Origin of the sequence: Buttiauxella warmboldiae (assembly GCF_003818135.1) — a bacterium.
In the GTDB taxonomy this organism is placed as follows: Bacteria; Pseudomonadota; Gammaproteobacteria; order Enterobacterales; family Enterobacteriaceae; genus Buttiauxella; species Buttiauxella warmboldiae.
The window spans coordinates 1-57,671 of the sequence record NZ_RPOH01000064.1 but is presented as its reverse complement, the minus strand read 5'-3'; the positions used below and the strand labels follow the sequence as shown (position 1 = coordinate 57,671).

Annotated in this window: 42 protein-coding genes and 5 pseudogenes (1 of these 47 running past the window's edge); 17 read left to right on the top strand and 30 right to left on the bottom strand. The window is 51.3% G+C overall.

Going from position 1 to position 57,671, the window contains the following annotated elements; all coding sequences use genetic code 11:
- Nucleotides 1–93 carry the start of a helix-turn-helix domain-containing protein gene (locus tag EHN07_RS14930; RefSeq protein ID WP_124024883.1) on the bottom strand. The gene continues 144 nt to the left of window position 1, outside the view, so 93 of the gene's 237 nt are visible here — the first part of the coding sequence; it begins with the start codon at nt 91–93; the stop codon falls past the left edge of the window.
- 299 nt (nt 94–392) lie between these two features.
- A complete protein-coding gene (locus tag EHN07_RS14925; RefSeq protein WP_124024882.1) occupies nt 393–842 on the bottom strand; it encodes a helix-turn-helix domain-containing protein in 450 nt (149 codons plus the stop codon).
- 245 nt (nt 843–1,087) lie between these two features.
- Between EHN07_RS14925 and EHN07_RS14920 the strand changes: the two genes are divergently transcribed.
- The 4 genes from EHN07_RS14920 (at nt 1,088) to EHN07_RS14905 (ending at nt 4,777) form a co-directional block, all read left to right on the top strand.
- Nucleotides 1,088–1,354, top strand: a complete 267-nt coding sequence (locus EHN07_RS14920; RefSeq protein ID WP_124024881.1) for a helix-turn-helix domain-containing protein — start codon at nt 1,088–1,090, stop codon at nt 1,352–1,354.
- A gap of 71 nt (nt 1,355–1,425) precedes the next feature.
- Nucleotides 1,426–2,760: an MFS transporter gene (locus tag EHN07_RS14915; protein ID WP_124024880.1), complete on the top strand. Its 1,335-nt coding sequence runs from the start codon at nt 1,426–1,428 to the stop codon at nt 2,758–2,760.
- A 9-nt stretch (nt 2,761–2,769) separates the two neighbouring features.
- Complete coding sequence (locus tag EHN07_RS14910) at nt 2,770–3,726, top strand: aminoimidazole riboside kinase (protein WP_124024879.1); 957 nt, start codon at nt 2,770–2,772, stop codon at nt 3,724–3,726.
- A 10-nt stretch (nt 3,727–3,736) separates the two neighbouring features.
- Nucleotides 3,737–4,777 (top strand): ADP-ribosylglycohydrolase family protein, encoded by a 1,041-nt coding sequence (locus EHN07_RS14905; protein WP_124024878.1) that lies wholly within the window; start codon nt 3,737–3,739, stop codon nt 4,775–4,777.
- Nucleotides 4,778–4,994: 217 nt separating this feature from the next.
- On the opposite strand, the gene EHN07_RS14900 is transcribed toward EHN07_RS14905, so the two are convergent.
- The gene (locus EHN07_RS14900) at nt 4,995–6,506 is read right to left on the bottom strand and encodes a sensor domain-containing diguanylate cyclase (RefSeq protein ID WP_167467318.1); all 1,512 of its coding nucleotides are present in this window, start codon (nt 6,504–6,506) and stop codon (nt 4,995–4,997) included.
- Between the two features lie 217 nt (nt 6,507–6,723).
- Here EHN07_RS14900 and EHN07_RS14895 point away from each other — a divergent pair.
- Nucleotides 6,724–6,999: pseudogene (locus tag EHN07_RS14895) on the top strand (IS1 family transposase); the annotation flags it as partial.
- 220 nt (nt 7,000–7,219) lie between these two features.
- Here EHN07_RS14895 and EHN07_RS14890 read toward each other — a convergent pair.
- The 8 genes from EHN07_RS14890 to EHN07_RS14855 form a co-directional block, all read right to left on the bottom strand.
- Complete coding sequence (locus tag EHN07_RS14890; protein WP_124024876.1) at nt 7,220–8,083, bottom strand: ribokinase; 864 nt, start codon at nt 8,081–8,083, stop codon at nt 7,220–7,222.
- Nucleotide 8,084: 1 nt separating this feature from the next.
- The gene (locus tag EHN07_RS14885) at nt 8,085–8,942 is read right to left on the bottom strand and encodes a MurR/RpiR family transcriptional regulator (protein ID WP_124024875.1); all 858 of its coding nucleotides are present in this window, start codon (nt 8,940–8,942) and stop codon (nt 8,085–8,087) included.
- A complete protein-coding gene (locus EHN07_RS14880) occupies nt 8,942–9,913 on the bottom strand; it encodes an ABC transporter permease (RefSeq protein WP_124024914.1) in 972 nt (323 codons plus the stop codon). Before EHN07_RS14880 ends, EHN07_RS14885 begins: the two co-directional genes overlap by 1 nt.
- Nucleotides 9,914–9,942: 29 nt before the next feature.
- Entirely contained in the window at nt 9,943–11,445 is a 1,503-nt protein-coding gene (locus EHN07_RS14875) for a sugar ABC transporter ATP-binding protein (protein WP_124024874.1), read from the bottom strand.
- 20 nt (nt 11,446–11,465) lie between these two features.
- Entirely contained in the window at nt 11,466–12,506 is a 1,041-nt protein-coding gene (locus EHN07_RS14870; RefSeq protein WP_124024873.1) for a sugar ABC transporter substrate-binding protein, read from the bottom strand.
- 50 nt (nt 12,507–12,556) lie between these two features.
- Nucleotides 12,557–13,537 carry a TIM barrel protein gene (locus EHN07_RS14865; protein WP_124024872.1) on the bottom strand — a complete coding sequence of 327 codons (981 nt, stop codon included), beginning with the start codon at nt 13,535–13,537 and terminating at the stop codon, nt 12,557–12,559.
- A gap of 453 nt (nt 13,538–13,990) precedes the next feature.
- Nucleotides 13,991–15,046, bottom strand: coding sequence for an NHL repeat-containing protein (locus EHN07_RS14860; protein ID WP_124024871.1), 1,056 nt, complete (start codon nt 15,044–15,046; stop codon nt 13,991–13,993).
- Nucleotides 15,047–15,206: 160 nt separating this feature from the next.
- On the bottom strand, nt 15,207–16,013 hold the full coding sequence (locus EHN07_RS14855) for a DUF3750 domain-containing protein (protein WP_124024870.1): 807 nt from the start codon (nt 16,011–16,013) through the stop codon (nt 15,207–15,209).
- Nucleotides 16,014–16,485: 472 nt separating this feature from the next.
- On the opposite strand from EHN07_RS14855, the gene EHN07_RS14850 reads away from it, so the two are divergent.
- The 4 genes from EHN07_RS14850 (at nt 16,486) to EHN07_RS14835 (ending at nt 21,095) form a co-directional block, all read left to right on the top strand.
- A complete protein-coding gene (locus EHN07_RS14850; protein WP_167467317.1) occupies nt 16,486–17,433 on the top strand; it encodes an aldose epimerase family protein in 948 nt (315 codons plus the stop codon).
- A gap of 19 nt (nt 17,434–17,452) precedes the next feature.
- Entirely contained in the window at nt 17,453–18,766 is a 1,314-nt protein-coding gene (locus EHN07_RS14845; protein ID WP_124024868.1) for an FAD-dependent oxidoreductase, read from the top strand.
- A gap of 48 nt (nt 18,767–18,814) precedes the next feature.
- A complete protein-coding gene (locus tag EHN07_RS14840) occupies nt 18,815–20,284 on the top strand; it encodes a sodium:solute symporter family transporter (protein WP_124024867.1) in 1,470 nt (489 codons plus the stop codon).
- Nucleotides 20,285–20,399: 115 nt separating this feature from the next.
- Nucleotides 20,400–21,095 carry a helix-turn-helix domain-containing protein gene (locus EHN07_RS14835; protein ID WP_167467315.1) on the top strand — a complete coding sequence of 232 codons (696 nt, stop codon included), beginning with the start codon at nt 20,400–20,402 and terminating at the stop codon, nt 21,093–21,095.
- A gap of 195 nt (nt 21,096–21,290) precedes the next feature.
- Here the strand turns inward: EHN07_RS14835 and EHN07_RS14830 are convergent, their stop codons facing one another.
- Nucleotides 21,291–21,809, bottom strand: coding sequence for a helix-turn-helix domain-containing protein (locus EHN07_RS14830; protein WP_167467314.1), 519 nt, complete (start codon nt 21,807–21,809; stop codon nt 21,291–21,293).
- A gap of 43 nt (nt 21,810–21,852) precedes the next feature.
- Between EHN07_RS14830 and EHN07_RS14825 the strand changes: the two are divergent.
- Nucleotides 21,853–21,945 (top strand): annotated as a pseudogene (locus tag EHN07_RS14825) (IS5/IS1182 family transposase); the annotation flags it as partial.
- Between the two features lie 231 nt (nt 21,946–22,176).
- Here EHN07_RS14825 and EHN07_RS14820 read toward each other — a convergent pair.
- From EHN07_RS14820 to EHN07_RS14765, 12 genes are read right to left on the bottom strand one after another with little or no spacing between them, the layout of a single operon-like run.
- On the bottom strand, nt 22,177–22,932 hold the full coding sequence (locus tag EHN07_RS14820; RefSeq protein ID WP_124024864.1) for a class I SAM-dependent methyltransferase: 756 nt from the start codon (nt 22,930–22,932) through the stop codon (nt 22,177–22,179).
- A complete protein-coding gene (locus EHN07_RS14815) occupies nt 22,919–24,358 on the bottom strand; it encodes an ABC transporter ATP-binding protein (protein WP_124024863.1) in 1,440 nt (479 codons plus the stop codon). The genes EHN07_RS14820 and EHN07_RS14815 overlap by 14 nt, the downstream gene beginning before the upstream one ends.
- A complete protein-coding gene (locus EHN07_RS14810; RefSeq protein WP_124024862.1) occupies nt 24,358–25,077 on the bottom strand; it encodes an energy-coupling factor transporter transmembrane component T family protein in 720 nt (239 codons plus the stop codon). The genes EHN07_RS14815 and EHN07_RS14810 overlap by 1 nt, the downstream gene beginning before the upstream one ends.
- Nucleotides 25,070–25,663: an MptD family putative ECF transporter S component gene (locus EHN07_RS14805; protein ID WP_124024861.1), complete on the bottom strand. Its 594-nt coding sequence runs from the start codon at nt 25,661–25,663 to the stop codon at nt 25,070–25,072. The genes EHN07_RS14810 and EHN07_RS14805 overlap by 8 nt, the downstream gene beginning before the upstream one ends.
- Complete coding sequence (locus tag EHN07_RS14800) at nt 25,660–27,414, bottom strand: ABC transporter ATP-binding protein (RefSeq protein WP_124024860.1); 1,755 nt, start codon at nt 27,412–27,414, stop codon at nt 25,660–25,662. The genes EHN07_RS14805 and EHN07_RS14800 overlap by 4 nt, the downstream gene beginning before the upstream one ends.
- Entirely contained in the window at nt 27,411–29,096 is a 1,686-nt protein-coding gene (locus tag EHN07_RS14795) for an ABC transporter ATP-binding protein (protein WP_167467313.1), read from the bottom strand. Before EHN07_RS14795 ends, EHN07_RS14800 begins: the two co-directional genes overlap by 4 nt.
- Before the next feature lie 50 nt (nt 29,097–29,146).
- Nucleotides 29,147–29,887 (bottom strand): thioesterase II family protein, encoded by a 741-nt coding sequence (locus tag EHN07_RS14790; protein ID WP_124024858.1) that lies wholly within the window; start codon nt 29,885–29,887, stop codon nt 29,147–29,149.
- Nucleotides 29,884–30,939, bottom strand: a complete 1,056-nt coding sequence (locus EHN07_RS14785) for a Gfo/Idh/MocA family oxidoreductase (RefSeq protein ID WP_124024857.1) — start codon at nt 30,937–30,939, stop codon at nt 29,884–29,886. The genes EHN07_RS14790 and EHN07_RS14785 overlap by 4 nt, the downstream gene beginning before the upstream one ends.
- Nucleotides 30,936–32,036, bottom strand: a complete 1,101-nt coding sequence (locus EHN07_RS14780; RefSeq protein WP_124024856.1) for a hypothetical protein — start codon at nt 32,034–32,036, stop codon at nt 30,936–30,938. Before EHN07_RS14780 ends, EHN07_RS14785 begins: the two co-directional genes overlap by 4 nt.
- Complete coding sequence (locus EHN07_RS14775; protein ID WP_124024855.1) at nt 32,033–32,476, bottom strand: hypothetical protein; 444 nt, start codon at nt 32,474–32,476, stop codon at nt 32,033–32,035. The genes EHN07_RS14780 and EHN07_RS14775 overlap by 4 nt, the downstream gene beginning before the upstream one ends.
- Nucleotides 32,464–37,407, bottom strand: coding sequence for an AMP-binding protein (locus EHN07_RS14770; protein ID WP_124024854.1), 4,944 nt, complete (start codon nt 37,405–37,407; stop codon nt 32,464–32,466). The genes EHN07_RS14775 and EHN07_RS14770 overlap by 13 nt, the downstream gene beginning before the upstream one ends.
- A complete protein-coding gene (locus tag EHN07_RS14765; RefSeq protein WP_124024853.1) occupies nt 37,404–44,426 on the bottom strand; it encodes a non-ribosomal peptide synthetase in 7,023 nt (2,340 codons plus the stop codon). Before EHN07_RS14765 ends, EHN07_RS14770 begins: the two co-directional genes overlap by 4 nt.
- A gap of 167 nt (nt 44,427–44,593) precedes the next feature.
- On the opposite strand from EHN07_RS14765, the gene EHN07_RS14760 reads away from it, so the two are divergent.
- Together EHN07_RS14760 and EHN07_RS14755 are read left to right on the top strand one after the other, a co-directional pair.
- A complete protein-coding gene (locus EHN07_RS14760) occupies nt 44,594–46,792 on the top strand; it encodes a TonB-dependent receptor (RefSeq protein ID WP_124024852.1) in 2,199 nt (732 codons plus the stop codon).
- A gap of 46 nt (nt 46,793–46,838) precedes the next feature.
- Nucleotides 46,839–47,348, top strand: coding sequence for a DUF2165 family protein (locus EHN07_RS14755; protein WP_167467321.1), 510 nt, complete (start codon nt 46,839–46,841; stop codon nt 47,346–47,348).
- Between the two features lie 65 nt (nt 47,349–47,413).
- Here the strand turns inward: EHN07_RS14755 and alsC are convergent, their stop codons facing one another.
- The 5 genes from alsC to EHN07_RS14730 form a co-directional block, all read right to left on the bottom strand.
- A complete protein-coding gene (alsC, locus tag EHN07_RS14750) occupies nt 47,414–48,403 on the bottom strand; it encodes a D-allose ABC transporter permease (protein ID WP_124024850.1) in 990 nt (329 codons plus the stop codon).
- A gap of 26 nt (nt 48,404–48,429) precedes the next feature.
- The gene (locus tag EHN07_RS14745; RefSeq protein WP_124024849.1) at nt 48,430–49,941 is read right to left on the bottom strand and encodes a sugar ABC transporter ATP-binding protein; all 1,512 of its coding nucleotides are present in this window, start codon (nt 49,939–49,941) and stop codon (nt 48,430–48,432) included.
- 76 nt (nt 49,942–50,017) lie between these two features.
- Nucleotides 50,018–50,965, bottom strand: coding sequence for a D-allose transporter substrate-binding protein (gene alsB, locus EHN07_RS14740; protein WP_124024848.1), 948 nt, complete (start codon nt 50,963–50,965; stop codon nt 50,018–50,020).
- A gap of 51 nt (nt 50,966–51,016) precedes the next feature.
- The gene (locus EHN07_RS14735; protein WP_124024847.1) at nt 51,017–51,667 is read right to left on the bottom strand and encodes a D-sedoheptulose-7-phosphate isomerase; all 651 of its coding nucleotides are present in this window, start codon (nt 51,665–51,667) and stop codon (nt 51,017–51,019) included.
- Between the two features lie 12 nt (nt 51,668–51,679).
- A complete protein-coding gene (locus tag EHN07_RS14730) occupies nt 51,680–52,675 on the bottom strand; it encodes an ROK family protein (protein ID WP_208647000.1) in 996 nt (331 codons plus the stop codon).
- 342 nt (nt 52,676–53,017) lie between these two features.
- Between EHN07_RS14730 and EHN07_RS14725 the strand changes: the two genes are divergently transcribed.
- From EHN07_RS14725 to EHN07_RS14710, 4 genes and pseudogenes are all read left to right on the top strand, one after another.
- Nucleotides 53,018–54,226, top strand: a complete 1,209-nt coding sequence (locus EHN07_RS14725; protein WP_124024846.1) for an ROK family transcriptional regulator — start codon at nt 53,018–53,020, stop codon at nt 54,224–54,226.
- A 286-nt stretch (nt 54,227–54,512) separates the two neighbouring features.
- Nucleotides 54,513–55,372 (top strand): annotated as a pseudogene (locus EHN07_RS14720) (PA4780 family RIO1-like protein kinase).
- Between the two features lie 254 nt (nt 55,373–55,626).
- Nucleotides 55,627–55,869 (top strand): type II toxin-antitoxin system RelB/DinJ family antitoxin, encoded by a 243-nt coding sequence (locus EHN07_RS14715; protein ID WP_124024845.1) that lies wholly within the window; start codon nt 55,627–55,629, stop codon nt 55,867–55,869.
- Nucleotides 55,859–56,101: pseudogene (locus EHN07_RS14710) on the top strand (type II toxin-antitoxin system RelE family toxin). The gene EHN07_RS14715 and the pseudogene EHN07_RS14710 overlap by 11 nt, the downstream one beginning before the upstream one ends.
- Before the next feature lie 62 nt (nt 56,102–56,163).
- On the opposite strand, the gene EHN07_RS14705 reads toward EHN07_RS14710, so the two are convergent.
- Nucleotides 56,164–57,456 carry a Fic family protein gene (locus tag EHN07_RS14705; protein ID WP_124024844.1) on the bottom strand — a complete coding sequence of 431 codons (1,293 nt, stop codon included), beginning with the start codon at nt 57,454–57,456 and terminating at the stop codon, nt 56,164–56,166.
- A 63-nt stretch (nt 57,457–57,519) separates the two neighbouring features.
- Between EHN07_RS14705 and EHN07_RS14700 the strand changes: the two are divergent.
- Nucleotides 57,520–57,671, top strand: a pseudogene (locus EHN07_RS14700) (Gfo/Idh/MocA family protein); the annotation flags it as partial.

The window sequence follows — 57,671 nt, the reverse complement described above, 5'->3', positions numbered from 1 at the left end:
TGCCAGTTGAGCCTGCGTCATCCCTTTATCACGCCTGGCAGACCGCAATGCCGTTATAACTAACTGATATTCAGAAGAATAAATTGATGGCATTTTTTAATATCCGATTTTATATCCAAAACAGGATAATCAATTAACGCGGTAATGATAAAGATATGAAGTTGTCTGTGATAGAAAAAATAGGTTTCAGGGCCTGAGATACTGCCATTAACATAGTGATTATCTCCATACAGTTGCTGCTGGCACTGATATTTACGGTTTACGGGCAGCAGATGGAACATGGCATGCCTTACCATTTTGGTTTCTATTGTCTGCACAATAGTATCGGGTGGAACAGGTTTACTAATAAATCTGGGATGACAACTTTATTGACACTTACAGACCTCATAACATTATTTTTTATAACGGTCCACGTTTTCAACGCACTGAGTCACTTCTTTCAATACCTGTTTTAATACCTGGCTCCTCTGCGCAACAGGCAAAAATTTAAATAAATGAAGAAGTAATTCCGTATCTTTAAATAATCCGTCTTCAGCATTCTCTCTCACTGAATCTCGAACTTTTGTATCGTCATCTTCGCCAAGAAGCCATGAGGTACTTCTGCCTGTAATCTGGGATATTTTCTGTAGTGTTAATGCTCTCGGCCAGGCTTTACCATGCAGATACTTCCTGATTGTCGTCTCAGTGACACCACATTTTCGGGCAAAGGAAGAATTACTTTCTCCCAGCATGGCTTCCGCCAGTCTGTCTTTAAAAGGACTTTTGTGATCTACGTCCAAATTTTGTTCTTCTTTTTTTATCATAAAATCGCACCAACCACTAACAAATTGATTTTTAAACATTTAAAAAAACAAACCTCTCGAACTTAAAGTCGAATTTAAACTTTACACTCGACCTTAAGTTCGATAAATTTAACTGACTGTTTTGCAGACACCCACACGCTGCAAACCTAATTCCTGAGCATCGCATAACCCGGGCAGAACTGTCACGCCTTCGCTCGCCCTGAAAATGCCTTACCTCACAAAAAATCAAAATTAACAAAGCGTTGTTAGATCTGCTTCCTGATATTTTGAATAAGGTAAACATAATGGTTAAACAAGACTGGCATCCCGCCAATATCATCGCCAACCTGCGCAAGCAGGGCACCAGTCTGGTAGCGGTTTCGCATAGCGTAAGGCTGGCCTCCTCCACGCAGGCACATTACCCGGCACGCCCGTTGCTGAAAGGTGAATGGCTGATTGCTACTGCACTGAATATTCATCCCGTCACGATCCCTCACCTGCATCAAGCCACCTGTAACCCATGGTTCTTTAACTACATTCCCGGCAGAGTTCCGGGCACACGTTTCTTATAAATCATTAATTTCAGACGGTTACATAAATTTCATCATTTTCTTGCGTGCTCTTACACAATAAGGATAACGATATGAAATTGTCTGTGATGGAAAAAATAGGTTTTGGAGCCGGAGATATGGCCATCAACGTGGTGATTATCTCCATGCAGCTGCTGCTGGCGTATTTCTATACTGATATCTATGGCTTACGGGCGGCGGATGTGGGAGTGCTGCTGATGGTTGTCCGTATGATCGACGCTATAATTGACCCGGCAATGGGCATGCTCACCGATAAAGTCTCCACCCGCCAGGGCCGGTATCGCCCGTGGCTGCTGTGGTTCGCCCTCCCCTTTGGCTTCGCCGTATATTTGATGTTTATCACGCCGGATATTGCCTATATGGCCAAGCTCGCCTGGGCATACTTCACCTATATCTTCATGACCCTGGTCTATACGGCGATAACGATTCCTTATATTTCACTGATTGGCGTTATCACCGACGACCCGGCCGAGCGCCTGAGCGCCAACGGTTACCGTTTTGTGATGACCAAAATCGCCGCCTTTTTAGTCACCATTGTGGTTCCTTTCCTGGCCGTGTGGCTGGGCCACGGCAATAAGGCGCTGGGGTATCAGCTCGCCATGGGACTAATGGGCGCGATGGGGACCCTGTTATTTATATTCTGTTTTATCACCACCCGCGAGCGCAGCGAGCCTGAACTGCCTGCGCTCACGGTCAGACAACAGTTCGCCATTTTACGGCGTAATGATCAGTGGCTGATCCTGGGAGTCGTTATCATGTTGATGATGTGCGGCTACGTTATTCGGGGTTCGGTCGCCACCTATTACGCCAAGTATTATTTAGGCGGCGGCGACAGCCTGATCTCCCCCTTCCTGACCACTGGTGTAGTGGCATCCATTCTTGCGATGGTTGCCGCTACATGGGTGACCCGCTTCTGGGACAAAATAATCATGTTCCGTTACACCCAACTGATGACCTGCCTGCTGAGCGTGGCGATGTACTTCTGCGTCGGGCAATCAAACCTGATCCTCGCATTCGTCTTTTTCTTCCTCATTAACTTTTTCTGCGATATGCAAATGCCCGTGTTCTGGTCATCCATCGCGGAGGCGGTGGATTACGGCGAGAAGAAAACCGGGCTGCGAGTTTCCGGGCTGGCGTTCGGCGGCATCCTGTTCTTCCAGAAGTTCGGGATGGGGATCGCCGGTGGCGTGCTGGGTTTTCTGTTAAGTCACTTTGGCTATCAGGCTGACGCCCAGCAGAGCACAGATTCCCTGACCGGCATTACGCTGATGATGACGCTGATCCCCGCCTTGTTCCACCTGGCCATCGGCTTGCTGATGAAAAAATACCTGATTAATAACCCCTACTATCTGGATATTCAGGCAGAGCTGGCACAGCGCCGGGCATAGGAGAAGAAGATGAATACCTTAAACAGAGTCTGGGTGACGGGCGATGCCTCCGTGGACTTAGTGCCCGGAACAAAAGATACCTATCTGAAATGCCCGGGCGGTGCCTCGGCCAACGTCGCCGTCTGTGTGGCGCGGCTGGGCGGCAACTGCGGATTTATTGGCTGCCTGGGTGATGATGATGCAGGGCATTTTTTGCAGCAGACGCTCCGTCAAAATGGCGTGGATGTGTCGTCCCTGCGTATCGACCCCCGGCAGACCACCGCCGTGCTAATCGTTAATCTGGCGCCGGACGGTGAGCGCAGTTTTACCTATCTTGTCCACCCCGGCGCTCACACGTTTGTTAGCGTACAGGATTTACCGGCATTCTCCCCTGGTGAGTGGTTTTACTTCAGCTCTATCGGGCTAAGCGACAGTCCGGCGCGCGAAGCTTGTCTGGAAGGCGCCAGCAGGATGCGGGCAACCGGGGGCCACGTAATGTTCGATGTAAACCTGCGCATCAGTATGTGGCGCGATCGGCAAGAGATTATGCCGTTGTGTGCCGAAGCCATCAGCCTGGCTTCAATCTGCAAGGTTTCTGCCGACGAACTGTGCTGGATGGGCCAGGTAGAGCGCTGGCAGGATGCACGCGACCTTATTCGCGATCTCGGTTGCGGCACCGTGCTGATTACACTAGGGAAAGCAGGCGCCCTGCTACTCACGCCTGACGGCGAATATGCGTTTCCTGCGCCCGATGTTCACGCCGTGGACACCACCGGCGCAGGCGATGCGTTTGTAGGAGGGCTGCTTTATACCCTGTCCAGGCAAACCAGTTGGGACCACAGCCTGCTGACCGAGGCCACCGTTAATGCCAATGCCTGCGGCGCAATGGCGGTGACGGCAAAAGGGGCAATGACCGCACTGCCATATCCGGATCGGCTCGCCGCTTTCCGCGCCAGCCATCCACAGAACGAGAATGTGAAAGCGTAAGGAGCCATTGATGAGTGCCGAATACCAAAAAATACTGGGCTGTCTTATTGGTGCCGCCGCGGGGGATGCAATGGGAGCCGCGACGGAAGTCCGTACCCAACAGCAAATCCGCGACTATTTCGGCGGCTGGGTGACCGGGTTCGAAAAACCACCCGCCGATACCTTTGGCCGCTGCAATGAAGCCGGGATGTGTACGGATGATTTTATCCAGGCAAAATACATTATGGATGCGCTGTTGAACCATCATCGCCAGGTGAGCGATGAAGCAATGCGCGAAGCTTTTCAGCGCTGGCTGGCGTATCCGTTTTACGCCAACTTTACCGGCCCCACTACCCGTGCCGCAATGAGAGCCATCTTCAATGACGCGCGGGAGTCATTGCAGGGTGAACTGGAAGGAGAGAAACAGTCCGTACAGATTATTAACAAAGGTAATGCCGAAGCGACCAACGGTGCGGCAATGAAAATCTGGCCTGCCGCCGTGCTGCATCCCGGTAATATTGAACAGGCCATCCGGTGCGCGCTTGATATCTGCCGCTTCACGCATAATAACGTCCTGGCAATGTCCGGTGCGGCAGCGATGGCGGCGTCTATCAGCGAAGCACTTAAAGGCGTAACCAGCGCGGGGAGTATTATCGCCGCCGGGATCTATGGCGCAGACAGCGGCTATACATTAGCAGCGGAACAGGGGGCAATGATGGTCGCTGGGCCGTCAGTTGCCCGCCGTATTGAACTTGCCGTCAGCATAGGTAAACGCCACGCCAGCTGGGAAACCGCGATTGTCGAAATCGCTGATATCATCGGCTCCGGCCTGCATGTCAGCGAGGCGGTGCCTGCGGCATTTGGCCTGTTCGCGTGCAGCCCGGGGTCCGCCGTTGATGCGGTTATCTCCGCCGTTAACATCGGCAATGACACCGATACCGTCGCCACAATGGTGGGGGCGCTTTCCGGTGCCTTCCACGGTGCAGATGCTTTTCCCGCTGATTATTTAACCACGGTAGATCGCATGAATGATTTCAATCTGGCAGCCCTCGCCAGACAGATCGCCGGGTAGCATGGTGTTCTGCGGGAACGACAGCAGTGAGCAGTCCGCAGAGCAACGCCATGGCAGAACGATTCGTAAAAACGATGAAAAGTGGCTACATCACCTTCATGCCAAAAACGGATATTATGGTAAAGACATCCCTGTCAGTACAGGAAGGTATGTCTTTAATTTTGCTGAATAATTAAGTAAATATATTTAGCTATAATATTTTTCTACTGACTCCAAATTATTCCAGGCCAACAATGCAATTCTTGCCGGAGTTTTTAGCTTGATAAAGCCGAATATCTGCTTTTTTCAATATCTCATCAGTGGTTGAGCCTTCATGCCACGCTGAAACACCACAGCTAAAGGTTACATTCAAACCCTCTTCACGCCATTGTTTTTGTTCTAACGTTTTCCTCCAAATGTCCAGTAGCGTATAGAACTTCTCATAATTATTCTCTGGATATATGACAACAAGCTCTTCACCGCCAAATCTGTATATATTACTGAAAATGTCGCTACCGACCTTACTAAGGTAGGTTAGTACAACGTCACCTGTATTATGCCCGAATGTGTCGTTAACAGTTTTAAAATTGTCAACGTCAATAATAGCGAAATAGAATGAATTTTTAGCGCTGACAAGATCGTAAAAATCAGCATCGAATTTCTTTCTTGTAAACAAATTAGTAAGACCATCCGTTTCGGCATCATGTATCGCGATCTCAAGTTTTTTGCTATTTTCTCTCAAAGACTCAGAAACTGTCTTAATGCTATCCCCTTTTTCATCAATGGAGAGTCCATTTATGTTTAAATAAAGAGCAGTAATAGCCTGTTTAAAATACAGTTTGATTATGAACAGTAAAACTAAATAAAATATTAAACATGCCAAGGAGGTCAAGAAAAAGAAATACTTTTCAGCACTACCGTGTTTTTTAAAATTAGCTTCATTAACTATACTGAATGCAATCCATTCGGGGTTGTCATAAACGCGGTAAAAAACATACGATTTTGTTGCCACATCAAAAAAATGACCTTCGGACTCTTTCGCCCGTTCTATCCAGGCCTGGGGTATGGCCCTTTTAAATAATTCTTTAGTATTGGAATACATAAGTAAGTTGCCATCATACGAAACAACTTTAAATCGGGCATGGTATGGAGGGTGATTGTTTTTTATCAGCGCGCTTAAATTGTGTAAATCCAGATCAAATGCAATATTACCTACAAACTCCGAATGGTCGTTAAAAATATTCATGCTGGCAGTAACTGCCATGCCATTATTATATTTAGATGTTTTGTCTATAGCTTTGTATGGAACAGAGAATCTTATCTCATCTTTCCTTGCTGAGACGGGATACCAGGGTCTTTCTTTTACATTAAATTTTTCCGCGTGGTTTTCTGGATAAATTGTGTAGTTACCTTCTTTATCCGATAGAATAACTGCTTCAAAAAAAGTTGTTGAGTTTACGATAGATGGAATTATCGAATTCAGTTCTGTATGTGAGGGGGATATATAACCTTCAATATCTTTTGAAGTCAGCTGCCCTAAAAGAGAATGAAGTAATAACTGCATTTCCTGGATAGGCCTTTCTATAGCATTCCTGGCACTATTGTCATTAAATCGAGTCATGGTCTCGATAAAATCATCTTTATGTCTTATGTCCATAGCTATAAATGTATACAAGAACATTATAAAAAATGGAATAAAGGTGCAAGCGGTTAAAACGCAAATACTTTTATGTGATATGGTGTTCTTCACTTGACTACAATGCTCCATGCAAGTTATAAATAATACGCTGAACAAATTAATATTTTTTATTTTGAGTGCTGCGTTAAATTAAGACGACCAAAATCAACCAAACTTAAATCTCTGTTAAAAAATTAGTATACTGTTGATTAGCTGGCGAATTTATGCCATCACACCCAATTAGCCGATCTTGAGGGAGAATATTCACTGTTGAAATTCCCTAATGGCCTATGCGTATAACACCAAAACAGGTGGCGTTCTGGCCTCTACGTTCTGCCCGTACAGATGAAATCTGCCTTGAACTGCTGGCTCTGCTCACACCTTTTACTATCGGCATGATAACCAGAGATGATTGAGGGGGTTTTGTACCAGAGAAGTGCCGAAGAACAAACATCTGATCGATAAGAGATTCACTCAGCGTATTGAACGTATCAACCTGACGTTAAGAACCCGCATTAAGCGCCTGGTTCGAAAAACCAGCTGCTTCTCGGATTCAATTGAGTGACATGAAAAACCATTGGGCGTCGATTAAAAAATACATGTTCTACTAAGGGGGGGCGCCATTACCTTTTTTCTTTTACTACAGTGCCGGATTAATTCCAGTAACAGTATGGCACTGGCTACTTCAGGAAGGCGCGTCCATCATATCGCTGTCATTCGGGGTGGGTACTGTATTTTGAGGCCAAAATAATATTGCGGTGACCGGGTGGGTCACCGCAATATAACTATTCTGCGCTACGTGATACATGTGCTGCTGCAGCTTCATTCGCACGTTGACAAGCTTGTGCCAAATTTTCGCCTTGTGACAGGGCGTTGCACAACACGCCGACAAAACAATCTCCCGCGCCGTGAGTACTGATTAATTCGACAGGAATTGCTGGAAGGGAACTAGCAGATTCCCCCTTCAGACCGAATGCTACACCGTACTCACCGGCAGTCACCACCACAGCGGGAAAGCGTTCGCACAACTTTTCAGTTGCGGTACGTGCAGAAGCCAAATCAGTCACGTCAATCCCACTCAAATCTCGTGCTTCCACGCCGTTAACAACCAGAATATCGATGTTACTTTGCAATTCCTGGCTCATCATTCGTGCGGGCGCAGCATTAAGACATACTATGACACCATGCTTATGGGCTTGTTGTGCGGCCAGAACATTTACAGATTCAGGTACTTCATTTTGCAAAATGAGCAGTTGAGTCTGCTGCCATAATGCGGCATCAGAAAAAGCGCTTTCAGGAATATGATTGTTAGCGTTTGAAACCACCACCGCGCCGTAATCTCCTTCGGCATCACTAATGGCGACGCTCATGCCAGAAGGAACCTGTTCAATAATTACCAGTCGACTGATATCAATGGCATTAGCAGTGAGAACATCGCTTAAAAATACGCCATGAGCATCAGCTCCAACCGCGCCTACAAAAGCAACCTGTGCGCCAGCCCTTGCAGCGGAAACAGCCTGGTTCCCACCTTTACCGCCGAATTTATAGTGGCAACCACTGCCAATAACGGTTTCACCTTTTTCCGGACGATGGTGCGCCTGTAGCATAATGTCGTAATGCAGACTGCCTGTGACTACTATTTTGCTCATGCTAGTACTCTCTTAGATCCTTGACCGCCTGCTGCGTTTTCATCAGGTTTTTTTCCGCTTTCTTCAAATCCTTTTTGGCGATAGCGACAAACAGCGCGTCCAGGATATTGAGCTGCGCAATACGCGATGCGGCATTTTCCCCGAGCAGATGCGATCCTTGTGATGTGGAGTTGAGCACCACATGCGAATTGTGCGCAATAGGTGACTCGGCATAGTTGGTGATGGCAATTGCTTTGGCACCGTTGCGGGTAGCCAGTTTAATCGGGTCATTCACGGCTCGTGTGGCACCAGAGTGACTAATTGCAATAACCACATCATCGTCAGACAAAATGGCGGCAGACATCAGCATGGTATGAGCATCGTCATGTACTGACGATTTAATACCAATTTTCAAAAGCTTATGCGACAGATCGCGTGCGACAGTGGCCGAGCCACCGACGGCGTACATATCGATATAGCGCGCTTTAAATATGATCTCAGCCGCGCGATCGAAGGCCGCAATATCGAGTATTGAACTGGTTTCCTCGATAGCCTGGATTGATGTCCGAAACACTTTGGCCAACAATTGTTCCGACGAATCCTCAGGCTCAATTTCCGCATGCAGATTAGCTACTTCAGAATGGTTGTAATAAATCAAACTGCTTCTGAAATCACGAAAACCAGAAAAGTTAAGTTTCTTGGCAAGCTTGACCACCATCGCCTCAGAAACATTATTCTCCTGAGCAATTTCTTTTAACGACGTTTGCTCAGATAAATTGGTTTTTAGCGTGATTGACTCCACAACCTTTTTCTCCAGCGGAGTCAGATAGGGTAATCTCATACGAATTTGAGCACCAATCGCTCGTGGATCCAGCTTCATTATTTGCCTCGTGTCGCTCTGTCAATCAACATTGCTATGATAATAATAAGGCCTGTAGCAAGCAATTGATAAAAAGCCTGGATATTCAATAATGTCAAACCATTACGTAATGCTCCAAGAATTATTGCCCCGATAATCGTACCAAGAACGCTACCTTTCCCCCCCATTAATGAAGCGCCACCAATCGCAGCTGCAGCAATCGCATCAAGCTCCCATAAATTTCCTAACGTGGGTTCAGCCGCTCCCAGACGTCCAATTAAAATAAGTGCGGCCAGTGCTGCTAACACTCCAGAAAGAATATATACAGTGACTTTTGTTCTTTTTACCGGCACGCCTGCCACACGCGCGGCTTCTTCATTCCCGCCCACCGCAAGAATATACTCACCCAGAGGGGTCTTATTCATAATCACCCATAAAATAAGAGCAATGACTACCACAATAATAATTGGCATGGGAATACCAAACACCAGACCATTTATTACGCTGCGAAATTCCATTGGAATGCCAAATATTGGGTTACCATCGGTGAAAATCAGTGCAATAGCACGAAACAGTGACAGGCCACCCAGGGTTACAATAAACGGTTGTAAACCCGCATAAGCGACAAGCGTTCCGCTGAATACTCCACATAATGCACCGATACCTAACGTCGCCAGTACGGCTAACGGAACGGGAACACCTGCGACCATCAGCGTTGCGCCAAGCACGGCTGAGAGTGCAGCGGCAGGGCCAACTGATAAATCAATACCGCCTGAGATGATAACCAGCGTCATTCCGAGAGCAATAATGGCATTAATTGATGACTGCTGCAAAATGTTAAGCAGATTGGGTAAGGTAAAAAATACCGGAGACAAAAAAGAGAAAGTGATAATAATAATTAACAAACCAATAAGCGTTCCGGCATCTCGTACATTAAATTTAAAATGTGATGTAACGGATGTCGCTGGTTGAGTATTACCTTGTGTGATCATCATAGTAACCTTAAAAATAAAAGGGGAAGTTAATTTTTCATATCCAGATCGCTGATAGCAAACCGGGCAATATTTTCCTCTGTAACATCTTCACCATGTAATTCCCTTGAAATCCTACCTTCACGCATAACTAACACGCGGTCGGAGATCCGGATAATTTCTGTCATTTCAGATGAGACGACTATTATTGCCTTTCCCTGCTGAGCCAGCTTTTCAATCAGATTATAAATTTCTGATTTGGCACCAATATCAATGCCACGGGTAGGTTCATCAAAAAGAAATACCCTGGCGTCAGCGGCAACCCAGCGACCAATGATCACTTTTTGCTGATTACCTCCGCTTAGTGTGCCAATGGGTTTTTCAATATTCATGGGGCGTAGCTTTAAGTCAGTCATCACATCAGTCGCGACCTGATTTAATCTACTTTTCTTAATCAGCCCACTTACAGTGAATTTCCGCATTGACGGTAGTGCGAGATTCATTTTGACCGCTCGTTCTTTAATGATGCCTTCCTTTTTGCGGTCTTCTGGTACTAACCCGATACCAGCGCGAATGGCATTGGCGATAGTGAGTCTCCCCAACACGGCACCTTCTATTGCTATCTGCCCGCTGGTGGATTTATCGATACCGGCAATCAGTTTCAAAAGCTCGGTGCGTCCGGCTCCAACCAGGCCGGCAATACCCAACACCTCGCCTGCGTTAACCGTAAAACTGGCGTTGACGACGGCTTTATCACGACCAAGGTTTTTGACTTCCAGCACCGGCTTTTCAGTAACATAAGAATTGTGCTGTACCTTATCGATTTTACGTCCCACCATTTTGGTGACGATGGTCTCTTCTGTTTCATCGCAAATGTTAACCACGCCGACCTGCTTGCCATCACGCATAATGGTTGCACGATCGCAGACTTTAAAAATCTCATTCATTTTGTGCGATACGTAAATCAGCGCCACATTCATTGATTTGAGATCGGAAATCAGCTCAGCTAACCTGTCAAATTCGCGTGGTGTCAGGCTGGATGTTGGTTCATCCATGGCGATGATTTTCGCGTCATCAAGCAGTGCGCGGGCAATTTCCACGATCTGCTGCTGGGACACTTTGAGATTCTTAATCGGTTCGTTGGGATCGATCGTGGGATCGAGGCGCTTAAGGATCGTCATCGCCCGTGCGTACTGGGCTTTTTTGTTAACGAACAGACCTTTGTACCTGGTTAAAGGCCGACCTAAAAACATATTCTGTGCAACGGAGAGTTCAGGAACGTGCTGCAACTCCTGGTGGATCATGGCAATACCAGCATGGCGTGCAGACAGCGGGCTTTTCATCTGAATAACCTGACCTTCAACACAGATCTCACCGCTATCCGCCCCCCTGACGCCGGACAGGATATTGAGCAATGTCGATTTTCCAGCGCCATTTTCGCCAATTAGCGCATGCACTTCCCCACGTTTAACTGAAAAATCAACGTCCTGAACGGCAATGGCATTGCCGTAGGTTTTGGTGATACTACGCATCGTTAAACAAAACTGTTCCATACACCCTCCGTTGCCTGGCTTTATTGCTGTTTCAGCAGTTCACGTAGCTTGTCGTTATCTTTGGTGGAAAATGCATCTGCATTTTCTTTCGTGATAAGCGCCTGTGGAGTCGAAACTACGCGAGAGATTTTCTGCCCATCAATCAGACGCAGCAGCACTTCTATGGCAACTTCGCCCGTCAATACCGGGAAGCTATCCACCGTGCCAGTTAATTCACCGCGCTTAATGGATGCATAAGCATCAGAAATACCGTCAGTGCCGAAGACCGCAACCTGGGCAGATTTATTGACCGAGCGCACGGCTTCAACGACACCCAGCGCCATGCCGTCGTTATTTGCGTAAAATCCTATTAAATCAGGATGTTGTTGCAAAATGGTCGCCGCGGCATTATAGGCACGCTCGCGGCTCCAGTTTGCCGGGATACTGGCGACAAGCGTAAATTTACCGTTGGCGGTAATCGTTTCACGAAAACCGCTGGTGCGTTGGCCTGCGGCATATACACCTGGCTGCCCTTCGATAATGGCTACTTTGCCTCCTTCAGGGTGGTGTTTGATGAACCAGTTCGCAACACGGACCCCGTTATCTTTCTGCACATTGCCCACATACCATGCCGCAGTTGGCATGACGGCATCATTCACGTTGACGACAGGAATTCCTTTGCTTTTCGCGGTCTCCCAGGCTGGTTGCAGATTGGCATCGGTTTGCGGCGACACCAGCAGGCCGTTAAATCCTTGAGAAAGAAGAGTTTCTGCAATTGAAAGCTGGCCTAGCTGATCGTCTTCATTTGCCGCAGCCTGGTAGGCGAGGGTAAAACCATTCTTTTTCGCTACGTTTTTATAGCCCTCACCCAACGAGCGCCAGTATTCGTTGGTTAACGTTTTCGATACGCCGCCAATTTTCAATTTACTGTCGACGGCGGGCATCGGGCCATATTTACTGGCAAGCTCTGTCCAGTCCGTACGATCGGGTTCGGTATCGGAATGCAGTGGAGGAAGTTCCGCGGCGTAAAGGCAAGAGCTGAACAAGGTAGAGGCGAGTACAGAGAGTAATTTTATTTTCATCTTTTGACCTTCAATGTTTTTGTAGGAGTAAAACACCGGTAGTTCACGAATCAGCGAGCCAGCATGATGTCATTCACTATTTGCTGTGATGTAACAGCATCCTGACGCGCGATCGCAGCTGATAGCTCCGGATTGTTGTTGAGTTTTTCGCTCAGTTTTAAGAAACGTTTTACGGTCGCGATATTGGTTTCAGCTTCGCGTACCGGATCGAGACCACTTGCGTCCGGGAAGGTATCGAAGTAATACGCCCCCTGATAACCATCGCGTTGCATTTGCCAGATAAATTCAAGTGTTGCACGAGGATTGACTGAGCCGACCATCAGACCATCGTCACGTTTGCCCCAGCCGTCATTCAGATCGAGACCCAATAAACGCGAGCGCCGTGCAACCATTGCGGCGGCGTAAGCCGGGATTTCGTTAGCGAAAAGTACGTGTGCAAAATCAAGCGTAATGCCCAGATTTGGTGATCCCGCTTCCTCTACGGCTAACAGGCAGGTCGTGACGTTCGGGAAAATACTGTAAGCACGAGGTTCATTGGGCTTATATTCAATGCTGATATCGACATCCGGCGCGTATTCAGCGACTTCACGTACCGCGCTGACGGCGTCTTCCCACATCTTTTTGTAATCAGCCTGGAAGCAGTAATCAAAGCCATCCTGCCCCATCCAGAGCGTCATTAATTTGGCCCCAAACTCGCGCCCGGCATCAATACCTTGCTTGGTCAGCTCAATGGCCTGGCGGCGAATTTTTGCATCCGGGTGAGTAAAGGCACCGATTTTGAATTCAGGAGCATCCCAGCGCATTTGCATTCCGTTAACCGCAAGGCCAGCCGCTTCGATGGCCTGACGCATGGTTTTAACGTCAGTGGTCATGTGCTGGGGATAGTTTAAATCCAGGTGAGTCAGGCCGTTCACCGTTCCGGCACGTTCAATCATTTGCAGTACCGACGGTTTACCCTGCAAATCAGGCCAGTACATATGTGGACCGGAGGCAAAAGAGTTCAGGCGTGTAGCAAATTTCAATTCTGACATGGGAAGTCCTTCCTAAATTGGTTCGTAAAGTACTTTCTTTCTTCACGATAATTTGTGAAGTAATGATTTACTATCATCAGGGGAGTGCTTCCGCAAGTTAATTGCGTTGTAGGGGAGAAATTTTGCGAGGCTATTCACGAAATCAGGATGGATGGATGGGGGAGTCTTTGATAAAGCTGTACGCCTGACCTGAATAACGAGTATTTGAGTGAGTGTGCAACTAAAGGAGAGGATTCTAAATCTTCGATGTAAGCAATAACCCTTCTGACACTGAGAGAGGGCAGCGGCGTCTATCAGACCAGCGATTGAGAGCGTAACCAGCGCGGAGAGTATTATCTGCTTTGGAAAACATAACCAAATTGCCAGCGTTATCGGCAATGGTCATTACCACGTTTCATAACTTATCCATTTATATTTTCATGGGAGTTTTCGGTAGCGTAAAAATAACATGTATTAATTCGTAGTGATTTTTCGGATGCGATCCCCTCCATCCTCAGCAATATAAATATCTCCCGTAGGGCTTACCGCCACACCATTGGGATAATTAATGCCGGCCTGAAGAGCATGACCATCAGTGGAGTTACCCTGCCCGCTACCAGCAATGGTTGTAATATGCGTTGCCTGTGCGTCAAAAATAATGGCACGGATCCTATTATTCATACTATCCACAACCAGAACCGCCCCCTTTTTATCTATCGCAACGCCATACGGAGAGTTAAATTCAGATAAATTTCCCGCGACGGTAGAAACAGTAGCAAGCTTGTCTGCGAACGAAATTTTACGCACCCTATTATTGCCCCGGTCGGCAACATAAATACTGCCAGTTGAGTCAAGCGCTATGCCAAACGGGCGGCTAAAACGTGCGCTAAGTGCTGGGCCATCCTGTTTCCCACTGCCCCCAACGCCGGCAACGGTACTCACTCTGGTCCCCGTAATTTTACGGATACGATTATTGCCGCTATCAGCGACGTATAAGTTTCCAGCAGCATCAACAGCCAAACCGGCCGGGTTTTTAAAACGAGCAGATTGCAAGGCCCCATCAGCAAAGCCACTATCGTTGCCAGCAACGGTACTCACTAATGCCTGGCTGCCAGAACCCGTTATTTTACGAATTCGATGTCCATAATATTCTGCGACAAATACATTACCACTCTTATCCACGGCAACGCCGGTGGGATAATTAAACAATGCTTGTGCCGCAATGCCATCTCTTGTTCCCCGATGAGATCCCGCAAGCGTACTGACAACTAAGGTACCGTTAACGGAGCTTATTTTTCGGATACGGTGATTTTTGCTATCAGCGACAAAAATATCGCCCTTATCATCGACGGCAATACCGCTGGGCCCACTAAAAAGTGCGGTTGCAACCGGGCCATCTTTGTAGCCTCCCTCAGAGCCAGAAACAGTATATAATTCCCCCGCGCTTGTATTACCAGCAACGGTAATTATCAAAGCGGAAAGTAAAGCCCTTAAGCGAATAGAAGAGAATGCCCATGGGATCATTGCCATAAAAATTTTTTCACTCCGATTGATACATTTATTACCTGGATGTTCAAACCCGGCGTCGGGAAAGCACAAGCGTTAAGGTAGTAGCTGAATATCTTTTTCAAATGTTTTAAGCATTTTGAGGATTTCTGACCAACAAATTGCCATTTCTCGCCAATCATTTTCAGCCAGGCCTGACAGGTTTCGATGAAGATTCTTGCAATTGCATTTCATCTACACTCGAATTATCAAAACCTAACCGGCCGATAAATGGCAACCGCAGCGCCGGTTGCTTAATATCAACACCAAAATTCAGCCCCAGTAAATTGATTTCACCCCCCTCTTCCATACCGAGCGTAAAGCCCAAAATACCAAGCACTGAAAGCTGTACACCACGGCCAGAAGGAGATAATCCAATCGGATCGGCTAAGCCACGATAATCTTTACCAATGGCATTGGCCGGAAGATCCAGCTTAAGGCCGGGAACCTCTCGCCCAATATGCGCCATAAACGTATTACTATTAGGCCCTGGCCATGCCTTATAGGTGTTTGAGTAAGGGTACGCTTTTATTGCCGCTTCAATTTTTGGGATCAAACCTTCGGCCTGACTACCGCGGATATCCACAAAACGTTCTGGTTGCTTACCAAACCAGTAACCATCGGGGACGGCATAGTCCCTGCGCACAAAATTGGGGCCAAGCCAGCCAACAACCTCATAACGGGTAAACTGGGCTTCACCAGCACGCTTAAAAATAATCCATGGATGCACCGCGACCAAACCACGCCAGCCGTATGTGGGTGCGGCATAAATCTGAATAATAGCGTCATGTTTCATTTTTACCGGGTCTGGAGACATTCCGGCAGAATCACGGCGTGCCGTTGTCCAGCTATTCGAGGCGGAGTCCACTTTGGCCTGCGAATTTTTTATATAACTAGCCAAAAACAATAAAATTAATGCAAAACAAAAAGTTAACCATTTAATAGCCATCATGATAGTTAGCCACCCGTAGCAGAAAGTCTATTCCACAAGGCAATCGGTGAAATGAGTATTTCCAGGATAGTCCTCGAGAAACAGAGCCTGTGGAAGATAAGAGTTATCCTGTACAAGATATAATCGTTACCCGCTGCAGGCCTCCACCCTGGATAGCCTGAGCGGAAGATATCTATATGTAAGCAGCATAATTTTCCGCTGTCTGTTCTAAAACGATCGGTTTATCCGGAACTTCATCCTTCCACCAGGCCCCTGTAAACCACTTTGGCTTCTCGGGGCATCTTAATAAGGGCAGGCTCAAGCTTTCCCGCGTTCTCCCCCCTTTTGATGCGATCGCTGAGTTTCATAAGCAGGAATATTAAATTCGATCGTTATCACAATTATGAATCACCTCAACCGGCGCTTCTTGACAGCATGGTTATTTACCCTCAATGTAACTATATTAGTTACACAAATCAGGCGTGGTACTTTCATGTCATTAAAAAAATTAATCATCACTGACAAATCTTCTGTTTACGTCGAGGTAGTAAATTACGGTGCACGCTTGCATCACCTTGGCAAACACGCCGGGCATAATGTGGTCGTCTCACCGGCAAAGGTGGCTCACTACTTATCTGATAAAAACTGGATGGGTGCGACTATCGGGCCGCGTGCACACCTGCTACGTGATGGTTTATTTCAACGCCATGGAGAAAAGTTTTATTACGATAGAAATTTTCAGGGGCATCACTTACACGGTGGTCGCAATGGTTTCCATTGCCATTACTGGCAAGTGGAAAAACATACTGATAACGTTTTACAGTTGGGGCTCACATTAAAAGAAAGCGGCCGCTTTACGATTCAGTATCGTATTTCAAAGAACACCCTCTCAATAACCTATCAGGCAAAAGTAGCAACACCGACGTTAATTAATATCACCAACCATGCTTATTTTAATCTTTCAACCGAAGATCGAATTTATCAGCACTGTATAAAAATTGATTCTCCAGCGGTTGTCGAAACTGATGATAAAAATCTACCGCTACCAACATCATCTTTGGTGGCAGATAGCATCCTCGACTTGCAAAAACCCAGGAGTCTTAATAGCCTGGCAAACATTAATATAAATAGTGAGTTGCAGAAAACACAGGGTTATAACCACTGCTATTTATTGAATAAAAACTCAGCGACAGCTGCTGAAATCTCGCACCCAGATGTTAACTGGCGCTTGCAAATCAAAACCTCCAGACCGGCAATACATCTCTTCACTGCCAATAACCACAGAGCATTGCTAAAAACAAAACCGTGGCGGCATTCATCATTATGTCTCGAACCGGTATATCCCATTTCAGATTATCTACTTGGAGATGCAGCTTTATCATTAACGCACCCTCAAAGGGATTATTGTGAAACCGATAGTTATCAATTCATTGCATTTTAATCAACCGTGAGAATAAACAATGAAATATATTAGCGAACCCGCACGTGATATTCCAGTAACTAAAGTCTGTGACGTATTAGTCTGTGGCGGTGGCCCGGCTGGATTTGGTGCAGCCATTGGCGCAGCCAAAGCAGGTCAGAAAGTGATTGTGATTGAGCGCAACAGTATTATTGGTGGAATGGCAACCGCTGGACTTATGAGCCACTGGACAGGAAATACCGAAGGTCCGGTGCTTGATGAGCTTCTTGAGCGAGCTCGTGGCAGCCACACTGATTATAATTATTTTGGTGAGAAAATTCTGCGCTCGAAATTTATTATCGACCATGAAAAACTTAGCCTGACAATGCTTAAAATGCTTGATGAACACAATGTAGAAGTGATGTTTTATACGCAAATCTGCGATGTGATTATGGATAGCAACGTTCTTCAGGGAGCGATCGTGGAGAATAAATCCGGCAGGCAGGCCGTGTTGGCAAGCAAAATAATTGACGCCACAGGTGATGGGGATGTTGCCTGCCGGGCTGGAGCCCCGTATCAATTAGGCCGGGAAACGGACAACGCCATGCAGCCAGTCACGCTGATGATGCAGGTATCAGGTGTGGATTACAGCCGCGCTATTTTCCCTGGGGAATTTGAAGATAATGTTGATGTACCTCGAGGAAAAATCCAGGACTTAGCCCATGATTATTTTGAAAATCCAATGGGACATGTCTTGCTTTATCCTTCCACCGTAGAGGGGATCGTAACGGTTAATATGACAAATGTGACCGGTATTGATGGAACCAATAATACAGATATTTCACGTTCTCAGGTCAAGCTGAGTTTGCAAGTGGAACGCGTTATCGATTTTCTACGTGAATATGCACCAGGCTATGAACAATGCCGCTTATACCGTACGGCATCAATGATAGGCGTCAGGGAGACACGGCATTTTTCTTGTGAATATACAATAACCGCTGAAGATATTGAGCAGGCTAAAGTATTTGATGACTGGATTGCCACTCGCTGTTATTTTAACTTCGATATTCATAATATTGAGGGTGCCGGGCTGGATAAAACCGGTCGGCAGAATGACTTTGTTCAAACGGAGCGTTATACCATTCCAATGCGTTCGCTGATACCGCTAAAAGTTGAAAACCTGCTGCTGGCAGGGCGCTCAATTGGTGGCACGCATATGGCTCACTCCAATTTCCGCGCGATGGCAATCTGTCTTAATATAGGTCAAGGCGCTGGCGTTTGCGCCGCCATTGCAAATAAAAACAAAACCAGGCTACGTGACAATTACTATCCGGACGTTCGTAAGGAGTTAATTAGCCAGGGTGTTACGGTCTAACGCTATCTACGTCATGTAGATAATTTGCTACTATTAGCTCTATGGAGAATGAACATGAGCCTGATAGATTATGCTGTGTTATTTATTTTCTTTATCGCAATGGTTTTTATTGGTCACGTAACTTCGAAAAAAATGGTTAACACCCGTGAAATGTATGCCGCGGGCGGGAAATCCCCGTGGTGGATGTCCGGAATATCATCGTATATGACCATGTTTTCTGCCGGAACATTCGTGGTATTTGGTGGCATTGCCTACCGTTATGGGGTGGTATCCATCGTATTATTAATGACCATTGGTATTTCCACATTTATTGCCGGTTATTTTTTTGCTGCGCGATGGAAATCACAGGGGTTTGATTCCGCTGCGGAATTTATTGCTCATAAATACGGTAAATTTGTACTGCAAGTGTTTACCTGGCTTGGTATGGTCACCAGAATGATCGGCGTTGCTATCGCCTTATATTCAGTATCGGTAGTCGTGTGCTCGCTTATTCCCCTCGGCAAAGAAAATATACTTGCCAATGCCGAGGGGATGATGAGCGTGAATTATATGATCCTGATTGTCGGTATCGTACTGGTTATGTACACATTTATGGGTGGATTGTGGGCTGTTTTGCTTACCGACTTCACACAGTTTATCGTACTGACATTCTCTGTGCTCATCGTGGTACCGCTGATTATTTCGTATGGTGGTGGCATTGAGACAATTATTGCAAAACTCCCCGCCGAACATTTTAGCCTTACCCATAACGAGTATACAGGTTGGTTTATTTTTGGCTGGCTTCTCACCCACGTGTTTAAGATTGGTGGGGAATGGGCCTTTGTTCAGCGCTATCTCTGTGTCGCCACGCCGATTGACGCAAAAAAATCCGCCTATCTGTTTGGTGCGTTGTATGTCCTGACGCCAGTACTGTGGATGCTCCCTCCGATTGTCTATCGAACGATTGATCCTACGGCGAATCCCGAGCAGGCGTATATTCTGGCAGCAAATATGGTATTACCGGCAGGCGGAACCGGGCTGATTGTGGCATCCATGCTGGCGGCAACGGCAAGTATGGCATCCGGTGAGTTAAATGTGTTTTCAGGAGCATTAACAACCGAAGTCTATGGCAAAATCATACGCCCCGGATCTTCCGATAGAACATTATTACGCGTGGGTAAATTTGTTACGGTTCTGCTGGGAAGTATTGTCATTTTGCTCAGCCTGGCTATTCCGTATCTCGGCGGAGCAGAAAAAGTGGTCATTTTAATTACTACGCTATTTGTTGGGCCAATGGTTATGCCTGCGCTATGGGCGCTGTATGTCAAACCCGTGACGAAATGGCACGCATGGCTGACGATTATCGGTACAGGGATTATGGGTCTGTTACTGCAGGTGGCGTTTAAAGATAGCGAATGGGTGAAAGTGAATCTTCCGGTGCTGAATCTGGTCGTGGGCATCGGTACCCCACTGTTAATGTTGCAATGCACAACCTTATACCTGAGAAAAAAACAGCAGGCATTAACCTCTGTTGTGTAGCCTGCCCCCCCCGACCCGGCAGCCGTTGCCGGGTTATCTTCTTAGACAAGGGATTGGACAACGAAAATTATAGTGTTTAAAGTAAGTTTTTCGCTTCTGTTCAGAGATTATCAGCGTGTCAGCCCAGCCAAATCAAAGCATTATCCACGGTATTATCTGCCTGCAAACGCTGGCGGCCAGTCCTGTGCCGGTCGGGTGTCGGGAACTTGCCCGCCAGGTTGATCTTCCTGTCATGACGGTCAATCGAATCCTGCGCACTTTGATGTACATGGGGATGGTGGTGCAGAATGAGAAAAAATCCTACCTTCCCGGCCCGGCTATTCATGTACTGGCAGCCCAGTCAATTCACGGTTCAGAACTGATGAATCGGGCTCTTCCGGTTATCGAAAATTATCTCCCCGTCAATCATATAGTGTCTGTTGGCGTGCTGTGGGGAGACAAAGTCAGCTATCTTATCCACGCGCTACCGGAACATTCTTTCTCTCAAAGCCTGTTAAACAATCACTTATTTGATGTGACTCAGTCCACCATTGGGGTGATGCTGCTATCGCGTATGAAAGATGAAGAGATTCTGCAGCTGCTGGGAAACGAGCGTTTTGACGAGGTCAAAGAACCAATAGATTTTGCGCGCATAAATGGATACGCGAGCCGTGTACACAGCTCGCCGCAGGAGCGGACAATAGCGGTAATGCTTGATGAAAAAAATCATGCGGCGATTGCCCTTTCTCGCCTGCATATTCGTGATGAAAATGAACTTGAGGCCTCCCTTAAAAGTTTATATGAGCTGCGGGATAAGATTATTGGGCAGTGAACCTGAAAGGCAGGGACACTGGCTCAGTTACCAATAGCATCGTAAACCAGGGTTATTCATTTTATTCGTGCATACTTTCGCTATCCTGCTGAAAAAACATTCAATGATGCCCTGGTATTCAGCAGGTTATTACAGACACCTCACGTTTAATGGCATCAGTTCCTTGAAAAACACTTAAAAAAATATATTCCCACATCAATATCTGCTGGGTATTTTATTAACATTGGTCAATATGGCTCTTTTGGTCGAAATATACCCACCTTCATTAAGTGCAGAGATGATTTTTGAGACCGAACTTCGGGATATTGGGTGTCGTTCCATAATATATTTAAATATAGAAGTGTTTTTTCTAATGTCTTCTGGAAGTGCCCATATCTGCTCTAAGCTTTTTTTTATAATGTTGTAGTTATTTATATTAATGCTGTTGCTTAAATGAATTGATTCATAAACATCAATTACAAAAGATATTACCTGGAAACACTCCTTCCATAAATTCAAATTATCGAGTGCATTGACAACCTCAGCATTACTTTTAACCAGAAAACTAACTTCCGTATCAGATTTCATATAATATTTTGAATCTTCATGAAAAACGCCAGTTAATCCTATGCAAAACGGATGACTAATGTTAATCAAAAGCTTATCATCATTTTTATGATATAGCGAAATAAGACCTGACTGGCTTTGTTGAATAAAGCGAACTTCTGACAGCAATCAGGATCAGATCACCATATTCCTGATCCACTAGCGGTATCCCGTGGCAAAGCAAAAGTTCAAAATCACTAACTGGGCGGCCTACAACAAGGCTCTCGTCAATCGTGGGTCTCTGACATTCTGGCTTGATAAGTCAGTCGGCCATTCAGGCCTGGTACGACGAGCCAAAAACGTCTTCACGGGGGCGTTCACAACGCCGATCCCCCATCTATCGTAGCGAGTGGCGTCAAATACAGAACACCATTTTCTGTCATTGGCAGCCTGGTCGCCTGAAACACAAACACAAGGATCGACTATTATTCCCCTGCCCACTGGCACAATTAAGAAATTTTAGTGACACAAAAGAACGGCTGGCATTTCTTAATGATTAATGACTCGCACTACCTCGCTTCAACACCAATGTCGGTACGCTATTGTTTTCCTGCGCTGCTGCGTATAAATCTGCCTCTGCGGCCTCGGAGATGACCCGATCTAAACCAAAAGTGTGCCAATCCCGCAGTACCGTATGGCTACGAATTAAATCTTCGCCTTCATACTGATCAAACTGCATTCGCCAGCGCATCAGGTCCGTTCCATCAACGGGAGCGCCACTCATTGAGATCTCATAGCGCTGGGTGCCCAGCCGGGTATTAGCCACTTGCTGTTGCGCCACGCACAAGGGGGAAGAAATCGCCATGGTATCAACCACAATGATCCCCTCAGGGGCAAGCAATGAAGAGGCTTTGGCCCAAAAACGGACTCTTTCCTGCGGCGTAAAAAAGCCCACACAGCCGGAAAGTAAAATAATGTCGACAGGCTGGTCGATTTTCAGATATTCAAAAGTGGAGGGATAAATACTGACGCAGTGGCGTAATGCAGCCTCGCCCAATACCCGCGTCATCAGCGCGATACGCATAGCGCCAGAAGGCTCGACAGCATGAATATGCACTTCAGGATAGAGTTTCTGGAGCAGCGGCAAACTTTTACCGCTTCCGCACCCCACATCAACCACCCTTTTCGCATACGGCTTGTGCGTTTGCAGTATCCTGACAAAATCCTCCTGTCGGCGAAGCCAGTGTTGTTCTGACATCAGATCGTAAAATTCGGCAGAGATCAGGTAGGAGAGATCTTCATTCATCATCATGTTCAATTACCTCTCTTTGGTTAATGTGCATCCGGTCTGCGGCAGCGTAATTCCAGCCCTGCGCCGACATCGCGGGCGGCAACGTAATACGGTAGTCAGCACAGATCGCGCTAAATTCCTCATCATGCGTTATCAGCACCACCACGGCGCCCGTGCTCGCCAGCTGCTTCAGGCGTGCCGTCACCTGATGCAAACCTTGATAATCCAGCCCGGAAGTAGGCTCATCAAAAATAAACACCTCGCGCTGCTCCAGCAGGGCCAGAGCTAATATCACCCGCTGCTGCTGCCCCCCAGAAAGCACCATAGGGTGTAGCGTCAGCAGCTCGCTCAGCGCCATATCATGAATCACCTTATCCAGAGTGTGTGCGCTGGCATGATGCCGTCCCATCTGCAGTTCCTGCGCCACGCTGGCGCCAAAAAGTTGGCGATTAACATCCTGCATGACCAGAAAGGCGCGACGTAAACGCTGCCGCAGCGGAAAAGGTTTTCCATCAAGCAGGAGCTTATCGCGCGTCTTTTCCAGGCCTGCAATTCTGTTGGCGAGCGTACTTTTCCCCGCGCCATTTTCACCGCACAGCGCCGTAATGCAGCCACGCGGAAAATACAGCGCTCCTCTTTCGGGATGGTGATAAGACATCCCACTATCACCAGCGGGCGGTTCGGGAATCTGCGCGCTGGCGGGCCGAGTCAGCGCCCGCAACCCCTGCCGACGGCGCAGCGCATCATCACGCTGCCAGAACTGGCTGGCGGGAATATCTTCAACGATTTTTCCGCCTCTGAGCCGAATAACACGGTCAACCACATCACGTAAAAACCAGAGACGGTGTTCAGCAATAACGATGGTCATACCGCTCGCCCGCAGGCTCTGTAGTATGCCGGTCAACGCCGCGATACTTTTTGCATCAAGACCAGAAGTGGGCTCATCCAGCAGCAAAAAAGCAGGCTGGTCCATCAGCGCCGAACCTATCGCTATGCGCTGCAGCTCCCCTCCGGAGAGCGTAAACATACTGCGGCTCAGCAAATGGGCGATCGCCAGATGCTTTGTGATACCGGCGGCCCGCGCCAGAATTTCATCCGGGTGTTGTCCTGCATTCTCACTACCGAACGCCAGTTCCCCCAGTGGATCGGCGCAGAAAAATTGACGGCGTGGATTTTGATAAACCGTGGCCACCTTGCGCCCCAGCTGCCAGAGTTTTTCCCGTGCCGGAACGGCACCGTTAATGCTGATATGGCCGCTAATCTCACCGGGGATAACCTGCGGCACAATGCCGTTGATCAGGCGCAGCAGAGTAGATTTTCCGCAGCCGCACGGCCCGGTTAACAGCACACACTCTCCCTGCCTGATAGCCAGACTGACGTTATCCAGCGCCGGACTATCCAATGCGGGAAACCTCACGCTGACCTTATCGAATAGCACACCGTCCATCACCCTCCTCCGCAATAAAAGAACAGCGCCACCAGCGCGATGCACAAAAGGCACAGCAGCAGGTCTGCACTGCCGAATTTGAGCGGCAAAATCGAAGATGGCGTAACGGGGCTGCCCAGCCCACGGCTGAGCGCAGAGGCGGACAGGGCTTCTCCGGATCGTAACGTCGCCCCGATAAGCGGGATCAAAATAAACTCCAGCGTTCGCCACGGGTGCAGCAGTACACCACCTTTACCCGGCAGTCCACGCATGCGTATCGCGCCGCGAATCGCCCGTTGCTCCTCCCATATGACCGGAAAAAAACGCAGCATAACCGCAAGCGGGATTGTCACGGCTTGCGGTATCCGCAGGCGATTCATTCCGGCAATCAACAGATTGGGCGGCGCCGCGCAGATAAAGTAATACCCCATAAATCCCGCAATGAGCCAGGGCCGCACATACATAAACGCCGCCAGCAGCACCATCGCACCGGAAGGCAGACTGCCAGGCCTGGCGATGGCAGTAAGCAGTCCTAAAGCGCCAATGCAGAATGCCAGTATCGCAGCGGCACGCCAGCAGTGCCGTAGCGCCAGCAATACACACACCACAGCAGTGCATACCATCTGGAAAACCCCGCCTTTACCGGTCATCACCAGCGTATTTATCACCAGCAGCGCAAATATATTGGTACGCACATCGATGCTATAAGCCGCTGGTACCAGCAACGTTTTATCAACCATTTTTCTGGGCCAGCCCCGCCTTCACAAAATGCTTATTGAGCATGACCAAGCCAATCACCGCGCCCAGCAGGCCGGAGACAAAAATCCCCACCAGCGTCCAGCACACCACCGATACGGAAAAAAGCTGCGTAAAACTGTGGGCATATTCAGCGCCCAGCTGTTGAGCAACCTGCGCTTCCATCTCCTCACGCATAAACAACAGCGGCAATATCCCGCCCACGGACCAGAGATTGAAAACGCTGTAGCCGAGGATCGTCAAAACTCTGCTGTGGTTTTTTCTCGCCGCCCGGCAGATGACATCGGCAATCGCACCGGCCACCAACGCCGAGGCCAGCGTCAGTATGTAGTCCCCGGCAAGCACCATGATTACGGCCAGCACCAGCGCCATTAAGCCAATGAGTCCTCCCTGCTTCACCCGCGTCAGATAGAGCATAAAAGGGATGCCCGCAACCAGGCCGGACAGCGATTTAGTCAACGGGATCAGAAAGGGAGAAAACACCGCCAGCATGTTAATCACCATATTGATAACGATGATCATCACCGAAAAAATACCGAGCGTAATGAGTTCCTGGGGCCGTATCGTCATGGAAAAATCTCTTCGTTATGCCGCATCGGCGGCGGCGAAATATGGCTATGCCAGAAGCGAGCATAGCGTCCTTGTCGGTTGATTAACTGTTGATGCGTACCCTGCTCGCAGACCTGGCCGCCATCAATAAAGACAATCTGGTCAGCCGCTTTCACCGTATTCAGCTGATGGGCAATAACCATCACCGTCGCTCGTCCCTTCAGGGTATTGATGGCACGCGCAATCGCCATGCCCGTCAGCGGGTCCTGCGCAGCAGTGGCTTCATCGAGCAACAACACGGGGGCATTCTTTAACAACGCCCGGGCGATGGAAACGCGCTGGCGCTCACCGCCAGAAAGCAGACGCCCTCCTTCTCCTACCGGGCTGTGCCAGCCCAGCGGAAGACGGTTAACGATTTCCGTTACGCAGGCCAGATCCGCAACCGCCTGCAGCTGTGCCTCGCTGGCTTCCGGGTTCCCCATGCGAACATTGGCTTCCAGCGTGTCGTCGAATAGGTAAACGTTCTGAAATACCAAAGAGATAGCGTTCATCAAATCGGCGTGCCGCAGCTGGCGAATATCCTCGCCGCCAAGCGTGATGCGTCCCAGGTTGACATCCCAGAAGCGGGCAACCAGCCGTGTAAGGGTGGTTTTTCCGCAGCCGGAAGGCCCTACCAGCGCCGTCAGAGAACCAGGGGCAATCGCCAGATTGAAATCCCGAAAAAGCCAGGGAGCGTTTTTGTCATAGCGGAAGGCAACGTGTTCAAAAGAGAGGCCATAGCGGGCGGGCATCGCATGCGGCACCGCCGCTTCAGGCAAAACCGGGAGTGCTATCAGCCGAGTCACGTCATTAAGCTCGATTTGCGCGCGCTTAAATGCCGTGCCCATCTCAGAGAGAATTTTCAGCGGGCCAATAAATTGAGCGCCCAGCCCTATCAGAACAACCGCCCACACTGGATCCAGCTGCGAGCTTAGCGTCAGCCATACCGCCACGCCGACCACCAGGCCATAGATACCCTGCACCACCACCGACTGAGCAATCAACCCAAGCACCGAGGACCATAAAGCCTTCACCGTAGCCTGCCACTGGCGGTCAACGGCTTCGGTTAAGGGAGGGTATCCTTTACTACCTGGCCCGCTTAGTCCCGCCTGACGTAGCAGCATCTGATGATCGATAAACTCCAGCAATCGCGTATCGGTCTGCCGTGACGTCACATGTAGCTGTTCCTGCCCGGCCGCATTGCGTCGGCTTCCCCACCGGGCCGCCAGCCAGATTAGTGGTGCCCCTGCCAGCAACATTCCCCCGATACGCCAGTCCAGCACGAGGCTCATCAGCGCAATTGTCAGTGGCGTGATGATATTAATAATCAGCGGCACCAGTAGATCCATCACCGTTTGCGCCACAAACAGCGTTCCCCGCACTGCCACGCCGCTGGCGAAGCCTGTAGTGCGCGAGGTAAACCAGCCGAGTGGCAAAGCCACCAGTTGCTCACCCAGGCGACGATGCATCACCACCATGATGCGCATTGCCTCATTAAAACCGCGCATCGTTACCCAGGACTGAAGGATGCCGTTAACTAGCGATCCTGCCAGCAGGCACAAACAGCCGATAAGCGCGGCGTGTCGGTCAGCGATGAAAAGCGCATAGACAACGGCAATAAAACTGCCAAGAACCAGCCCCTGAAAAACGCCAGCCAGCGCCACGCAGATGATAAAGCGCCAGAATTTAGCCCCTGCCGCGCGTTCATCCAGCTGCAGCAACGTTGCAATCATATCGTCCCCTCCGTCTGTCGCTCGGCGATAAATTCCCGCCACAGGCAGGCGTATTGCTTATCGTCAGCCAACAGCGTCTGATGCTTACCGCGCTCTCGTATCTGGCCTTTATCAAGCAGCACGATTTGATCTGCGCCCTGGATTGTCGACAAACGGTGCGCAATCGCCAGCGTTGTCCGTCCACGGGCGAGATTGGCGATGGCTTCACGGAGCTCAATTTCAGCATCCGGATCAATAGCAGAGGTTGCCTCGTCCATAATTAAGATTGGGCGGGCAGCAAGAAACAGCCTTGCGATCGCCACCCGCTGCGCTTCCCCACCTGAAAGATGCGCATCGATCCCGGGCACCGCATCATACCCGCGCGGTAGCGCCATAATTCGCTCATCAATCAGAGCCGCCCGCGCCGCCTGACGAATGGCCTCCAGCGGTACGTCCTCCATTCCCAGGGCGATATTTTGCGCCAGAGAAATAGCCGGTAGCGCAGGCGTTTGTTCAAGAACGCCCACTATTTCGTAGAGCTGAGACAGGGGAATTTGTCGGATATCGTGTCCGTCAATGCAAATCTGCCCGCAGCTAACATCCTGCTGGCGGGCAAGCAGGCGTGCCAGCGTGGTCTTGCCTGCTCCAGAAGGCCCGACCAACGCCGTAAAGCTACCGGCAGGCAGAGTCAGATTGATCCCTCGCAGAATCTCCGTCTCGCCGTAGGAGAATCCCACACCTCGCAGGGTTACCTCACCCGCACCCGGAGAAACCCGCTCTGTGGCATCGGGGAGTTCCTCCTGGCTGAGCAACCTCTGAATATCGGCCGCAGCAACAAATGCAGCGCTCCGCACCTGACTCGCCAGCGCCACCGTCATAATTGAGGCAGGTAGCAGCATCGCCACCAGCGTAGCAACCATGATTTCTGCCGCCGTCATCGTGCCGCTTTCAACTCCCCACATCCCCGTCAGCAACATGAGCAAAGCCACTACCGGGGAAGAGATGGCAATAATGGCAACCGACTGAGCCTTCATCGCCGGGCGCACAAGGCTGCTAAAATCGTCGTGAAAACGACGCGAAGCATCGGTAAATCGCTGGTAACCCTCTCCTGCACGACCAAAGACTTTAAGCACCGCAATACCACGAACATAGTCAACAATGATGGCGCTGATCTCAGCCAGCTGGAGGGAGATTTGCCTCATGATGTCGCGCATGCTGCCACGCGCCAGAAGCGTCAGTATCAGGAAGTAAAGCGCGACGGGCGCACAGGCCGTAAGCCCCAGCCGCCAGTTGAGCGTAAAGCAGAAGCAGAGCCCCACCAGGGGGGTCATAACAAGGGCCACCCCTTCCACCAGGCTATGCGCTACCAGCTGATGCAGCGCCTCTACATCGTTTTGAATAATCTGCCGGGTGCTGCCGGAGGGCCGTTCACTGAACCATATTGCAGGCAATCTACCCAGCTTATCAATAAGCTGCATGCGCAGAGCGCGCTGCAGACTGGCATCAGCAAAGTGTGTTATCGCCAGCGCAATCGCCCCCAGGCCGGACTGCAATCCTAGCCCGATGACAAAGATCCATAACGACCGGGAAACCGACTCCACAGCGGTCTTCCCCATCAGCCCCTGGGCCATATCGACCAGTGACTGATAGACCAGCCAGCCACTCAGGCTGGCTATGATTTGCATAGCAACGGCAATCAGCATGGGAAGCAAAACCGGCCTCAAAACCATCAGCAAAGGATGAGCGTGCAAATTCAGCATGACAGGAGTTCACTCAAATAATGCGGTAATGAAGTATCAGGGGCGGCGAGATAAAAATGCCCGCCTGGCAGACGCCTGGTGCGATAACGTCCATGACTTGCGTGACGCCAGCGCTGAATCGTTGCTCTATCAATCTCGTTATCATCCTTGCCGTAAACCACGGTTAAGTCCGCCACCGTACCTGACTCGGCCCGGTAGGTTTCCAGCAGCCGATAATCCTCCCTCACCGTGGGTAAAAAGAGCTGACGCAGCTCGGGGATCGCCCAAAGAGCATGGTGCGCCGGGTTCTGGCGCTTCATATCAGCAATTAGCGCCGCATCGTCCTGTCGGTGTAAACAGGTACCGGGCGGGCAATCAGGCGGGTTTTGCCCTGAAACAACCGTCATTATCGAACGGTCTGGCGTCATCTTTTCCAGACAACGTACCGTTTCCCAGGCAACCCATGCGCCCATGGAATGCCCGACCAGCAACGCAGGCATAGCGTTGTCCAGAAGCAAATCGAGATAAGCTGCGCATTCACAAGCCAGCGCCTGAAGTGTGGCGGGCGGCGCGTCACCCAAGCGGGCATCACGACCGGGGTAAGTCACCCCCCATAGCTGATGATGAGGCAACGTTTTTGCCCAATGCGCATAGAATCTCGGGCTGCCGCCCGCATGGGGGAAAACCACTATCGCAGGCGCAGAATGCCTGGCTCGGTTATCAATGTTACCGAGTGACACAATGATGCTCTTCACTCATCCTCCCTGTCCGTAATCCCCAGGATGCGCCCTATCGGCGCAGGCGCAGCCAGGCTCTGCTGCCTGGGATGGCCCGCACGCGTACATATAGTTTGCCAGAGTTGCAGTACCGCCAGCTGCCGCTGCAATCGGGTGCTGTCATGGGTATCTGATGCCATAAAACGCGCCAAAGATGCACGAATGGCCGCAGCCATATCGCGGTACACATGCTCAATGCCGGGAGCGGTCTGTTGCGGATAGGCCAGGAGCAACGCTTCGTCCTCACTATCGCTTCGACTCGCCGTCAACGATTGGGGGGGCTGCAAACGACGCTCCCAGATAACCGGCCCATAGGGCGAGTGCAGCATGAGCTCGCCGTCATCACTGAGTAAAACGATCTGCATTAGCGGCTGGGAATTATCGTCAGGCGAGGCAGCATCAAAACGATTCATCAATACCATGTCGACGGCAACGCCCTGCCAGCTGCCGCTAACCAATATTTTTGCAAAACTGGCCATCGGCGTGACGGTGATAGCCGGAGACGGTGCGCCAAGGAGCTCAGAAAGCACAAACAGCGCACAATGCAGCGTCTGCACCGACACGCGCATCTCGACTGAACGCAGAGAACTCGCGACAGCAAGACGACGGGCTGCCCGCAGGAAGCGACGCACGGATGGCATCTGGTCATAGAATGGCGTGACGTGAAAGGGAATGCCCCGCAGCTGTGCCACCCTGAGGGTGTTCACCATTTCTTGAGGATGTACAGGCAATTCCTGCAGCACCGGGATATCCGCTTGCAGCAAACGGCGCGCGATATCATCCCCTTCACCGCCTACAATAGAGGAACGCACCGCAACCACGGCACAGGCAGGACGCGAGCGGGTCAATGCCCGATCGATAGCGGAGAAGTAGTCACAGGCAAGCGACTGCGCCAGCTGGCGCCCTTTTTCCCCGCCGCGTCCAATAATGGCACGGAGCCCTTGTCCCTGTAGTGCCCGCGCATAATGAGCCCCAAAAGTCGCACCAACCACCCAGATCCCCTCACCTGGGCGCATCTGAGATGAGGTCATAATTCTCCCTCCTCATAGACTGACCGATTCTCCAGAGGCTGCCAGGCAATTCGCACGCCCCCAGGGGGGCACTGTTCCCATTGCGACCAGATTGCCAGCGCCTGAGGATGTCCGGAAAACCAGCTGGCACCAGGCGATATCCCGCTGTCGATATTCATCACCGACCAGGCGGCCACCTCTCCCGTAACCTGATAGCTGTCATCACAGGTCAGATAAGTGCGCAGACCCTGCTCCGGCAGGGACTCCTCACGCCCTTCTGCGCAGAGACAAAACCAGGGTGTTCTCCCGGCCAGAGCATCAGCGATCTTTGCGGGTGCAGCTTCAGGTACCGAACCTGCCACCATCATTTCATTCAGCAGTCGGCTAATATCTGCCGAATCAGTGATGTTGAAACCAGACAGCGAGCGCAGGTTCAACACATTTACCGCCAGCGCCGCTTCTTCGTCCACAAAAGGGTGGGCATTCGCTGTGGCGGGAAAGCAGTCAGGAAGCGCAGGCACATTCTCAACCCGGCTCCACCTGTTCTGGCACAGCTGCATCCCCGGATGCCCCGTGCGCGCGTTCACCGCTTGTAAATACTCCTTTAGTCCGGCCGGGGTCAGCGGCTGTAAACCGCCGGCAAAAGTCGCCACCTCAAGCCCCTCCGGATGCATAAATCGGCTGCTCAGGGCACGAACCATCACGCCGACCAGCCCAGGCTGAATCCCCGCGCCAAAAAGCCCAGTCCAGCCGGCCGTAGCCAGCGGAGCGTGCCAGCGCGAGATAGTCGCGGCATCGCCGCCGGGTTCAATGAACAGCCCAGGAGCGCCACACTGTGCTAAAAGCTGCGCCGCCACCCGGTCAATCAAGCGATATGAAGGCCCTGCACACTGAACAAAACGTCTGCAGGCACAGACCTCCGCAGGCCATGGGGTATCTGCCAGCAGGTCGAGCTCAGCAAAGTTGAGACGCGTTGAAGCCAGATGGGCAAAACGGGAGTACAGCTGCGGCAGGTGACGTCCGGTGGCAAGCACCGATGTTCCCTGTCTTAACAGCGCCCTGACGCAGGCGATACCAACCGTCCCGCCAGCGCCTAAAACCACAACCTTATCGTTCATGCCCATGCCTCGCTCAACAGGGTGGCAATAGCGTTTGCGCCGTCCCCCTCCAGACAATCAAAATGGTTCCCGGCAATATCACGAATGGTCAGTTCTCCCAGGCAATAGTGCTGCCAGAATTGCGTCATATCCTCCCTCAGGGTGGGCAAAAAGTGGATTTCGCCACGCTGGCGCAAAAAAGTGATGTTCCCGACGTAGCCAAGCCGGGAAAAAGCGCCTACGGCCCGCAGGCTGGCAATGTAGACCGCACGCAGCGCCTGTAGTGTGAAAAGGTCGAAGCCGGATCGGGCGGCCAGTTGCTCAAGCCGATCCTGAACATCCTGCGGTGCCTGGGCTATCACAGCCTTAATCTGTGGAAAATGCGCTGACAGTTCGGCAATACAGTTTTCGGGAATGCGATCGCCATAAGTTTCGCGGGCCAGGTTAATCAACGCACCCAATGCGTTTCCGGAAAATCCAGACCGATATCCGCAGCGGGCCGCCTGAGCAAACGCGCCAGCGAGAAGTCCAGCAGAGTGTCGTCTTCAATAATGAACGGAATACGATAAGCGCTCGCCACGATAAGCTGTTCAACCTGAATACCGGCCTCCGTCAGCTTTTCGGCCATCACGGCGGCAATCAATCCGCCCATACAGTAGCCAAACAGCCAGACCCGGCGAACCGGTTGCTGCCGCAAGGCCTGAACATAGCGTTCAGCCAGCGTGTCGAACAGTGATTCTGCAGGCAGCGTGAGATAGCCATCGCCAGGGGTACGACTGATACCCAGCACCATCGGGCGCTCGTTCGCCGTCTCCAGCGCAGCGATCAGCGAGCGGTAGGGTTCCAGCCCCCCGGAACCATCGTGAATCAGACAAAGCACCTCGCCTGCACGTGATTTTCCTCCCTGCGAGCATGCGGGCAGAAGTTCACTCACCGCAGAGAGGTCATTTCCGGGTTCGGGGGCAGATATGCAGGCGGCATATTGCCAGACCACGCGAGCGCAGTGCTCCAGCGTCGGGTCGGCGACAACCTGACGCAGCAATTCATCCCAGGCAATGTTGTCCGCTCCCGGTATCGTCTTGCGCAACCCGCCGACGCACTTCGCCAGCAGCAACGAATCCCCGCCAACGTCAAAGAAGCTGGAAGAGGGGGTCAGCCTATCCGGGCTATCCAGGCCCAGCACCGCCGCCCAGACTTGAGCAACCGCGCGCTGACTGTCATCGAGTGGCTGCGCAATTGGCAGCAAAGAGGTTGGCGTAACCGAGGTTGGCAAATGCTCGACAATCGCTTTCCGATCGACTTTGCCGTTGGCAGTCAGCGGCAACGCATCAAGAATCAGTAACCTATCGGGTATCATCCAGGCCGGGAGACGCTGGCGCAGCAGCGCATTAAGTTCATCCACCTCCAGATGTGCACGATGAACCGAGGAGCGCGCCCAGATGACTGACTGGTGGATCATCCGAATAGCCTCCTCTGCCGGATCGCTCGTCAGTGCATCGTCAGGGAACATCACGCTGTGCTTAAACGGAGAATCCGCCAGCGCACGCTGCCAGCTCTCACGGGGATAAAAAGCCTCTCCGGTTGCAGCGCGCTCATCGACAAAATCTGTCAACCCTTCTTTAAATTCCATGGTGATCATCAGCGGCGCGTTTGGTCGCGTGGCATCAACGATCGCCAAATCCCCACCGGGTGCCAGCAGGCTATGCAGCTGGTTTAATGCCTGGGGGATATGGCGGGCGTTATGCAATACGTTAGCGCACAGGGCAATATCCCATGATGCCGGGACAATCCCCTGCCCGGCAAACGAACCATTCAAATCGAACCGTCGGGTAGTCACCTCGGGCCAGCGATCTGCGGCTTCATCAAGGAAGAAGCGAGAAACATCGGTAAACAAATATTCAAACCTCAGCCCCCGCTCCTGCTGCAATTCCCGTAACCGCTTAATAACAGGCTCAGTGGTTCCTCCCACCCCTGCGCCAAGCTCAATGATCCTCAGTGGACGACATTCGGTGATGGCTCGCAGGGCATGAGCTTCAACGCCCGCCACGATCAGCTGGTTAAGATAGCGGTTAATTAAATTACCGCCGTAAGAGGCTCGCGCCACCTCCATCTCTCCTTCCGGGAAGAGCAGCGTCAGCGGATCGACCTCTCCGGAGACAACCTCCTCCAGCTGCTGCAGACACAGCTCAACATAGGCAATCTGCTGGTCGCCATAATTAATCTGATGCGCCAATGCTTTGGCCTGGCGCCAGAGATGCTGCGCCATATCAAGCGATATCGTCTCCCGCAGCGGCGCAAGCCGGTCCACATTTTCGTGCAGCAACCGATCCCAGCGGGCCATCAGCGCGCGGTGTTCTGGCCTTACGCTCACATTTCGCTGCCGAATATCCTGCATCGCCACCAGCGCCGCCAGCTCCATCGTCTCCATCAGCCGTGTGAAACGCGGAGCATCAAGCGTCGCGATGCAGACCTGATGCTGCCGGACGATCGCTTCAACAACACGGTTATCTACAGCGGCGTCGTGAACGCTGACGGGCGTCACGACCGCCAGCAGCTGATTTTGCGGTGTCATCATCGCGGCAGCATCGCCGACCTGCGGGTGGGACTGCAGGACGGCAGCAATTTCACCAGGCTCAATGCGATGGCCATGGCGCTTGATCTGATCGTCTTTACGGCCTAAAAACTCAATCTCGCCGCTCTCAAGATAACGGCCAAGATCGCCTGTCAGGAATGCAGGCAGACCACTCTGTGCCAGCGTAATAAATGCGGAAGTATCGGCTCCCAGATAGCCTGAGCTGACGGCAGGGCCAATGATAACAATTTGGCCTATTTGCCCGCAGACCGTCTCCTCGCCGTCGACATTCAGCACTTTCATCACCTGCCCGGGCAGCGCCCGACCATAGGGGATCGAGCGATCGTAGCGGCTACCGGGCAGCACTTCGTGATAATTGGACCAGATGGCCGCTTCCGTCGCCCCACCCAGCGCGATGAACCGGCAATCAGGTACCCGCTGGTGCAGTTGCGCGGGCTGCGTTACCGGGATCCAGTCACCGGACAGCAAAGCAGCCCGCAATGTTGAAAGGGGTTGCGGCTCTTCAACCTCCTCTGCTGGCAGAGAATCCAGCAAGAGTTGCAGCTGCGCCGGAACAGAGTTCCATATCGTGACCTGGTGCCGTGCCATATCCTGCACCCAGGATTCAGGGTTCGTCGTAGCCCCCGCAGAGGGGATAACCACTGCACCGCCTGCCTGCAGCAGGCCAAAAATGTTAAAGATAGCCAGGTCAAACGAGGGGCGGGAAACGGCCAGCACCCGATCGTTCTGCTGCAGATTCAGCATCGCCTGTAATGCATTCAGCGTGGTCAGCGCCTGACGGTGAGCGATCGGCACGCCTTTAGGTGTACCGGTCGAACCGGAAGTGAAGATAATGTAAGCGATCTCATCAGCTGAAAACGGATGATTGCCTTCGAGTCCCAGGGGAGATTCGAAGGCGAAGGAGGGGATCTCCTGTGCCGTCAACCAGTGCTGACGGCGTTCAGGATAGCTGAGCTGTAACGTGTCGCAGATGACCTGCCGACGTGCCTGGGGCCAGCCAGGATCAAGAGGGACAAACGCCACTCCCGCCATCAGCGCCCCAAACTGTGCCGCAACCTGTTCAGCACCGGGTTCCAGAACAATCAGTGCCGTATCGCCCGCCTGGCTCCCCTGCGCATAGAGCGCGTCACGCCAGGCACAGGCGCGACGGATTAAGGCGCCACGGGTATAGCGGACGTTGCCATCAACCAGCGCCAGCTTGTCCGGCGCCTGCTGCGCAAGGCGACAAAAGGATGAGATCAGGCTTTGCTCCGCAGTATTTGTCGCGGCTGGCAGCGCTATATCCAACGCTTTGTGCGTCAGTGCCGGCTGAGACCAACGTGCGGGGGAGTGTGCCAGCGCCGTGATGGCAACGCAGAAATCGCTAAAGGCAGCATCCAGCACGGCTTCGGGGTAGCCACCGACTTTGGCATCCCAGATAATCGCCATTCCCCCATGGAGATCGGAGAGCTGGATATCGAGCAGAACCTGCGGTGTCTGGCTCAGCCCCTTTTCCAGGCAGGTGCGGTAAAAGCCGCACTCCCCGTCCCCTGCTCCCAGAGTCGAAGTCAGCACCACTGGTGTCGCACTACGCGTCCGGCGATCGCTATCCGTCAGCATGCGTAATACCTCAATTCCCGATACCCCAGAATAATCCAGCGCCTCGAAGAGCTCGTGCTGAGCATCGGAGGCCACTTCAGCCACATTTTTTTGCCCATCGTGCACCAGCGTCAGTAGCACCGTGGAAGTAAAATCACCGACGATGCGCATGCTATCCTCCACCAGCGGCTGACGATCCAGTACCGTCAGCGTGATTCGCGAACGCGCCTGTTCGCCATAGCGGCGAGCGACTGCGCCCAGCACCGCCAGCGCCACGGCGGTTGGCGTGACGGCGTGATATCGTGCCTGAGCCAGAAACGCCCGCCATCTTTGTTCATCCAGCGTATAACTGCGGCGACGATAGCTCATCTCGCCTGCGGTATCCGGTGGCGCTTCGCCCAGCTGCATTGCCGCCGGAAAAGTGGCCGCTTTTTCTCGCCAGAACGTCATGGCGCGCTCGCGGGCCTGCTGGCCTGCCGGAGTTGCACGCAAGCGCTCAACGTGCAGCACATAATCACGGAACGACAGCGAAGGCGGTTGTAGCGTCAGGTCGGGCTGATTCAAAGCCTGGAAAAAGTCGCTGAGAATGACATGAATACCAATAAAATCGGTGATGATCAGATCGACAGAGAGATGCAGCGTTGCCCGGTTACCCATGGTGACAATATGGGTCTCAATCAACGGGGGCGTCAGGGGATCGTAATGACGATGCCTCAGGCGTTGCCCAACCTCCTCCCGGGTGAGATCGAAGTCTTGTGCCGTGGCGCAGACCGAGACACCGAGCGGTACGACAACCGAGGGGTCAATCCGCTGCCAACCCTCGCTGGAGATACGCGCCCGCAGCATGGCGTGACATGAAATCATTCGCTGCCAAGCGTTCTGATAGTCGTCAGCTTTCCAACGCTCCGGGCTAATAATCTCCAGTTCAGCATAGCCGTGGCAGCCTGTTCCACCATTCTGCCAGGCCTGAGTACGCCCCAGCAGGTAGGCCCCCTGCACTTCCGTCAACGGGAACGGCTCTTCACTCTGCTCAGGATAGTGACGAAGAGCATCCTGCTCGCGTAGCGCGGTGATAATCTCCGCTTTTTTATCACTGACTTGCTGGCGTAGCTCGGGGCTGAATACGCCCTCCGGAGCACGGAAGCGCAGCTTATCGCCGCTTACCCACAGCACAATGTTAAGTTGCTGTAGTTGTTCAATAAAAGCGTTCACCGCGCTCATAACATTCCCTCTTCAAAATCCTTCATGCTGGTCGCCGCCACGGCCTGTTCGCTGGCGCTTTTTGCGAGCAGTTGCGCAACCTGTTCGCAGAACTCGCTGAATCGGGGATAAATCAGTAGCAAGCGTAAAGAGATCCCCGGATCAATTTCCGCCTGCAGCGTACGGATGCAGCGGGTTGCCTGTAGCGAATCTCCGCCCGACTGGAAGAAATTGTCGAGCGTGGCACCCTCTGCTTCAGGCAGATGCTGACGCCAGATACGGGCAATGGTGGTGGACAGGGCCGTGATTTCGCACTCTATCGGCTCCGTCACCGCCACCAGTTCCCGCAGGCGCTCAGCGACACCAGCTGTCAGAGTGTCAACCCGTTCAGCTGCCAACAGTTCAGTCACGTAATCCACCGTGATATGCAGCCCGCGAATGTCATCATGAACCTGGAAATCCATCGCAACCTGCGGCGTCTGCGAGCGAGCATACGTCAGGGTACCGAAGCCGAAATCATCGGATCGGTGTATATCTGTCGCAAAGCCTAAACCGCTGGTGAAGACCACCGGGAATAGCCCCGCCATCGGCTCACCTTGCTGACGGACGATCTCTCTGGCAATGCGCAGAGTGCTGACCTGCTCCGGCCTGTCGTGGATCGTCAGAAGCCCCTGATGAGCCACTTGAGCCTGCTCCAGTAGCCGCTGACGGCGCTGTCCGGAACCACTGCCGCCAGGCTCTGGCGCAAAGGCTACCAGCCCCAGTTGAGTAAAATCGCCTACCAGGGAGGCGGCGTCAGGAACATCAGGATCGCGCTCAAAGGTGGTGACATTGAGGCTGAATTCTGGCTCAAGAGCGAGTTCAGCAATTTCCAGGGCGTAAGCCGCCAGCAGCAAGGCGGTGGGAGTCACCCGATGCCGGGAAGCCCACTGACGCATCGTCTGCCACAGGCTCGCCTCCAGATGGTGAGCGCTACGGGCAAAGTGCATATCATTCACGGCCGCCAGCGGATTTAGCCAGGGCAAGCACGGTGCGGGCGGCATCCTCTTTACCGCAACTGGAACTGTTTCACGACATGAACGGCGATATTGCGCGTAAGTCGTGACGGCAGGCGGGGGCAGCGTTTTTCCCTGGTAAATCGCCCCCAATTCCCGCATAACCAGAAACATTGAGATACCGTCGAGCATCAGGTTATCCATACCGATACCGATGGTTTTGCCATCCGGCGACAGGCGTACGCGTAACGGATAGTGCTGGACGGGATCGGGAATTTCAGCCTCGGTCAGAGCACGCACATCCGCAGTCACTTCTGGCGGGCAGACAGCCTGCTCGCTAACCAGACCAAAAGGCTCTCCGTTCTGCCAGACGATCCGCGATCGCAAAGCATCATGGCGAGCGATCACCTGGCTGAGCGCCTGCTGCCAAATGGCAATATCGATCCCTTCAGGTTCAGAAACTGAGAACTCAAAATAGCAGTGCGATGCTACGCCACCCAACAGCTGATCCGGGGATCGTCCGGCCAGATAGGCCTTTTGCAGGAGAGTCAGTGGATAGGTTGTGAGCTGTTCACTGAGTGCGAGAGGCGGTTTCTGAGCATAGGGACTCTGGGCCAGGATCCACGCGACAAAGTCAGCAAACTTTGGATGGTTAAACAGATCGGCCAGCCGTACCGATCCGATCCCCTGCTGACGCAGCGCCATAACAATTTGGGTCGCCCCCAGAGAATCTCCGCCAAGCGCGAAGAAGTCTGCCGAAGACGCAGGAGGCGAACTCAACCCCAGCACCTTTTTCCAGCATGCCGCAACCTGCGCTTCCACCTCCACAGGCGCCGGATTCGGCACGAAAGGCTGCGGCCAGGCTTGCGGGATCTGGGCAAGCAACAGCGTGGCCTTAATCCATACCAGATTCTCTGTCGGGTGCAGCACCTGCTCCAGGCTGGCACCGATCTGCTCCAGACACCGTCCCCAGGCTGAGGGGGCCAATAAAGGAGATTGTCCGTTATCTACCAGGGCGGGATTGAGTAAAGCGGCAATCAGCGAGGCCGCATCAGGTTCGGTTACTTCCAGCACATGAATATGTGTTGGTGCAACCTGATGCTCCATACGGTGGATATCTGTTAACCACCCAAGCAAGGTACCATCCCTGTGCAGGCTTGCCGGGGCGATAACCACATCAGGTATCTTCCCCTCTGTCGGTTTGCGGTGAGCTGCAAACGCGTTCAGCACCTCGCTCCCTTCATACTCATCCAGCCGTAGCGGTAGCCCGCGCTCTGCTGCTGCTTCTACTAACGCCTGCCCGAACACGCCGCTACCCGCGCCGAGAATCAGCACGCTCAGCGCTGAACGAGCCGGATGCAAGCGCAGAGACTGCGCGCGCAGATCGGCAATCAGGCAATCAAAAAAAGCAATCTGTCTGAGGGAGGCCAGCAAAAGCTGCTCCGGCGCAAGGAACGGGTGTTGAAGAAGATCGTTACGCGGGCGCTCACCGCTAATGCAGGATGCCAGAAAATGGCCCACCTCACTCCATGCCGGGTCTGCCGCTGGCAGATCCAGCTTTTTCCAGACATCAATAACCGGTATCAGGGCAGCGGGAACCTTATCTATAGCTCTGAGCGCTGCGGAAATCGCACGTCTGCCTATTTGATCCCCGTTAAACCCGGCTATCGGTGGCGCAGGTGAAAAATCAGGTTCGGCAGCGATTTCCCCCCCTCCCCGTTCCTGCAACAACTGCGACACGAACAAACGGTGAGCGACCATGAGCTGCGACTGATCCAGGATACCGGCGGCATAATCCCAGCGAATCTCAAGCCCGTTCCCCCTCGGAAGCACCTGGCAATCGATAAGTACGCCGGGGGTGCGGGTGTGCGACCAGTCAATTCGTGTCTCCCGCTGGTTGAGCGTTTCAACCTCCGGAATACCTACCGTACTGGTAAAGACAAAGGGATAGACCGCCCGTCCGCGCGCGGCGATGTAACGATCGTCAGGCGTTCTTCCAGCAACGGCCTCTCCCAAACTGTGGGATACCTCCCTCACCGTAGAATTTGCTGTGTAACGGCAAAGACGTAACTGAGTAAACTGTCCGAGAGCCTGCAGCGAGCCCGATGGTCGCCAGCATATCGGCACCACTATCACCACCTGCTGGCGATCGCAGAGAATGATAAGCGACTCGCCCAGGGCTTTGAGGATCAGCGCGGATAAGGTGACCTGCTCGCGTTGGGCCTGCTCTTCAAGCATTTGCCGCGCCGTATCGCTCAGATGCCAGGTCAGCGATTTGATACGGCTGACCGCAGGCATCCCGGAAATCGCTGACAGCACCGGGGGCTGCCACGTTTCCGCATCCCACTCTGAAGAGGAAACTGCCTGCCCGGCTATCTGGCTTGCATAAAGTAAAAACGGCGTAATATGGCTCTCAGGTTGGGAGGTGTCTTGCTGGCCTGTTACCCGTTCAATTAGCGCCAGGATTATCCTAATCAGGCTCAGCGCATCCAGACTCAGGTAGTTAAACATCACCCCGACTCGTGTCGGATCGTCTTCAATAGCGACCAGCCTGACCGACGGATGTGCCCGGGCGTCAAGGGGAGCGTCCGACAGATAAGCCTGCAAATTCTCGCCTTCCGGCAGGATCGCCAGCGGGACGGGCTGGGGGGTGACAATCTGCTGCTGTGCTTCCGTCCGAACCAACCTGAGTGCCGCCGTTTCCCGGATAAGCGCATCAAGCGCCTGCTGCCAGCGCACCAGAGGATAGCCGTGCTCATTGTGAAGAATGATAGAAAACACGGTATCGCAGCGGCTAACGCCGGGGATACCGTCGGCACCGAGCGCATAAGCTCGCTGTAATGACGTCAGCGGGAACGGATCGAGAAGATCTGATCGAATGCTGCCATCAACGGCACGACGCACTGCGCCAGTCTGGCAGCATAAAGCAAAATCATTGAGGGTGCTGGCGGCAAAAAGCTCACCAACGTCAACCTGCACTCCCTGCGACTGTAGCAGGACGCAAACGCGCGTTGCCGCCAGGCTATCGCCCCCCAGCGCAAAAAAGTTATCGTCAGCGCCGATCTCATCCCGCCCCAGTACCTGACGCCAGGCCGCCAAACAGCAGGTAAAGAGAGACGATGGCGCAAGCTCAGTATCACATGGCGCTACAGTTTCTTCACTCTCCAGCTCCTGGTTTGCCCACGCGCGGTCGATTTTTCCGTTTCGACTGAGTACCAGCCGATCGCGCATCAGAAAACGAGCCGGTATCATATAATGCGGTAGCTGACGGGAGAGAAGCGGGGGCAGTTGTTCCGTAAGAATATCGCGGCCCACAAGCACCGCTCCCAGCGCACGCCGCTGGCGAATCGGCACCACCACCGCGTTATCGATGCCCGGCAGATTTTTCAGTGCCTGTTCGATTTCACCACATTCAACACGGTGTCCCTGGATCTTGACCTGCGTATCCAGCCGTCCGACAAAAAACAGTAATCCTTCACGCCAGTAGCCCAAATCACCGGTACGGTACCAGCGTGTCTCACCACCTGCCGCTGTTTCCCGGGCATAAACAAACCGCTCGGCGGTACGCTCAGGATCACCCAGATATCCCTGCGCCAACCCCTCTCCTCCGATCCACAGTTCCCCAGTCACGCCGTCTGGACAATCCTCAAAGCGTCCGACATCCTCCTCGCGTACCACACGATACTGCTGCCCGCTCAGCGGCAAACCGTAAGGCACCGAGGACCAGCGCGCTTTCAGATCTTCGGCACTGCGGATCACATATTCATTGGACCAGATCGCGGCCTCAGTGCTGCCTCCCATCGCCACCAGGACCGAACTCGGGGCAACCTTTTGTAGCTCTGAAAACAACGAGGGCGCAATCCAGTCCCCGGAACAGAGCCAGGCACGAACAGAGGGCAAACGATCCGCCGCTGCCGACAGCATTGCGGCTAACGCCGGTACAGAGTTCCACAGAGTTACCTGATAAACCTTAATACGCTCAGCCCAACGGAAAGCGTCGCGACGCTCATTCTCATTGATGGTGACAATCTTTGCACCTGCGCTGAGCGGCCCGAAAATGTCATACACGCTGAGGTCAAAATCCAGAGAAGAGACCGCCAACAGCACGTCTCTTTCCGTTACCTGGTGGCGAATATTGACATCAGCGATAGTGTTATTCGCCGCCCGATGGGCGATCGCAACGCCTTTCGGCTCCCCGGTTGAACCCGAAGTAAAAATAACGTAGGCCAGCGCCTCCGGGTTATCACCGCCTGCCACCGCCCGGGGTTCGGTTAAAGGCATCTGCTGTTCAATCTGTTCAAAATCCACCGCCGTCAGCAAATAGCGCATACCGGAACGCTGGCTAATCTTGCTCAGGCGCTCTTCCGGCATATCCATCCCTACCGGGAGATAGGCGCATCCGGCATACAGTACCGCCAGCGCAGCCACAATCTGCGACGGACCTTTGGGCAGCCGAATACCGATAATCTCTTCAGGAATAGTATGGGTGACCAGGCGAGCTGCGAGGCGAAGAGCCAGTTGATCCAGTTCTGCATAGCACCACTGCCGCATCTGCTGGTGACGCAGTAGCGGATCGCAAAGTTCGGGGGGCAAATCAGGATCGTTGGCCGGACTCACCAAAGCGAGAGCCTGGGGACGAACCTGCACCTGCCGCCTGAATCCACTGAACAGCATTTCAGGGGGACTCGCGGCAGGTGTTGAGTTGACTGCTGTTCGCCACGCACGCGCGGCGCGCGGCAGAACGTCATCTGGCTGACGCCCCGCGATGACAGCATCAATCGATTCTGTCAGCAGCGCGAAAATCCCTTTTTCCACATCAGCAGGGATCGCTGCTCGCCGGACATCAAAAGCCACTTCTATCTCGTGCTCTGTCAACATAAATACCTGACAGTCAATCACCACCTGCGGCGTTTGTCCCCACATACGGGGCTGGCCAAAAGTATCAATAACCTGGTTATCAAAAACAGGCTGTTGTGCAGCATAGGTAAAGATATAGGGAGAAACGCCGGGGTGCGTACAGGAGGCATCGGCAAGAACGCTGCGCAGTTCGGTTTCACAATCAACACCGCGCAACAACCGATAGCGAAGGTCGTCATGGGTATCTCGCACCATCGCCTCCAGCGACTCCAGCCTCCTAGCTCGATGAGCATAAGCGACCGTACGCTCTGTCAGTTCCATTTCGGTACCCGTGACTGATAGGTTGGTGACAGTCACGACAAAATCAGGGATGGCGCTGTATTGACGCAAAGCTCTGGTATAAAGCGCCAGAACCAGAGCTGAGGGCGCTACGTCTAATTTAGCCGCATATTCCCGCACTCGGCCCCACTGCCGGGCATCATAAACACGTGAACGTCTCAGCACGCTGCCAGTCAGACTCTGTTGTTCAGGTCTGAAGCTGGTAAAAGGCAGATCGGGAGGGGGAGGAAGGTCTTCCATACGCGCAAACGCCAGCTTTTCCAGCCGCTGCTGGTTTTTCTGGCGTTTGCGCGCAATACGCAGCTGATTCTCATGCAGACGCTGATAAAGCTGTTCGGGATTAACGCACTGCGGCGGTAATGTTCGCTGCTGGTAAAACTGCATAAAATGGTGCATCAACGCAGAAAGCCCTGCTAAGTCAACCACCGCCAGCGATATCGCAATATGCAGAGTCGATCTGCCATCGTGCCAATGCGTTAGTTCAACACCCCACAGGAGACCCTGAGTTAAATCAATAGATTGTGAAAACATGCGTTCCCGGAGCACAGACTCATGCTCCGACGCCTGAGAGCGATGTCGATGGTGTATGGTTAATTCAGGAACCCTTTTCTCCCCCTGTATCAAATAATCTGCATCCAAAAAGCGCCATCGTAGTGCCGGAAGGTTGGCGATATTATTTATCGCCAGCCGCAGTTTCGTCTCATCTAATCCCTTACCGGTAAACGCCAGGCAGGCGACGCATTCCACCCCTCCCAACGGTAAAGCCAGCTGCCGCCCCACAAAATACGCGCGTTGGATCTTCGTGGTGCGATAACGCGTCTGACCTGATGTGCAATCTGATTCTGACACCGATAATCCTCCTGCTTTACCACTATGACATGTTGCTCATTACGCCCGCGTTACCTCCTAACTCCCTAAAATAAAAATAATTATTACTTAATCGCGAATGGTTGCCCGCTTTAATTATTATGTTATAACATAACATCAATCTATATTCTGCAAAGGAGAATGGCAAGATGAAATTCCACTCTTGGTCAGTGATTAGCTGGAGCATGCTGGTTATGATCCCCCCCGGCTATGCCGCAGCGCCGGATAAATCTGGCCAGCAACCGGTTGAGACAAAAGAAGAGGTGTTAACGGTTGAAACGACGGTCAACGCGCGGTTTGTGCCGGAATCAAATCGAAAAATTCCTTTTACCGTCAATCATCAGGACAACCTTGCTCTGGAGCAGGGGCAAATCAAAGATGGACAAAGCCTGCTATGGCAAACACCGGGGCTGGCACTAAACACCGACGGGCAAAATCCCGAATCCTCCATCAAGATCAGGGGAGTGGGCTCGGTTAACCAGGTCAGTAACGATGATACTTCGGTTGTTACCATGCTAAACGGCGTGCCGGTTCCGGTGGGGAACATCACCAGCCGCCTGCTGGATATCGAGCAGGTAGATATTCTGAAAGGACCACAGGGAACGCTGTTTGGACGCAACAGCGAGGCGGGAGCAATCAATGTGACGTCAAACAAGCCAACTAGCTTATTTACAGGCCATATTGGTGGTGAATGGGGAACCCGTGGGCATGCTCTTGGCGAAATGGTGGTGAATGCACCGCTGACCGACACGCTAAATAGTCGCGTGGCATTACAGTACGACCGCAAAGATGCCGCGTTAAAAAATGAGCAGGACGGTAATCGGCCACTTAGCCATCCGCAGAATCTCACTGGCCGAGCCAGCCTCGGCTGGCAGCCGGGCGAGCAGGACAGCCTGCTGCTAACTGTCGATCATCAACGCCAGCGCCATAATGCCGTGGGCATGACGCTGTTAGATGGTAGCGACAAAATCAGCCTGCCCAAAGGCTCAATGGACGACTGGGGAAACGACACAACCCTGACCTTTAACTGGCAGCACCGCTGGGATGAACTTCAGCTCACCAATGTCACCGGCTGGGGGAATTACTACCACTCCTCCTCAGGGCCGACTATTGATGCGCGTACCAGCCAGCGTCTGTATGGCACCCACTATAATTCATGGCGGATGTTCAGCAACCGGCAGAAACAATTTTTTCAGGAGCTACGTCTGGGCTCAACGGCCGGCAGCCCTCTTTTCTGGGTATCCGGCATAAATTATATCCACTCCGGGCGTACCCTACGACATAACGGCGGCTGGAATGAGATGCCCGGATGGGAGAGCGACCCGATGAATGCGCAATTTCAACGGCGTTTTACCAACAACAGTTTTGCCCTGTTTGGCGAGACAACCCTTCCCCTCACTAACCGGCTGGATTTAACTACCGGCCTGCGCCACACCTGGGAAAAATTAGCTTATCGCGCCCGCTGGAATGCCAATCCGAACTATGCAGGCCAGGGCCCAACGCAGCAGAACGATAACCAGACGCTGTCTGAACGTTATTTCACCGGCCGCATTGGCCTGAACTATATGCTAAGCGATGACTGGAACCTTTATGGCTCATGGTCCAGGGGGCACAAATCGGGCGGATTCAGTAACTGGGATACCAGTATTGCCAGCGGAGAGCCTTCCACCCCTTATAAGCCCAGCACCATTAACAGCTATGAGATGGGCGCGAAGGCGCTGATTTCATCGCTTAATCTGGAGCTTAACCCAGCGCTGTTCTACAGCCGCACTCATGACGATCATTACTATACTTTGCTCGACCCCAGCCGCAGTTTCGCCACCGTCACCGAAAACTTTGATACCGAAAGTAAAGGTGCGGAGTTCTCCGCCACCTGGAGACCTGACGCTGACTTGATAGTGAAAATGGGCGTTGACTACACGCTGGCAACGCTCACTCAGCTCCCTGAAAACAGCAAGTCTGGCGGCAAAAAGGGCAACCGCATTCCTGATGTACCGCGTTGGGGGGCCTCATTCGCCACGGATTATTCGCGTCCGATGCAGCTGGCGAACTTGCCCGTGGTGTTTAACGCCAACCTAAGCTATCGCTACGGCAGCCCGCGTGAGGCTGATATTGGCAATAATTTCGAGCTAGGTGAAACCCACTTGCTTAACACCCGCCTGGGTTTCAAAAGTATCTATGGCGATGTTTATCTATGGTCCACCAACCTGTTAAATAACCGCAGCCCGGTTTATGGATTCTATTATCCGGCATTAGATCCAGCTTATGGCGGTACGGGAAAGGATGCGCATGTCGGAACAGTGAGAGAAGGCCGGGCGGTGGGAATCAGCTACCAATATTATTTCTGAGCATTTAACAGAGTTAGTTTCATTAATCACAGGATGAATAATTATGCTGACAATTAGATATAGCAAGTTAATTTTACTGGCGGCCGTTTCGTTTTATGCCACGCTGGTTGCCTTTGGTAATATTACTGACTACCAAACAAATTTTGATTTTGTGCAACATGTGCTGATGATGGATACTATTTTTCCCGATGCCACGATAAAATATCGGGCCATCAATAACCCGATGTTACATCATCTATTCTATTTGATAATCATCATCACTGAATGCGTCATCGCAGCAGCTGGTTGGTATGGCAGCTGGATGATGTTATGCGCCCGTAAGCAGTCAGCAAAAACCTTTAACCATGCAAAACGCTGGGGCGTGATAGCATTAACGCTTGCTTTTATTCTCTGGCAGGTCGGATTTATGTCGGTAGGCGGGGAATGGTTTGGCATGTGGATGTCAAAAACATGGAATGGCCTCAATGCGTCCTTTCGGATTTTCACCATGGTAATCCTTATTCTGATTTACCTCATCATTCCGGACAGAGACGAGAAAAAACCTGAATCAGCATAAAGTTAAAGATTATTTATGTGATTTCTGCCACGCGGCTTACTGCGTGGCAGAAATTATATTCTGAATTATTTTCCTTCACTGCTGCTGAGTAATTTATCAATGGTAACGGCGACAATAATCAATGCCCCCATAACGATTTGCTGGTAGTAAGTTTGCACGTTCATCAGGTTCAGAATATTACTGATCACGCCAATAATTAGCCCCCCCACCACCACGCCAAAGACGCGCCCGCGGCCACCAAAGAAACTGGTGCCGCCAATAATGGCTGAAGCAATCGCAAAGGTTTCAAAACCAATACCTGCATTGGGTTCAGCGGCAGCGGTGCGTGCCACGGTAATAACACCTGAGATCCCCGCACAGATCCCGGAGATCATAAATACAACAAGCGTGTGATATTTAATATTGATACCAGAGAACCAGGCGGCCTGGGCATTGCCACCAATAGCATAAATATTACGACCCAGTTTTGTATGGCGAGTAATAAACCAAAGAATTACCGCCATCACCAGTGCAATAATGACCGGTACGGGAATAGAAAACAGGTTGCCCGCGATAGCATCACCAAAAGCAGGATCGAAACCAAAAACCGAACGAGCATCTGAAATAATCAGCGTCAATCCGCGGTAAACGGCCACGGTTCCTAACGTGATAATAAAGGGATGCAGCCCGGTCATGTTAACCAAAAAGCCATTGATCAGCCCCAATACCGCGCCGAGCATCACCCCACCGACGAGAATCGCTATCCAGACAGGACAGCCAGCCATCATCATTTGCGCGGTAACCATACCGGTTAACGCCAGAATAGATCCGACGGAGAGATCGATACCTGCAATCAAGATGGTAAAGAAGACCCCGCAGGCCAGCAGTACCATCACCGAGCTTTGCAGCAGGATCTGGATTAGGTTGTCACTGGTCAGGAAATATTGCGGAGAAAGAATACTAGAAATAATAAACAGACAGATCAGCACGCCAACAATACCATATTCCTGCCAGAGCGTCGAAAAGTTACGGGAAGGATTATTCACTGCCGGTACAATCACATTTGATTTACTCATAAAGCACTCCGTAATCACAATGCTGTTCAGCACGCGGTAGCCGCATGCATAATTTTTTCTTCCGTTGCATCTTTATTATCCAGACAGGTGACTATCTGCCCATGACGATAAACGACGATTCGATCGCACACCGATAAGAGCTCTGGTAATTCAGAGGAAACCATAATAATTCCCCGACCGGCGCTGGCCAGCTGCCGCAGAATGGCATAAATTTCAGCTTTAGCACCAATATCAATGCCGCGTGTGGGTTCATCAAAAATAAACAGATCGCTCTTTGCTGCCAGCCATTTTGCAATAATCGCTTTTTGCTGATTCCCACCGGAAAGTTGCGTTATCGACTGTTTCGCTGACGCACAACGTATATTCAGTGATTTTTTATACTGTTCACCTAACGCTTTCTCTGCCTGATAATCAAGTCTTCCCAGAGAGAGTACATGGCATGATGATTTCACGTAGGGCAGAATGGATATATTTTCCGCGACGCTAAAATTATGGAAAAAGCCGGTACGCCGACGATCTTCCGTCACAAAAGCGATACCTGCACGGATGGCATCGGTTGGGTTTTTAATGTTCAAGGGTTTACCGTTTAACGTCAGCGTACCTGCGCGTTTAGCCCTGACGCCGAAGATAGTTTCCATTAATTCACTACGGCCAGCCCCCATTAAGCCAGCAAAACCCAGAATCTCGCCGCGGTGCAAATCGAATGAAACGTTATTGACCTTGCCATCTTTTGAAGCCAGCGAATCAACTGCAAACACCTTCACGCTTTTATCAACATTCAGACCGTCAGGCCGGGCATGGCTGAGTTCACGCCCAACCATGCGGGCAACCAGCGTTTCAACAGGCGTGGTTTTGGCGTCCCAGGTCCCCACATAACAGCCATCTTTGAGAACAGAAACGCGATCGCCGATAACGGGAATTTCTTTTAATTTATGGGAGATATAAACAATCCCCATCCCTGAGCGCCGTAAGTCATTAATAATGGCAAACAGCCTTGCCACCTCTTCATCATTCAGGGAAGACGTTGGCTCGTCCATAATAATAACGCGGGGATCGTCCACCAGCGCTTTGGCAATTTCAACCTGTTGCTTTTCGGAAATAGAGAGTTTGCCAACCAGCGTTTGTGGCGGGTGATTCAGCCCAACACGCGCCAGCGCTTTTCTGGCTTTATTGCGCATAAATGAGCGGTCAACCACGGGAATACCCAGAATCTTTTTCGTGGGTATACTTCCGACAAACAGGTTTTCCTCAATTGACAGATAGTCAATAACCGACAATTCCTGGTAGATAAGCCGGATACCAAATTCCCGGGATTGCGTTGGCGTTAGTGTATTCCAGGCATTATCGCCGAGCACTATTTCGCCAGAGGTCGGCGCGTAAATACCGGAGAGGATTTTCATCAGCGTCGATTTACCGGCACCGTTTTCCCCTAACAGGACATGCACTTCACCCGCTAAAATATCAAAAGAGACATTTTGCAAAGCAACGGTGCCTGCGAATTTCTTAACGATGTTATTAACCGTAACAAGCCGGGTCATAATCTACCTCATTGAATCCAGGTAACCTCATCAGGGGATAACAATGGGCACAGCCGGGTGAGCTGTGCCGCTGCTGTTACTCGTCAACCCTGCCATCTTTAGTCACAATGTAGGTATCTACAGGTATAAATTTAGGCTCGGCTTTTGGGTCCATAGGGACTTTGTTATTGACGGCATCCAGCAGCATAGTCAGTCCCATTGAACCTATAGCCTGCGGGTTCTGGGCAATGGATGCCGTCAGCTCGCCACGTTTGATCGAGTCACGAGCCTCAGGGGATGCATCAGTACCTACAACCATCACTTTGCCCAGTTTCCCGGCATTCTTAACTGCCTGTACCACACCCAGCGACATCACATCATTGGCAGAGTAGATGGCCCGAATATCCGGATAACGCTGTAAAATATTTGCCGTCACGTCCATCGCTTTTACGCGGTCCCAGTCACCGGGCTGGCTTGAAGCAATGGTGACTTTACTGCTGCTTTTAAGCCCGGCTGTTACGCCACTTTTACGCGTTTCGCTGGCAAAATACCCCGGTTTACCTTCGATGATAGCGACTTTCCCCCCCTCTTCGCCCAGCTGTTTGACTATAAACTTGCCCGCCTTTTCTCCTAACATCACGTTGTCAGTGCCGGTATAGCCAACGATACTACCGCCAACGGAACGCAGCTGTGGAATATCGACTTTCTCATCAATATTCACCACGTAAATACCTTTCTTATTCGCTTTAGCAATGGCTCTGACCAGGCTTACGGGCGACGTTGGCGCAAGGGCGATGCCCTTATAATTCTTATTTATTGCATCTTCCAGAAGGCGCAATTGCCCTTGCGGATCGGCATCGCTGGCAGGAGCAAAGAAATCAACGCTTACGCCGCGTTTTTTCGCTTCTTCTTCAACACCTTGTTTCACCGAGAGGAAAAATGGATCGGAGAGAGATTTGAGAATCACGGCAACATCTGCCGCCATAGCAGCCTGCGACACGGCGGATAACAGCACGCAGGACAGAGCAACGTTACGTAATTTCATGGTGCATTCCTTTTGTTATTGTGACGTTCAGAACCGGGTTCGGGGTTAAAATTATTGCGCCAGAAATATTTCCGCTTCCAGCATGGCGCACAGGCAGTGGTAGACCACCAGCGTGTATTCCTGGATACGGTAGGTTTTGTCCGCAGGCAGGCAAATCACGCAATGGGCTAAGCGTGCGATTTCTCCCCCCTTACTCCCTGTAATGGCAACCGTTTCCATACCGCAGACTTCAGCAATTCTGGCGGCGTTCAGCACATTCTCTGCGTTACCAGAGGTGCTTAACGCCATCAGCACGTCGCCCGCTTGACCATAGCCGTAGACCTGCTGGGCATAGACCATATCTGCTGCAACATCATTGATAAACGCGGTGCTAAAACTGGTGTGGCTTACCAGTGAAATAGCCGGTAAAGCCCCCTGAAGATGGCTGGCAAGATAGTCTCCGCGATCGGGCCAGGCCGCTTTGATTTTTTCCTGAACGCTGGCGGGTAGCGTCCGTGGCAGCACGAACCCCTTCATCAACTCTCCGACAATGTGCTCACAATCGGCAGCACTCCCCCCATTACCACAAAGCAGTAGTTTATTTTGCTGTTTAAAACAGCGAACCAGAATTTCCCAGGCGTTGACAATCGACGGTTCACAAACCTGCAATGCAGGCGTATCAATGAAAGTTTTATGCAGAATCTGTTGGGTTGTTGTTTTCATCAGGACTCCAGCTTAATCATTAAGCGCTACCGCAAGGGCTGCAAAATCACCCACGTTATCACCCAGCTCTGCCGGGACTATCTGACAAACGGAAAGCGAGGATGCCAGACATTCACGTTGCAAAACGGCCTGGGCGGAAGGCCAGAGCAGCTGGCGACAGCGAGTAAAAATCCCACCAATGACAATGACTTGTGGATTAAGCATATCAATCAGTATCGCCAGCCCCTGGCCCAGTGACTCACCACTTAACGCAAAGATTTCTTTTGCCAGCAAATCTCCTTCCCTTGCAGCATCAGCAACGAGGCGTGCATCGAGTGCTTCAAGCGCCGTAATATCAGAGCAGAATGAAACGGACTGCCCCCTCTGGAATTTTTCATAAACTTTACTTTTAGCCAGTTGAGCAATGCCGCCGCCGCTACAAAACCCCTCAAACGATCCCATCTTGCCGTAACCCACTGGCCCAAAGCTTGCGAGGCGAATGTGTCCAACTTCACCCGCCATGTCATTACTTCCCGAATAGAGCTTGCCATTGAGGATCATCCCCGCGCCAAGTCCCGTGCCAAAAGTTAAAAACACCGCATTTTCATAGGCACGGGCTGCGCCAAATCGCCATTCAGCCAGCGTGCAGGCATTGGCGTCATTTTGTAATTTTACCGGCACATTGAAACTTTCTTTGAGGATCTGGACAATCGCAATATTATCCCAGCCAATTAAATTTGGCGGTGATAATATAACACCGGCTCTGGCATCAAGCGGACCACCACAGCTTATTCCAATGGCGTTAATATTTTCTTCTCTTAATGCATTCTGGTTAATTATTTTTTTAATCGATGACTTTATTTCATCAATCACCTTATCAACGCATGCAAAGCTGGCCGTACCAAAAATAATTTTATCAACCAGTGACACCCCTGCCTCATTAATCATACCTAATGAAATGGCACACTTGGTCCCACCAATATCCACGCCTATAATTCGTTGATTCATGACACCTCTGAGAAATATCAATTAATAAGCCACCGCGCTACTGATACGGGATGATTGTTGAGGTTACCGCAAGATTTATATCGCAAAAAAATAGTTAGTAAATGTAGTTTACTAACTAAATAACCTTTTTTTAGCAATATGTGATTAACATCTCAACACAAAAATAGTGAACAAATAAAACCATATAAATCAAAATTTTATAATAAATTCAGTCATAAAAATCTCGTTTACCATGGGTTAAGCTTCACCTGAGGAAGGATGTGAGGATAGAGTTAGCGATTAATTTCAGGAGGAGGAATATTGATTACGGGTATGTTATTCTTCGTTGGAATGACGAAAACCAGCGCCAGGAAAAGGTAAAGCATGATGCAAGTGAAGAAGGGAATGAACCTCAATGACATAAAGGAAAACAATCGCCTTTCTATTCTACGACTGCTTGCAACCCATAAAATGATGTCTCGTGCTGAGCTCGCCCGGCACACAGGTTTGACAAAGATGACATTGTCAAACCTGATTCAGGAAATGATTGCTGAAAATCTGGTTGCCGAGTCTCAGCAGCTTTCTGATGACTATCAAACCGGACGTAAACCAGTTTTATTGATGATAAGCCCTGAGTCATTTTGTATTTGTGGTGTTTTAATTCGCAGGGATAGGCTAACGCTGGTGACAGGTGACCTCGCGGGCAATATTATTGATAAACAATGTGTGGATTACCCCCAGGAACTTAATAATGAAAGTCTTGCAGCTTTAATATCCGAACATTACCTTAACCTGATAAAAAGGACATCCCGCCCAATCATTGGCATTGGAGTTTCTTCTATAGGCCCGCTTGATGAAATTCGTGGTCTTCTTTTACATCCCCCTGAGTTTGGTGATGTCAGCAACTTTGACGCCGTGGGAATACTCAAGGGCTTAACCCACTCACCTGTTTTCCTTATTAATGACGCTAATGCCGCCGCGCTGGCAGAAAAGCTCTACGGGACAGGGAAAAATATCGAAAATTATCTTTATATCCATCTAATGAACGGCATCGGGGCTGGTCTGGTTTTAAATGGCAAAATGCATACCGGCAATATCGGGCAAAGTGGTGAAATCGGCCATACCTCAATTAATTTTGAAGGCCCGCTCTGCGCCTGTGGTAGCCGCGGCTGCCTTGACTACTACACCAATATTCACAACCTTCGCAAGCGTATTACTGCCCTCAGGGAGCTGAATCTCTCCTCTCAGTTACTACAGCAAACGATGCCTTCTTTAACCGACATCATTGATGCCGCCCATCGGCAAGATCCGCTGGCCGTTTGCGTACTGGATGAGTTTTGCCGCTTTCTCACCTGGTCCCTGACCAATGCGCTGGCGCTTATCGATAGCGATTTCATCATTGTCGGTTATGAACACAACGTGCCGGGTGATTTTATTGAAGAAACCCTGATTCGCAATATTAGCCGTTCGCCTGGCTTTAATGAAAATCGCCAGGTGAAAATTGTGCATTCGGTTTTTGGCTCCAGCGCACCGTTGGTTGGCGCGATTGCCATCGTCAGTGAAAATATTTTCAACGGTAATATTAAGCTTTAAGTGGAGCCTTGAACTTTACCTGACGGGCCGGGAATGAATCCTGGCCTTTGCGAATTGTGCCAAACCAGGCGGGCGACAAGTCCGTGCCGCAATCAATAATCTCTCTTTGCCTACCCATTTATCGCAGCAAGCCGGGTATGAGTGGGTGTATCTGCGTGTTGCGTCTCCAGCTTTGCATTGCTACCCAATAATGATAAAACAATAAGTTAAACACCCCATTCAGACTTCACCCGCTGCCGTCGGTATTATTGATACGAAAATCGGCTGAGATAAGGTATAAAGCCGCATGAAAATCCCAAATCGAATCCAACCTCTGGTTATGATGGCCTGATAGACGATGTGCTGCAGCGCCTGAAAAGCGGCAAAGAAGCTGACGTCTACACCGTTTTATGCGGTGATCAAATTCAATGTGCCAAAGTGTACAAAGAGGCTACGCAACGTAGCTTTAAGCAGGCCGTGCAGTACCAGGAAGGGCGTAAAGTCCGTAACACCCGTAATAGCCGTGCCATGCAAAAAGGCTCAAAATTCGGACGCAAGCAGCAGGAAGAGTCCTGGCAGACGGCGGAAGTCGATGCGCTATTCCGCCTGGCTAACGCCGGGGTACGCGTCCCGCAGCCCTATCTGTGCATTGACGGGGTGCTATTGATGGAACTGGTGACTGATGCTGAAGGGGCGGTCGCGCCACGCCTTAGCGATGTCACCCTGACGGAAGAAAACGCCGTTGCTGATTTCGCAACGATGATCCGCAATATCGTGCGCATGCTGTGTGCCGGTATTGTGCACGGTGATTTATCAGAATTTAACGTGCTGCTTGATGCGCAAGGCCCGGTGATTATCGACTTGCCGCAGGCGGTGGATGCCGCCGCCAACAACCATGCGGAAACCATGTTCGCACGTGATGTGAATAACATCACCGCCTATTACGGCCAGTTCGCTCCGCAATTGCTGCAAACCCGTTATGCGAAAGAGATCTGGATGCTGTTTGAAGACGGCAAGCTAACCCCGGAAACCCCGCTAACCGGCCTCTTTGTCGAAGAGAAGCATGACGTGGATATGGATTCACTGCTGGATGAAATCACCACGGCAGAAGATGAGTATTACGACCGCCAGCGGGCAGCAAAAGAACGCGATCAACAGTACGATTGATAAAACCATTGATAAAACCGCAGGGCGGGCTCGGTGATGGATTGCACCGGCGGAATGGTGTCTGGCGGTACTTTAGAGGCAGAGTCTGCCTGGTTAACCTGTTTATATGATGTCTTGCTGGTCGTCACGGTGCACACAGTGACGTGTGATGGTAATAACGGTGGCAAAGCATAAACAAACCGTCTTTACAGGTTTTTTATTGCCTGTGACCCTGTAGTTGCCTACACAAATGTAAATACAATGGAGCCACGCATATGGCAACTATGAACATCCGCATTGATGACGATTTAAAAGTGCGTTCTGGTGCAGCGCTTGATGCATTAGGCATTACAACCTCCGAAGCCGTACGCCTGGTCCTTGAGTACGTTGCGCAAAATAACCGCTTACCGGTGCAGGTCGCATTACTGGCAGACGAAGATGCTGACATCATCGAACTGGCGCGTGCTCGCCTGGCTAATCCGGGCAAACGGATACGTGTAAAACTTGATGACCTATGAAATTGAATTTTACGAAGACGCTTTCGAAGAATGGCACAGGCTGGATGCCAGCATACGCGATCGGTTTAAAAAGAAGTTAGCGAAATTGGTCGAAGACCCACACTGACCCGCTAACCGACTGCGGGGGCTTGAAGGTTGCTACAAAATAAAGCTCCGCGCCGCAGCTGTCCGTTTAGTTTATAAAGTCGAGGATGGTGAGTTAGTCATATTGGTAGTGGCGGTCGGCAAATGAGATAAAAACGCAGTTTACGACACCACCTACGAACGACTGTTCACTCCGAGATAGTGAAGCGATCAACACAAATCAGACTGTGTTCTGTATAGCGTTTGCCGATCGTTGCTCTGCACACCTTCCACCAGCGACTCCCGCTCCAGGGCTTTTAGCGCTGTTCTTGCCGTATTGTCAGAAATTCCCAGGCTGACGGCTATCTCAGCCACAGAAAACAGCTTGCCCGGCGTCGCGCTCAGGATGTTCAACGCTGTGATCTGGCGGGGAGTAAGTCGCCCCAGCGCGCCGGACTCAAATAAAACTCTATCCAGTGCGGCACGCCGCAATACCAGCCCTTCAACGTGTGCCAGATAACCTCTTACCGCGCGGGTAATAACGCTTGCCTGGTATTCCAGGAAATAGGTTAAATCCATGCCGTCACGCTCGGTGTTCTGGTAACTATGCGCATATTTCACCGATGAGGCGTGCAATAGCGTGCTGATCGAGATGTATTTGAATGCAGCATAACCGTGCCTGAGCATAAACCAATAGAATAAAGCCCGGCTGGTGCGCCCATTGCCATCCCTGAATGGATGCTCATGGGCAATCATAAAGTGAATGGCGCACGCCTTGATGAGCGGGTGGATATAGGCCCCGCCGGTGTCGTTGACAAAGTCACAAACCATCTGCAGCCGTTCCGGTATGGTGTCGGCCTTTGGTGGCTGGTGGACAATGTTTCCATCATAGTCGGCTATCACAACATCATCGGTTTGCCGGAACGTGCCCGGCGTGTATTTGTCGTCATCGATGCCGTCCATGCCCACGGCATGGAAGTGCCGGATCAATTCTACGGTCAACGGCTCTTTAAGGTGTACAGGGATTTCGGCCATTAACCGCGCATTGCCAGCGATCATGTGCTCATCTTCGGTACGGGGTTTACGCCCGGTATCCAGCATGTTGCGCGCCACCAGCGTGGTTGTGTTAGCGCCCTCAAGCTGACTGCTGGTAATCGGTTCGTTTAGCAGCAGCTCGCTCAACTCAGCGCCTGCGCCTCGTAATGCCGCGGTTTGCTGGTTTAATGCCGCCTGGCTGGTGGCGGTATCCACCAGGGCACACGCTTCGGCAATGCCCGGCGTGATGTAAAACCCGGCCTGTTCCCCGGCTTCGTTATGGAAGTTAACCCGCTGTAGCGCGGCATCTCTCGCCCGGCGCGTGAGAGTCCAGGCTAGTGCAACGTCTTCCCCGCGCTTTACCCGGTGACGAAAATCGCCAAATGGCAGATAGCGCCCTTTGCTATCCAGAAGGCGGCTGTAGTGCTGGTGGCTCTGAAATTGTTCTTCCGGGATGCCGGAAAGCGGCAAAAGCGCGGGCGGCTTCATCAATCTACCTCAATTTATATCATTATTGAGATAGTTTAGCCGCTGGGGCGGTGTTTTGCTATTACCCTGGTGCGCTATCTCAGCGGGCAGGAGGTGAAATCGGTCTACGCCGTCGGGCAGAAGCGCCTGCTGGCCGCCCGGGGTATCGACACCCGGGACAGCGTGCAGAGCACCCTGCTGATGGAAGACGGCAGCTCATGGGTGGTGGAAAACGG

Bases quoted from the DNA above. Each gene is read 5' to 3' on its own strand.
- EHN07_RS14760 (WP_124024852.1), top strand. From the start codon at position 44,594: ATGAAATTCCACTCTTGGTCAGTGATTAGCTGGAGCATGCTGGTTATG.
- alsB (WP_124024848.1), bottom strand. From the start codon at position 50,965: ATGAAATTACGTAACGTTGCTCTGTCCTGCGTGCTGTTATCCGCCGTG.
- EHN07_RS14770 (WP_124024854.1), bottom strand. From the start codon at position 37,407: ATGAGCGCGGTGAACGCTTTTATTGAACAACTACAGCAACTTAACATT.
- EHN07_RS14745 (WP_124024849.1), bottom strand. From the start codon at position 49,941: ATGACCCGGCTTGTTACGGTTAATAACATCGTTAAGAAATTCGCAGGC.
- EHN07_RS14875 (WP_124024874.1), bottom strand. From the start codon at position 11,445: ATGGAACAGTTTTGTTTAACGATGCGTAGTATCACCAAAACCTACGGC.
- EHN07_RS14810 (WP_124024862.1), bottom strand. From the start codon at position 25,077: ATGGTTGATAAAACGTTGCTGGTACCAGCGGCTTATAGCATCGATGTG.
- EHN07_RS14815 (WP_124024863.1), bottom strand. From the start codon at position 24,358: ATGGACGGTGTGCTATTCGATAAGGTCAGCGTGAGGTTTCCCGCATTG.
- EHN07_RS14725 (WP_124024846.1), top strand. From the start codon at position 53,018: ATGATGCAAGTGAAGAAGGGAATGAACCTCAATGACATAAAGGAAAAC.
- EHN07_RS14910 (WP_124024879.1), top strand. From the start codon at position 2,770: ATGAATACCTTAAACAGAGTCTGGGTGACGGGCGATGCCTCCGTGGAC.
- EHN07_RS14860 (WP_124024871.1), bottom strand. From the start codon at position 15,046: ATGGCAATGATCCCATGGGCATTCTCTTCTATTCGCTTAAGGGCTTTA.
- EHN07_RS14885 (WP_124024875.1), bottom strand. From the start codon at position 8,942: ATGAAGCTGGATCCACGAGCGATTGGTGCTCAAATTCGTATGAGATTA.
- EHN07_RS14915 (WP_124024880.1), top strand. From the start codon at position 1,426: ATGAAATTGTCTGTGATGGAAAAAATAGGTTTTGGAGCCGGAGATATG.
- EHN07_RS14845 (WP_124024868.1), top strand. From the start codon at position 17,453: ATGAAATATATTAGCGAACCCGCACGTGATATTCCAGTAACTAAAGTC.
- EHN07_RS14880 (WP_124024914.1), bottom strand. From the start codon at position 9,913: ATGATCACACAAGGTAATACTCAACCAGCGACATCCGTTACATCACAT.
- EHN07_RS14805 (WP_124024861.1), bottom strand. From the start codon at position 25,663: ATGACGATACGGCCCCAGGAACTCATTACGCTCGGTATTTTTTCGGTG.
- EHN07_RS14705 (WP_124024844.1), bottom strand. From the start codon at position 57,456: ATGAAGCCGCCCGCGCTTTTGCCGCTTTCCGGCATCCCGGAAGAACAA.
- EHN07_RS14855 (WP_124024870.1), bottom strand. From the start codon at position 16,013: ATGATGGCTATTAAATGGTTAACTTTTTGTTTTGCATTAATTTTATTG.
- EHN07_RS14715 (WP_124024845.1), top strand. From the start codon at position 55,627: ATGGCAACTATGAACATCCGCATTGATGACGATTTAAAAGTGCGTTCT.
- EHN07_RS14785 (WP_124024857.1), bottom strand. From the start codon at position 30,939: ATGACCTCATCTCAGATGCGCCCAGGTGAGGGGATCTGGGTGGTTGGT.
- alsC (WP_124024850.1), bottom strand. From the start codon at position 48,403: ATGAGTAAATCAAATGTGATTGTACCGGCAGTGAATAATCCTTCCCGT.
- EHN07_RS14925 (WP_124024882.1), bottom strand. From the start codon at position 842: ATGTTTAAAAATCAATTTGTTAGTGGTTGGTGCGATTTTATGATAAAA.
- EHN07_RS14850 (WP_167467317.1), top strand. From the start codon at position 16,486: ATGTCATTAAAAAAATTAATCATCACTGACAAATCTTCTGTTTACGTC.
- EHN07_RS14865 (WP_124024872.1), bottom strand. From the start codon at position 13,537: ATGTCAGAATTGAAATTTGCTACACGCCTGAACTCTTTTGCCTCCGGT.
- EHN07_RS14800 (WP_124024860.1), bottom strand. From the start codon at position 27,414: ATGATTGCAACGTTGCTGCAGCTGGATGAACGCGCGGCAGGGGCTAAA.
- EHN07_RS14795 (WP_167467313.1), bottom strand. From the start codon at position 29,096: ATGCTGATTGCCGTTGCTATGCAAATCATAGCCAGCCTGAGTGGCTGG.
- EHN07_RS14735 (WP_124024847.1), bottom strand. From the start codon at position 51,667: ATGAAAACAACAACCCAACAGATTCTGCATAAAACTTTCATTGATACG.
- EHN07_RS14820 (WP_124024864.1), bottom strand. From the start codon at position 22,932: ATGATGATGAATGAAGATCTCTCCTACCTGATCTCTGCCGAATTTTAC.
- EHN07_RS14840 (WP_124024867.1), top strand. From the start codon at position 18,815: ATGAACATGAGCCTGATAGATTATGCTGTGTTATTTATTTTCTTTATC.
- EHN07_RS14870 (WP_124024873.1), bottom strand. From the start codon at position 12,506: ATGAAAATAAAATTACTCTCTGTACTCGCCTCTACCTTGTTCAGCTCT.
- EHN07_RS14780 (WP_124024856.1), bottom strand. From the start codon at position 32,036: ATGAACGATAAGGTTGTGGTTTTAGGCGCTGGCGGGACGGTTGGTATC.
- EHN07_RS14905 (WP_124024878.1), top strand. From the start codon at position 3,737: ATGAGTGCCGAATACCAAAAAATACTGGGCTGTCTTATTGGTGCCGCC.
- EHN07_RS14890 (WP_124024876.1), bottom strand. From the start codon at position 8,083: ATGAGCAAAATAGTAGTCACAGGCAGTCTGCATTACGACATTATGCTA.
- EHN07_RS14920 (WP_124024881.1), top strand. From the start codon at position 1,088: ATGGTTAAACAAGACTGGCATCCCGCCAATATCATCGCCAACCTGCGC.